The 55,235-nt window shown below is 66.1% G+C and carries 55 protein-coding genes (1 of these 55 running past the window's edge); 39 read left to right on the forward strand and 16 right to left on the reverse strand.

The annotated features are described in order from the left end of the window. Positions 1–462, forward strand: a 462-nt coding sequence (locus ACLV74_RS11675) for a sensor histidine kinase (protein ID WP_411879564.1), incomplete at its 5' end; no start/stop codon positions are given. Between the two features lie 9 nt (positions 463–471). Then, positions 472–1,098, forward strand: a complete 627-nt coding sequence (locus tag ACLV74_RS11680; RefSeq protein ID WP_411879565.1) for a response regulator transcription factor — start codon at positions 472–474, stop codon at positions 1,096–1,098. Positions 1,099–1,101: 3 nt separating this feature from the next. Here ACLV74_RS11680 and ACLV74_RS11685 read toward each other — a convergent pair whose 3' ends face one another. Next, a complete protein-coding gene (locus tag ACLV74_RS11685; RefSeq protein WP_175456146.1) occupies positions 1,102–1,245 on the reverse strand; it encodes a hypothetical protein in 144 nt (47 codons plus the stop codon). Between ACLV74_RS11685 and ACLV74_RS11690 the strand changes: the two genes are divergently transcribed. Together ACLV74_RS11690 and ACLV74_RS11695 are read left to right on the forward strand one after the other, a co-directional pair. Next, positions 1,193–2,431: a murein transglycosylase A gene (locus ACLV74_RS11690; protein WP_411879566.1), complete on the forward strand. Its 1,239-nt coding sequence runs from the start codon at positions 1,193–1,195 to the stop codon at positions 2,429–2,431. The two genes, ACLV74_RS11685 and ACLV74_RS11690, sit on opposite strands and share 53 nt — an antisense overlap. A gap of 29 nt (positions 2,432–2,460) precedes the next feature. Further along, positions 2,461–2,787, forward strand: a complete 327-nt coding sequence (locus ACLV74_RS11695) for a hypothetical protein (protein WP_411879567.1) — start codon at positions 2,461–2,463, stop codon at positions 2,785–2,787. 19 nt (positions 2,788–2,806) lie between these two features. Here the strand turns inward: ACLV74_RS11695 and ACLV74_RS11700 are convergent, their stop codons facing one another. Then, positions 2,807–3,466, reverse strand: a complete 660-nt coding sequence (locus tag ACLV74_RS11700; RefSeq protein WP_411879568.1) for a hypothetical protein — start codon at positions 3,464–3,466, stop codon at positions 2,807–2,809. Positions 3,467–3,574: 108 nt separating this feature from the next. On the opposite strand from ACLV74_RS11700, the gene ACLV74_RS11705 reads away from it, so the two are divergent. Beyond that, positions 3,575–3,970 carry a hypothetical protein gene (locus ACLV74_RS11705; protein ID WP_411879569.1) on the forward strand — a complete coding sequence of 132 codons (396 nt, stop codon included), beginning with the start codon at positions 3,575–3,577 and terminating at the stop codon, positions 3,968–3,970. Positions 3,971–4,012: 42 nt separating this feature from the next. Here the strand turns inward: ACLV74_RS11705 and ACLV74_RS11710 are convergent, their stop codons facing one another. Continuing rightward, a complete protein-coding gene (locus tag ACLV74_RS11710; RefSeq protein WP_411879570.1) occupies positions 4,013–4,486 on the reverse strand; it encodes an Lrp/AsnC family transcriptional regulator in 474 nt (157 codons plus the stop codon). Positions 4,487–4,679: 193 nt separating this feature from the next. Between ACLV74_RS11710 and ACLV74_RS11715 the strand changes: the two genes are divergently transcribed. The 6 genes from ACLV74_RS11715 (at position 4,680) to ACLV74_RS11740 (ending at position 14,542) form a co-directional block, all read left to right on the forward strand. Further along, positions 4,680–4,841 (forward strand): hypothetical protein, encoded by a 162-nt coding sequence (locus ACLV74_RS11715; RefSeq protein ID WP_411879571.1) that lies wholly within the window; start codon positions 4,680–4,682, stop codon positions 4,839–4,841. Continuing rightward, positions 4,838–8,404: an indolepyruvate ferredoxin oxidoreductase family protein gene (locus ACLV74_RS11720; protein ID WP_411879572.1), complete on the forward strand. Its 3,567-nt coding sequence runs from the start codon at positions 4,838–4,840 to the stop codon at positions 8,402–8,404. Before ACLV74_RS11715 ends, ACLV74_RS11720 begins: the two co-directional genes overlap by 4 nt. Before the next feature lie 231 nt (positions 8,405–8,635). Next, positions 8,636–8,977, forward strand: coding sequence for a preprotein translocase subunit YajC (gene yajC / locus ACLV74_RS11725; protein WP_411879573.1), 342 nt, complete (start codon positions 8,636–8,638; stop codon positions 8,975–8,977). A 115-nt stretch (positions 8,978–9,092) separates the two neighbouring features. After that, a complete protein-coding gene (secD, locus tag ACLV74_RS11730; RefSeq protein WP_411879574.1) occupies positions 9,093–10,970 on the forward strand; it encodes a protein translocase subunit SecD in 1,878 nt (625 codons plus the stop codon). Between the two features lie 38 nt (positions 10,971–11,008). Then, positions 11,009–11,962 carry a protein translocase subunit SecF gene (gene secF / locus ACLV74_RS11735; protein WP_411879575.1) on the forward strand — a complete coding sequence of 318 codons (954 nt, stop codon included), beginning with the start codon at positions 11,009–11,011 and terminating at the stop codon, positions 11,960–11,962. A gap of 27 nt (positions 11,963–11,989) precedes the next feature. Continuing rightward, positions 11,990–14,542 (forward strand): DUF1631 family protein, encoded by a 2,553-nt coding sequence (locus ACLV74_RS11740; RefSeq protein ID WP_411879576.1) that lies wholly within the window; start codon positions 11,990–11,992, stop codon positions 14,540–14,542. A 63-nt stretch (positions 14,543–14,605) separates the two neighbouring features. On the opposite strand, the gene ACLV74_RS11745 is transcribed toward ACLV74_RS11740, so the two are convergent. The 3 genes from ACLV74_RS11745 to ACLV74_RS11755 form a co-directional block, all read right to left on the reverse strand. Then, on the reverse strand, positions 14,606–15,121 hold the full coding sequence (locus ACLV74_RS11745; protein WP_411879577.1) for a DUF494 domain-containing protein: 516 nt from the start codon (positions 15,119–15,121) through the stop codon (positions 14,606–14,608). Between the two features lie 90 nt (positions 15,122–15,211). Beyond that, a complete protein-coding gene (gene dprA / locus ACLV74_RS11750) occupies positions 15,212–16,333 on the reverse strand; it encodes a DNA-processing protein DprA (RefSeq protein WP_411879578.1) in 1,122 nt (373 codons plus the stop codon). Between the two features lie 104 nt (positions 16,334–16,437). Continuing rightward, entirely contained in the window at positions 16,438–17,661 is a 1,224-nt protein-coding gene (locus ACLV74_RS11755) for a LysM peptidoglycan-binding domain-containing protein (protein ID WP_411879579.1), read from the reverse strand. Positions 17,662–17,902: 241 nt separating this feature from the next. Here ACLV74_RS11755 and def point away from each other — a divergent pair, with 241 nt between their 5' ends. From def to ACLV74_RS11790, 7 genes are all read left to right on the forward strand, one after another. Beyond that, positions 17,903–18,424, forward strand: coding sequence for a peptide deformylase (gene def / locus ACLV74_RS11760; RefSeq protein ID WP_411879580.1), 522 nt, complete (start codon positions 17,903–17,905; stop codon positions 18,422–18,424). Between the two features lie 84 nt (positions 18,425–18,508). Further along, positions 18,509–19,495, forward strand: a complete 987-nt coding sequence (fmt, locus tag ACLV74_RS11765; protein WP_411879581.1) for a methionyl-tRNA formyltransferase — start codon at positions 18,509–18,511, stop codon at positions 19,493–19,495. Between the two features lie 7 nt (positions 19,496–19,502). Then, on the forward strand, positions 19,503–20,249 hold the full coding sequence (locus ACLV74_RS11770) for an AzlC family ABC transporter permease (protein ID WP_411879582.1): 747 nt from the start codon (positions 19,503–19,505) through the stop codon (positions 20,247–20,249). After that, positions 20,246–20,581, forward strand: coding sequence for an AzlD domain-containing protein (locus ACLV74_RS11775; RefSeq protein WP_411879583.1), 336 nt, complete (start codon positions 20,246–20,248; stop codon positions 20,579–20,581). Before ACLV74_RS11770 ends, ACLV74_RS11775 begins: the two co-directional genes overlap by 4 nt. A gap of 171 nt (positions 20,582–20,752) precedes the next feature. Then, a complete protein-coding gene (locus ACLV74_RS11780; protein WP_411879584.1) occupies positions 20,753–21,946 on the forward strand; it encodes a phosphoglycerate kinase in 1,194 nt (397 codons plus the stop codon). A gap of 115 nt (positions 21,947–22,061) precedes the next feature. Continuing rightward, a complete protein-coding gene (gene pyk / locus ACLV74_RS11785) occupies positions 22,062–23,495 on the forward strand; it encodes a pyruvate kinase (RefSeq protein ID WP_411879585.1) in 1,434 nt (477 codons plus the stop codon). A 239-nt stretch (positions 23,496–23,734) separates the two neighbouring features. Further along, positions 23,735–24,559 carry an alpha/beta hydrolase gene (locus ACLV74_RS11790; RefSeq protein ID WP_411879586.1) on the forward strand — a complete coding sequence of 275 codons (825 nt, stop codon included), beginning with the start codon at positions 23,735–23,737 and terminating at the stop codon, positions 24,557–24,559. Here the strand turns inward: ACLV74_RS11790 and ACLV74_RS11795 are convergent. Further along, a complete protein-coding gene (locus tag ACLV74_RS11795; protein ID WP_411879587.1) occupies positions 24,486–25,229 on the reverse strand; it encodes a phosphatase PAP2 family protein in 744 nt (247 codons plus the stop codon). The two genes, ACLV74_RS11790 and ACLV74_RS11795, sit on opposite strands and share 74 nt — an antisense overlap. Positions 25,230–25,363: 134 nt before the next feature. Here ACLV74_RS11795 and ACLV74_RS11800 point away from each other — a divergent pair, with 134 nt between their 5' ends. From ACLV74_RS11800 to ACLV74_RS11820, 5 genes are all read left to right on the forward strand, one after another. Beyond that, positions 25,364–26,059 carry a response regulator gene (locus ACLV74_RS11800; RefSeq protein WP_411879588.1) on the forward strand — a complete coding sequence of 232 codons (696 nt, stop codon included), beginning with the start codon at positions 25,364–25,366 and terminating at the stop codon, positions 26,057–26,059. Further along, positions 26,056–27,393 (forward strand): histidine kinase dimerization/phospho-acceptor domain-containing protein, encoded by a 1,338-nt coding sequence (locus tag ACLV74_RS11805; protein WP_411879589.1) that lies wholly within the window; start codon positions 26,056–26,058, stop codon positions 27,391–27,393. Before ACLV74_RS11800 ends, ACLV74_RS11805 begins: the two co-directional genes overlap by 4 nt. A 145-nt stretch (positions 27,394–27,538) precedes the next feature. Next, entirely contained in the window at positions 27,539–28,603 is a 1,065-nt protein-coding gene (gene fba, locus ACLV74_RS11810; RefSeq protein WP_411879590.1) for a class II fructose-bisphosphate aldolase, read from the forward strand. Between the two features lie 102 nt (positions 28,604–28,705). Further along, the gene (locus ACLV74_RS11815) at positions 28,706–29,614 is read left to right on the forward strand and encodes a phosphoribosylaminoimidazolesuccinocarboxamide synthase (RefSeq protein WP_411879591.1); all 909 of its coding nucleotides are present in this window, start codon (positions 28,706–28,708) and stop codon (positions 29,612–29,614) included. Between the two features lie 25 nt (positions 29,615–29,639). Beyond that, positions 29,640–30,029 carry a hypothetical protein gene (locus ACLV74_RS11820; RefSeq protein WP_411879592.1) on the forward strand — a complete coding sequence of 130 codons (390 nt, stop codon included), beginning with the start codon at positions 29,640–29,642 and terminating at the stop codon, positions 30,027–30,029. Positions 30,030–30,036: 7 nt separating this feature from the next. On the opposite strand, the gene trxA is transcribed toward ACLV74_RS11820, so the two are convergent. Further along, on the reverse strand, positions 30,037–30,930 hold the full coding sequence (trxA, locus tag ACLV74_RS11825) for a thioredoxin (protein WP_411879593.1): 894 nt from the start codon (positions 30,928–30,930) through the stop codon (positions 30,037–30,039). 194 nt (positions 30,931–31,124) lie between these two features. Here trxA and purE point away from each other — a divergent pair, with 194 nt between their 5' ends. From purE to ACLV74_RS11845, 4 genes are read left to right on the forward strand one after another with little or no spacing between them, the layout of a single operon-like run. Then, the gene (purE, locus tag ACLV74_RS11830; RefSeq protein WP_411879594.1) at positions 31,125–31,634 is read left to right on the forward strand and encodes a 5-(carboxyamino)imidazole ribonucleotide mutase; all 510 of its coding nucleotides are present in this window, start codon (positions 31,125–31,127) and stop codon (positions 31,632–31,634) included. Then, positions 31,631–32,872, forward strand: coding sequence for a 5-(carboxyamino)imidazole ribonucleotide synthase (locus ACLV74_RS11835; protein ID WP_411879595.1), 1,242 nt, complete (start codon positions 31,631–31,633; stop codon positions 32,870–32,872). Before purE ends, ACLV74_RS11835 begins: the two co-directional genes overlap by 4 nt. Beyond that, positions 32,872–33,861 carry an L-threonylcarbamoyladenylate synthase gene (locus ACLV74_RS11840; protein ID WP_411879596.1) on the forward strand — a complete coding sequence of 330 codons (990 nt, stop codon included), beginning with the start codon at positions 32,872–32,874 and terminating at the stop codon, positions 33,859–33,861. Before ACLV74_RS11835 ends, ACLV74_RS11840 begins: the two co-directional genes overlap by 1 nt. Positions 33,862–33,921: 60 nt before the next feature. Then, positions 33,922–34,545: a LysE family translocator gene (locus ACLV74_RS11845; RefSeq protein ID WP_411879597.1), complete on the forward strand. Its 624-nt coding sequence runs from the start codon at positions 33,922–33,924 to the stop codon at positions 34,543–34,545. 9 nt (positions 34,546–34,554) lie between these two features. On the opposite strand, the gene cutA is transcribed toward ACLV74_RS11845, so the two are convergent. Together cutA and dacB are read right to left on the reverse strand one after the other, a co-directional pair. Then, a complete protein-coding gene (gene cutA / locus ACLV74_RS11850) occupies positions 34,555–34,929 on the reverse strand; it encodes a divalent-cation tolerance protein CutA (protein ID WP_411879598.1) in 375 nt (124 codons plus the stop codon). A gap of 191 nt (positions 34,930–35,120) precedes the next feature. Beyond that, the gene (gene dacB, locus ACLV74_RS11855; RefSeq protein ID WP_411879599.1) at positions 35,121–36,626 is read right to left on the reverse strand and encodes a D-alanyl-D-alanine carboxypeptidase/D-alanyl-D-alanine-endopeptidase; all 1,506 of its coding nucleotides are present in this window, start codon (positions 36,624–36,626) and stop codon (positions 35,121–35,123) included. A 110-nt stretch (positions 36,627–36,736) separates the two neighbouring features. Here dacB and tsaB point away from each other — a divergent pair, with 110 nt between their 5' ends. From tsaB to ACLV74_RS11870, 3 genes are read left to right on the forward strand one after another with little or no spacing between them, the layout of a single operon-like run. Next, positions 36,737–37,498 (forward strand): tRNA (adenosine(37)-N6)-threonylcarbamoyltransferase complex dimerization subunit type 1 TsaB, encoded by a 762-nt coding sequence (gene tsaB, locus ACLV74_RS11860; protein WP_411879600.1) that lies wholly within the window; start codon positions 36,737–36,739, stop codon positions 37,496–37,498. Further along, positions 37,495–37,974 carry a ribosomal protein S18-alanine N-acetyltransferase gene (gene rimI, locus ACLV74_RS11865; protein WP_411879601.1) on the forward strand — a complete coding sequence of 160 codons (480 nt, stop codon included), beginning with the start codon at positions 37,495–37,497 and terminating at the stop codon, positions 37,972–37,974. Before tsaB ends, rimI begins: the two co-directional genes overlap by 4 nt. Next, a complete protein-coding gene (locus tag ACLV74_RS11870; protein WP_411879602.1) occupies positions 37,971–38,738 on the forward strand; it encodes a uracil-DNA glycosylase family protein in 768 nt (255 codons plus the stop codon). The genes rimI and ACLV74_RS11870 overlap by 4 nt, the downstream gene beginning before the upstream one ends. Positions 38,739–38,748: 10 nt before the next feature. On the opposite strand, the gene ACLV74_RS11875 is transcribed toward ACLV74_RS11870, so the two are convergent. Beyond that, positions 38,749–39,636, reverse strand: a complete 888-nt coding sequence (locus ACLV74_RS11875) for a DMT family transporter (protein WP_411879603.1) — start codon at positions 39,634–39,636, stop codon at positions 38,749–38,751. Positions 39,637–39,829: 193 nt separating this feature from the next. Between ACLV74_RS11875 and pyrF the strand changes: the two genes are divergently transcribed. After that, entirely contained in the window at positions 39,830–40,666 is an 837-nt protein-coding gene (pyrF, locus tag ACLV74_RS11880) for an orotidine-5'-phosphate decarboxylase (protein ID WP_411879604.1), read from the forward strand. Positions 40,667–40,772: 106 nt separating this feature from the next. Here pyrF and ACLV74_RS11885 read toward each other — a convergent pair whose 3' ends face one another. The 5 genes from ACLV74_RS11885 to ACLV74_RS11905 all read right to left on the reverse strand — a co-directional run bounded on the left by ACLV74_RS11885 (position 40,773) and on the right by ACLV74_RS11905 (position 46,847). After that, entirely contained in the window at positions 40,773–41,591 is an 819-nt protein-coding gene (locus ACLV74_RS11885; RefSeq protein WP_411879605.1) for an amidohydrolase family protein, read from the reverse strand. Between the two features lie 41 nt (positions 41,592–41,632). Then, positions 41,633–42,640, reverse strand: coding sequence for an NAD(P)-dependent oxidoreductase (locus ACLV74_RS11890; protein WP_411879606.1), 1,008 nt, complete (start codon positions 42,638–42,640; stop codon positions 41,633–41,635). Positions 42,641–42,674: 34 nt separating this feature from the next. Continuing rightward, positions 42,675–43,724 (reverse strand): LacI family DNA-binding transcriptional regulator, encoded by a 1,050-nt coding sequence (locus ACLV74_RS11895; RefSeq protein WP_411879607.1) that lies wholly within the window; start codon positions 43,722–43,724, stop codon positions 42,675–42,677. 166 nt (positions 43,725–43,890) lie between these two features. Continuing rightward, complete coding sequence (locus tag ACLV74_RS11900; RefSeq protein ID WP_411879608.1) at positions 43,891–45,804, reverse strand: TRAP transporter large permease subunit; 1,914 nt, start codon at positions 45,802–45,804, stop codon at positions 43,891–43,893. Positions 45,805–45,818: 14 nt separating this feature from the next. Continuing rightward, on the reverse strand, positions 45,819–46,847 hold the full coding sequence (locus tag ACLV74_RS11905) for a TRAP transporter substrate-binding protein (RefSeq protein WP_411879609.1): 1,029 nt from the start codon (positions 46,845–46,847) through the stop codon (positions 45,819–45,821). Positions 46,848–47,515: 668 nt separating this feature from the next. On the opposite strand from ACLV74_RS11905, the gene ACLV74_RS11910 reads away from it, so the two are divergent. The 8 genes from ACLV74_RS11910 to ACLV74_RS11945 all read left to right on the forward strand — a co-directional run. Continuing rightward, complete coding sequence (locus ACLV74_RS11910; RefSeq protein WP_411879663.1) at positions 47,516–49,120, forward strand: ABC transporter substrate-binding protein; 1,605 nt, start codon at positions 47,516–47,518, stop codon at positions 49,118–49,120. Between the two features lie 31 nt (positions 49,121–49,151). After that, positions 49,152–50,216, forward strand: a complete 1,065-nt coding sequence (locus tag ACLV74_RS11915; RefSeq protein WP_411879664.1) for an ABC transporter permease — start codon at positions 49,152–49,154, stop codon at positions 50,214–50,216. After that, a complete protein-coding gene (locus ACLV74_RS11920) occupies positions 50,213–51,127 on the forward strand; it encodes an ABC transporter permease (protein WP_411879610.1) in 915 nt (304 codons plus the stop codon). The genes ACLV74_RS11915 and ACLV74_RS11920 overlap by 4 nt, the downstream gene beginning before the upstream one ends. After that, positions 51,124–51,972: an ABC transporter ATP-binding protein gene (locus ACLV74_RS11925; RefSeq protein ID WP_411879611.1), complete on the forward strand. Its 849-nt coding sequence runs from the start codon at positions 51,124–51,126 to the stop codon at positions 51,970–51,972. Before ACLV74_RS11920 ends, ACLV74_RS11925 begins: the two co-directional genes overlap by 4 nt. A gap of 23 nt (positions 51,973–51,995) precedes the next feature. Continuing rightward, positions 51,996–52,760 (forward strand): ABC transporter ATP-binding protein, encoded by a 765-nt coding sequence (locus ACLV74_RS11930; protein WP_411879665.1) that lies wholly within the window; start codon positions 51,996–51,998, stop codon positions 52,758–52,760. A gap of 73 nt (positions 52,761–52,833) precedes the next feature. Beyond that, the gene (locus ACLV74_RS11935) at positions 52,834–53,805 is read left to right on the forward strand and encodes a dipeptidase (RefSeq protein ID WP_411879612.1); all 972 of its coding nucleotides are present in this window, start codon (positions 52,834–52,836) and stop codon (positions 53,803–53,805) included. Between the two features lie 27 nt (positions 53,806–53,832). Next, complete coding sequence (locus ACLV74_RS11940) at positions 53,833–54,279, forward strand: acyl-CoA thioesterase (RefSeq protein ID WP_411879613.1); 447 nt, start codon at positions 53,833–53,835, stop codon at positions 54,277–54,279. A gap of 298 nt (positions 54,280–54,577) precedes the next feature. Further along, a protein-coding gene (locus ACLV74_RS11945; protein ID WP_411879614.1) for an EamA family transporter crosses the window boundary here: on the forward strand, positions 54,578–55,235 show its 5' portion. 323 nt of this gene lie beyond the right edge of the window; the window shows 658 of its 981 coding nt (coding positions 1–658); its start codon is at positions 54,578–54,580; its stop codon lies beyond the right edge, outside the window.

The raw sequence follows: 55,235 nt of genomic DNA on the forward strand, positions 1-55,235 counted from the left end.
AAGCTCGGCGTGCGCGTCGTGATCGAGGTCGATGAAGCCTGCGAGCGCGTGTTGTGCGACCGCACCATGGTCGAGCAGGTGCTGCTCAACCTCTCGCGCAATGGCATGCAGGCCATGCAGGGGCAACTGGAAGGGGCGCAGCTTTCCCGCGGCGCCGCCCTGCCCGAAAAAGTGCTGACCCTGCGCATACGGCCCGCCGCGTCCAACGCGCACAGCCGCTGGGTCGAGTTCGCGGTGATAGACCGCGGCGAGGGCATCGCCGGCGACGTCGCCGAGCGGCTGTTCACGCCTTTTTTTACCACCAAGGAAGAAGGCATGGGCCTGGGCCTGAGCCTGTGCCGTACCGTGATAGAACAGCACGGCGGCTTCCTCGGGTTTGAGCCGGCCGAGCCGCAGGGCACGATTTTCAGTTTCACCCTGCCCGCGGCGCCAGCCGGGGGCGCCGGGCCAGCGCGAGCTTGAAGGACATCCATGGAACCCATCCACAATGCCACGGTCTACATCGTCGACGACGACGCCAGCGTGCGCGACGCGCTGGCCTGGCTGCTGCGCTCGCGCCGGCTGCTGAGCGAGACTTTCGACAGCGCCGAAGCGTTTGACGCGCGGGTGTCCAGGCAGTTCGAGGTGCGCTCGCCGTCCTGCGTGCTGCTGGACGTGCGCATGGCCGGCCTGAGCGGATTGGCCATGTTCGAGAAGCTGATCGGCTACGGCCTGCTGCCGACCTTGCCGGTGATTTTCCTGACCGGCCACGCCGACGTTCCCACCGCCGTCGATGCCGTCAAGCGCGGCGCCTTTGATTTTTGCGAGAAACCTTTTTCGGACAACGCCCTGGTGGACCGCATCGAGCAGGCGCTCAACCATTCCGCTGCGGCGCTGGCGCAGCGCAGCGAGTCCACCGGCCTGCAGGCCCGCATCGACGGCCTGACCGAGCGCGAGCGCGACGTGATGCGGCTGGTGGTGGGCGGCCTGCCCAACAAGCTGGTGGCCGACCAGCTGGACATCAGCGTGCGCACGGTGGAAGTTCACCGCGCGCGCGTGTTTGACAAAATGGGCGTCAAATCGGCGGTGGAGCTCGCCAACCTGTTGCGCAACCTGTAGCCTTTACTTTTTGTCGGACTCCGCGTCGGGCGCGGGCTGTTCCGGGTCCTTCAGTTCACCGTTTTTCCGGCCTGAGAACATCGTCCACCACACAATGAACACCAGCAGCAGCAACGCCCCCAGGGCTTCCAGCAAAAGTAAGGCCATGATATTTCCTTGGATTCCGTCAGTACGCGCCGCGCAATCCATGCGTCTGGCGCAGCTTGCGCCGATTATCGCCACCGCGGTGCTGCTGGCCTCCTGCGCCAGCCCGCCTCTGCCGCCTTCATCGGCGCCGGCCGGGGCGCCCGCGGCCGCCGGCAGCCGCCCCGGCGATTCGGGACCCCTGCCCGCGCCCATGGTGCAAGGCAAAAGCCGCTGGGTGGCGGTCCGCTGGGCCGAACTGCCGGGCTTTGAGGACGACCAGCTGTTCGAGGCCTGGAACGCCTGGCTCAAGAGCTGCGAACGGCCCGGCCCGGTGTTTGCGCCGCTGTGCGGGGAAGTCCGCCGCCTGAGCATCGCCTCGGCCGAAGAGCAGCGCAATTGGATGGTGGGCCGGCTGCAGCCTTACCGCGTCGAGACCCTGCAGGGCGCGCCCGACGGGCTGCTGACCAGTTATTACGAACCCGTGCTCAAGGCCAGCCGCCAGCCCGGCGCGGGCTACGAGGTGCCGCTGTACCGCCCGCCGGCCTCGCTGGGCAGCCGCAAGCCGTGGTATTCGCGGCAGGAAATAGACACCCTGCCCGAAGCAAAGTCCGCCTTGAGGGGACGCGAGATCGCCTGGCTGGCCGACCCGGTTGAGGCCATGTCGCTGCACATCCAGGGCTCGGGCCGCCTGAATTTGACCGAAGCCGACGGCTCGCAGCGCACCGTGCGGGTGGCCTATGCCGGCTCCAACGAGCAGCCGTTTCGCAGCGTCACCCAATGGCTGCTGGACCAAGGCGAAGGCCGCATGACAACGCCCTGGGTTGAATCGACCAAGGCCTGGGCCGCGCGAAACCCGCAGCGCGCGCAGCAGATGCTCTGGAGCAACCCGCGCTACACCTTCTTCCAGGAGCAGCCCCTGAGCGAGTTCGACGCGGCCTTCGGCCCCAAGGGAGCGCAGGGCGTGGCGCTCACCCCGGGCCGCTCCATCGCCGTGGATCCGGGCAGCATTCCCTACGGAACGCCGGTGTGGCTGGCCTCGCGCGGCGGGGCCGGCAGCCTGCAAAAGCTGGTGCTGGCGCAGGACACCGGCAGCGCCATCGTGGGCGCGGTGCGCGCCGACTATTTCGCCGGCACCGGGCCCGAGGCCGGCCAGCTGGCCGCGCGCATGAACCAGCCGCTGCGGCTGTGGGTGCTCTGGCCCCGCTGACCCTTCATCAAGTCTTTCAAGGAGCGATCATGAACAGGCCATGGAATATGAGCGCGATGCTGCTGGCGGCAGCGACCGTGGGCGGCTGCGCGGGCGGCAACTGGCAAGGGGCCGGCTCGCTGTACCGCTGCGAGCACGGCATCGAGTTCCGGGTGAAGTTCATCGACGACACCGCGGTGCTGGACGGCTCCGGCGGCAACGACGTGCTCCAGCGCGACGCCGGCGGCCAGGGGCCGCAGCAGACGGTCTACAGCAACCCGCGCATGCGGGCTGAATTCGGCTTGGGCACCGGCGGCCGTGAGGCGGTGCTGCGCTATCCCTTGCTGCCGCTGGTGGCGCGCTGCGTGCGCGACTGATTCGGGCGGCTTCGCCTTCCTAGCGTACCGAGAGGCGAACTTCCACCCGCATTCCATCCCGGCGGGTGGACTGCCGGCTGTCGGCGATGCCGTTGCTGCTGCCGGCGCCGGCATCGTCCGATTCGGCCACGGTGACCCATTCCCCCAAGCGCACGGACAGCGAGGTGCTGACGGACGATGAGGACAGGGGCGCCATCGGCGACGCGCCCGAGCGGCCGGCCTGCCCGGCGGCCAACTCCAGTTCCACGCTGTCGCCGCCGTACCAGAGGGGCCGGGCCGAAAAGCCGCTGTTGGCCTCGATGAACACCGTGCCGGCCTGGCGTGCCTGCACCAGCCGCAGGGGCTGGCTGTTGCCCAGGTTGATGTTGGCGCTGCGGCCGTTGAGCACGAGCACGCGCTGCACCAGGTCGCGCGCATCGCTGCGCTGGCTGTCCTGGGCCGTGATGACGGCGTTGGCGCCCGAGCGGCCAGCTTGCAGGACGACGCCGCCCTGCGCGCCCAGGGCGCTTTGGGACTGCAGGCTGTTTCCCGCCTGGCGCACCTCGATCTGCAGGTTGCGCAGGGGCAACACTTCGGAGCCGGGGCCCGGATTGGCCGTTGCCTGCGCCATCAGGCAGGCCGGCGCGAGCATGAACGGCGCCAGGCATAAGGCAGAAAGGACGTTTCGGAATTTCGTCATGGCAAGCTCCAGGGTGGCAAGGCAGGCTAACATCGTACTGAAGTCAGTTGCCCGCCCGCCGTTTCGCGCCATCAAGGCCGTGAGCGCTGCGCCCAACCCGTGATCCCCATGAGCCCGAAACTAAAAGTCGTCACCTGGATTGTTGGCATTGTTGCCGCGTACGCCGTCAGCGTCGGCCTTGGTGCGTATCGCATCACGTCGGCGGGCATGTTTCCGCTCGCCGAGAAAGGCCTGGCGGCCTACCTGGTTGCCGGGAACTCAAGTGAAGCCAACAAGCCGATTTACTTTAAATGGTGGTCTTCCTGGTATTTCAAAAACCATCCTTCGGACGGATGGGCGGAGTTTTTGCTTTGCACCTCTTCGGCTGATTGCCATAAGATCATCGCCTACACGGACTTCGGCCGGTGGCAAATCAATGTTGACAGCAAGCTGGTCAACACGGAGCAGTGGATCGTCATGCCCGACGGCAAGCTGGTGAATGCCGAAAAGCCGCCCCGCAAATAGAAGGCTTAAGCGAAAAGGCCTAAGCGCTTGCCGGCGGCGGTACTAGCTTAAGTGCCCCAGCGGCAACGCACTGCTGGCCTTGACCTCACCCAGTGAAAAACTGGTGTGCAGGTCTTTCACGTTCGGCAGGTTGATCAGGTTCTGCAGCGCGAACTTGCTGAAGGCCTCCAGGTCCTGCGCCACCACCTGCAACTCGAAAGTGCCGGTGCCGCTGATGTAGTGGCAGGACACGATTTCCGGCAGTTTCTTGATGGCTTCTTCCAGCTGGCGTGTGGCGTCGCCGCTGTTGCGATCGGCGTCCAGCCGCACAAAGGCCAGCACGCCCAGCCCGATCTTGTGGCGGTTGATCTCGGCCCGGTAACCGGTGATGAAGCCCGACTCTTCCAGCGCCCGCACGCGCCGCCAGCAAGGCGCGGCCGACAAACCCACGCGCGAGGCCAGTTCGGTGTTCGTCAGGCGCGCATCCAGCTGCAACTCCTTCAGGATTGCGATGTCAAACTTATCTAATGTTTCCATATTGGCTATTTTGCAGCAAGATCCTTTCTAAAACCATGCTAAATGGGGCAAACAAAGCAAAGACATATCAAGACTTGCGGCATACACTTTGCATGCATATAAAGATATAGAGGGCCGGCCCTAACCGGGCCTGAAGCCTCTCAGACAACTGCCCACAAGGCGGTATTAAAAACAGTCCCTGGAGACCCACGACATGAACGCGCCCCTACCTGAACATATTCGCAAGGCCCTGGAAACCGTCACCCTTGACGAAAACCCGCAAAGCGGGTTTCGCCGAAGGCACAAATATTCAGGCGGCGAAGCCGGCTGTGCTGTATTTGTCGTCGAGCTTGTTCGCATGGGAGTTGCCGTATGAACGCTCCACTTCCTGAGCACATCCGCAGGGCGCTAGAGACCGTCACGCTTGACGACAAATACAGCCTTGAACACGGCCGCGCCTTCATGAGCGGCGTCCAGGCGCTGGTCCGCCTGCCCATGCTGCAACGCACGCGCGACGCCATCGAAGGCCTGAACACGGCGGGTTTCATCAGCGGCTACCGCGGCTCGCCGCTGGGTGGTTACGACCAGGCACTGTGGGCCGCCAAAAAGCACCTGGCCGCGCAGAACATCGTGTTCCAGCCGGGCGTCAATGAAGAACTGGGCGCCACGGCCGTCTGGGGCACCCAGCAGCTGGACCTGTACCCGCAAAGCAAAAAATTCGACGGCGTGTTCGGCATCTGGTACGGCAAGGGCCCCGGTGTGGACCGCTGCTCGGACGTCTTCAAGCACGCCAACATGGCGGGCACCGCAAAACACGGCGGCGTGATCGCCATTGCCGGTGACGACCATGTGTCCAAGAGCTCCACCGCCGCCCACCAGAGCGACCACATCTTCAAGGCCTGCGGGCTGCCGGTGTTCTTTCCGTCCAACGTGCAGGACATCCTGGACATGGGGCTGCACGCTTTCGCCATGAGCCGTTTTTCGGGCGTCTGGTCGGGCATGAAGACCATTCAGGAAGTCGTCGAGTCGTCAAGCTCCGTGCTGGTCGACCCGGACCGCGTGAAGATCATCCTCCCCGAGGATTTCGCCATGCCGCCCGGCGGCCTGCACATCCGCTGGCCGGACGCGCCGCTGGAGCAGGAAGCGCGGCTGATGGATTACAAGTGGTATGCCGCGCTGGCCTATATCCGCGCCAACAAGCTCAACTACAACGTCATCGCCGGCCCCAAGGACCGCTTCGGCCTGATCGCCAGCGGCAAGGCCTTCAACGACACGCGCCAGGCGCTGGCCGACCTGGGGCTGGACGAAGACACCTGCCACCAGCTGGGCATACGCCTGCACAAGGTCAACGTGGTCTGGCCGCTGGAGGCCACCATCACGCGCGACTTCGCCCAAGGCCTGCAGGAAATCCTGGTGGTGGAGGAAAAACGCCAGGTTATCGAATACCAGATCAAGGAAGAGCTCTACAACTGGCGCGCCGACGTGCGGCCCAATGTGCTGGGCAAGTTCGACGAGCCCGAGGGCGATGCCTCGGGCGGCGAATGGGGCCGCTCCAACCCGAGCGACAACTGGCTGCTGCGCGCCAAGGCGGACCTGACGCCGGCCATCATCGCCAAGGCGATCGCCAAGCGCCTGAAAAAGCTGGGCGTGCCGGCCGACGTGATCGCACGCATGGACGAGCGCCTGGCCGTGATCGAGGGACGCGAGCGCGCGCTCGCCGAAGGCAAGTCCGACACCGGCGAGCGCGCCCCGTGGTTCTGCAGCGGCTGCCCGCACAACACCAGCACGCGCGTGCCCGAGGGCTCGCGCGCCGTGGCCGGTATCGGCTGCCACTACATGGCGACCTGGATGGACCGCTCCACCTCCACCTTCACCCAGATGGGCGGAGAAGGCGTGACCTGGGTGGGCCAGGCGGCGTTCACCACCGACGAACATATTTTTGCCAACCTCGGCGACGGCACCTACTTCCACAGCGGGCTGCTGGCGATACGCCAGGCCATCGCCTCGGGCGTGAACATCACCTACAAAATCCTCTACAACGACGCGGTGGCCATGACGGGCGGGCAGCAGGTCGGCGAGCGGCCCGAAGGCCACTCGGTGCTGCAGATCATGCAAAGCCTGCGCGCCGAAGGCGTGGCCAAGCTGGTGATCGTGACCGACGAGCCGCAGAAATACGACGGCGCGCCGCTGCTGGACGGCGTGACGGTGCACCACCGCGACGAGCTGGACCGGATCCAGCGCGAATTCCGCGAACTCAAGGGCACGACCGCCATCATTTACGACCAGACCTGCGCGACGGAAAAACGCCGCCGCCGCAAGCGCGGCACGCTGGTGGACCCGGAAAAGCGCGTGGTGATCAACGAGCTGGTCTGCGAAGGCTGCGGCGACTGCTCGGTGCAGTCCAACTGCCTGTCGGTGGAGCCGCTGGAAACCGAATTCGGGCGCAAACGCCGCATCAACCAGAACACCTGCAACAAGGATTACTCCTGCGTGAAGGGCTTTTGCCCCAGCTTCATCACCGTCGAGGGCGGGCAGCTGAAAAAGCCGAAGAAGGAAAAGAAGGGCGCGCCCAGCAGCCTGTTCGCGATTCCTGAACCCGTGCTGCCCGTGGCCGAACACGCCTGGGGCATCGTGGTGGGCGGCGTGGGCGGCACCGGTGTCATCACCATAGGCCAGCTGCTCGGCATGGCGGCGCATATTGAAGGCAAAGGCGTGGTCACCCAGGACGCGGGCGGCCTGGCGCAAAAAGGCGGCGCGACCTGGAGCCACATCCAGATCGCCAACCGGCCCGAAGCGATTTACACCACCAAGGTCGACACCGCCAAGGCCGACCTGGTCATCGGTTGCGACCCCATTGTCGCCGCCAGCAAATACACGCTCACCGTCATGCAGCCGGGCCGCACCTATGTGGCCATGAATTCGCACGGCACGCCGACGGCGGCGTTTGTGACGAATCCGGGCTGGCAGTTCCCCGGCGGCAACTGCGAAAGCGCCGTGACCGCCGCTGTGGGCGCAGACTTGCTGGGCAGCTTCGATGCCGAGCAGGTGGCGGTGCAGCTGGTGGGCGACTCGATTTACACCAACCCGCTGATGCTGGGTTTTGCCTGGCAAAAGGGGCGGGTGCCGCTGTCGCATGCCGCGCTGATGCGTGCCATCGAACTCAACGGCGTGCAGGTCGACAACAACAAGGCGGCTTTTGAGTGGGGCCGTCGCTGCGCGCATGACCTGGCCTCGGTGCAGGCGCTGTTCAAGGCGGCGCAGGTCATCGAATTCGTGAAGAAACCCGCCCTGGCCGAAATGCTGGCCAAGCGGGTCGACTTCCTCACGGCTTACCAGAACGCCGCCTACGCCCAGTCCTACCAGTCCTTTGTCGAGCAGGTGCGGGGCGCCGAGGCGGTGCTGGGCAAAACGACGCTGACCGAGGCCGTTGCGCGTTACCTCTTCAAACTGATGGCCTACAAGGATGAGTACGAAGTGGCGCGCCTGCACACCGACACGGCTTTCCTGGGCAAGGTCAACGCCATGTTCGAAGGCGACTTCAAGCTCCACTACCACCTGGCGCCGCCGCTCATCGCGTCGAAAAACGACAAGGGCGAGCTGCAGAAGAAGCAGTTCGGCCCCTGGATGCTGGGCGCGTTCAAGGTGCTGGCCCGCCTGAAGGGCCTGCGCGGCACGCCGCTGGATGTGTTCGGCCGCACGGAAGAGCGGCGCACGGAACGCGCCTTGATCGGGGAATACAAGGCCAGCCTGCAGGAAGTGCTGGCGGGCCTGACGGCCGAAAACCACGCGACGGCCGTCGAAATCGCCCGGATTCCCGAAATGATCAAGGGTTACGGCCACGTGAAGGCGCGCCATCTGGCCGCCGCGCGTCCGCAGTGGGCCGCGCTGATGCAATCCTTTCGTACGCCTGGAGCGACCGTCCAGCGGAAAGCGGCCTGAGTCCAGGCCCTTGCCGGGCGCCCGCCCGGCAACGCTTTCCCGGGCGCGCCGGCCCCGCCGCGGGGTCGGCAACGGCGCCCCCCCGCGCAAACCCGGCTTGAAAAGCCCCTGGAGCGCGCCAGTTACCCCCTTCCACGAGGGTCTCGCCGCATACAATCGTGGACTTCTGTGCGCTGTCCATGCTGGACGGCGCGCGCGCCAGTGTGTCTTTAATATGTTGTGGAGTCAGCCGTGTTCATTTCTTCCGCCTTTGCCCAAACCGCTCCTGCCGCCGCCGCCGATGGCGGCATGATGTCCTCGCTGACGGGCATGCTGCCCCTGGTGCTGATGTTTGTCGTGCTGTATTTCGTCATGATCCGCCCGCAGATGAAAAAGCAGAAAGAGCATCGCACCATGATCGAGGCTCTCGCCAAGGGCGACGAAGTCGCCACCGCCGGCGGCCTGCTCGGCAAGGTCACCAAGCTGGGCGACGTTTACCTGACCCTGGAACTGGCCCCCGGCGTGGAAGTGCAGCTGCAGCGCAGCGCCATCATCCAGGTGCTGCCCAAGGGCGCCATCAATCCGGCCAAATAAGGCCACCGGGCCCCTATGAAAACTCATACGGGTCCACGGTATATCGGGGCCGCTGCCGTTACCGCATGAGGCGGCCGCCCCTTTTGTTCATTTGTCCACCAGGAACAGCCCTCCCATGAATCGTTATCCGGCCTGGAAGTACGCCATCATCGTGGTCGCGCTGCTGATCGCGGCTTTGTACACGTTGCCCAATTTCTTCGGCGAAGCGCCCGCCGTTCAGGTGTCCAGCGTCAAGTCCACCACCAAGGTCGACACCACGACCATGGCCAAGGTCGAGCAGGCCCTGAAAGACGCCGGCATCGCGGCCGAGGCCATCACGCTCGAAGGCACGTCGATCAAGGCGCGTTTCGGCGACACCGACACCCAGCTCAAGGCCAAGGATGCCGTCCAGAAGGCCCTGTCGCCCGACGCGAACGACCCGGCCTACGTAGTCGCTCTCAATTTGCTGTCGCGCTCGCCCGCGTGGCTGACCTCGCTGCATGCCTTCCCGATGTACCTCGGCCTGGACTTGCGCGGCGGCGTTCATTTCATGCTGCAGGTGGACATGCAGGCCGCGCTCACCAAGCGGGCCGAGTCCCTGGCCGGCGACATTCGCCTCTCCATGCGGGAAAAGAACATCCGGCACAGCGGCATCAGCCGCAACGCGCAGACCATTGAAATCAAGCTACGCGATTCCGAGACCCTGGCCTCGGCCAAGGCGCTGGTCCAGGACCAGTTCGCCGACCTGCAGACGACCGACGCGCCGGACGGCACCGAATACAAGCTGACGGCCACCATCAAGCCCGAAGCCGCGCGCCGCATCCAGGACCAGGCGCTCAAGCAGAACATGGTGACCCTGCACAACCGGATCAACGAACTGGGCGTGGCCGAGCCGGTGATCCAGCAGCAGGGCATAGACCGCATCGTCGTGCAGCTGCCCGGCGTACAGGACACGGCCAAGGCCAAGGACATCCTGGGCCGCACCGCCACGCTGGAAATGCGCCTGGTGGACGACAGCGCCGAAGCCCGCGCAGCCGCAGGCAACGCAGGCGCCGTTCCTTTCGGCGATGAGCGCTTTTTCGAACGCAACGGCCAGGCCGTGATCGTCAAGAAGCAGGTGATCCTGACCGGTGAAAACCTCACGGACGCGCAACCCGGCTTTGATTCCCAGAACCAGCAGCCCAAGGTGGATCTCACCGTCGACGCCAAGGGCGGGCGCATCATGCGCGACACCAGCCGCGAAAATCTCAAGAAGCGCATGGCCATCCTGCTGTTTGAAAAGGGCAAGGGCGAAGTCCTGACGGCGCCCGTCATCCAGGGCGAGCTCGGCAACCGTTTCCAGATTTCCGGTTCCATGAGCGTCGTCGAAGCCAACGACCTGGCGCTGCTGCTGCGCGCCGGCTCGCTGGCCGCGCCCATGGAAATCATCGAAGAGCGCACCATAGGCCCTACGCTGGGCGCCGACAACATCTCCAAGGGCTTTCACAGCGTGTCCTGGGGCTTTGTCGTGATCGTGGCCTTCATGGCCTGCTACTACATGCTGTTCGGCCTGTTCTCGGGCCTGGCCCTGGCCGTCAACCTGTTGCTGCTGGTGGCGGTGCTGTCCATGCTGCAGGCGACCCTGACCTTGCCCGGCATGGCGGCCATGGCGCTGGCGCTGGGCATGGCCATCGACTCCAACGTGCTGATCAACGAGCGCGTGCGCGAGGAGCTGCGCAGCGGGGCATCCCCGCAGGCGGCCATTCATGCGGGCTACGAGCGTGCCTGGGCCACCATCCTGGACTCGAACATCTCCACGCTGATCGCCGGCCTGGCCTTGCTGGCCTTCGGTTCCGGCCCGGTCCGGGGCTTTGCCGTGGTGCATTGCATCGGCATTCTGACGAGCATGTTCTCGGCGGTGTTTTTCTCTCGCGGCCTGGTCAACCTCTGGTACGGCCGCCAGAAAAAACTCAAATCGGTTTCCATCGGCACCGTGTGGCGGCCCGCCGCGTCCGGCGCCGTGGCAACCAAGTGACCACGGCCTCTTTTTCCTGAGTTTCCCAAGGACCCCAGATGGAATTCTTCAAAATCCGGCGCGACATTCCGTTCATGCGGCACGCCTTGATCTTCAATGCCATCAGCTTTGCGACCTTCGCGCTGGCCGTGTTCTTCCTGCTGACCCGAGGCCTGCACCTGTCGGTGGAGTTCACCGGCGGCACGCTGATGGAAGTGAACTACACCCAGGCGGCCGACGTCGGCAAAATCCGCGATACCGTCGCCGGCCTCGGGCTGAACGACGTGCAGGTGCAGAATTTCGGGAATTCGCGCGACGTGATGATCCGCCTGCCGGCCCAGAAGGGCGTCAGCACGGCGCAGCAAAGCGACAAGGTGCTCGCGGCCCTGAAAGCCGCCAGCCCCGACGTGACGCTGCGCCGCACGGAATTCGTCGGCCCGCAGGTCGGTGAAGAGCTGGCCCACGACGGGCTGAAGGCGCTGGCCATGGTGGTGTTCGGCATCATGGTTTACCTGGCGTTCCGTTTTGAGTGGAAGTACGCGGTGGCCGCCATCATCGCCAACCTGCACGACGTCGTCATCATCCTGGGCTTCTTCGCGTTCTTCCAGTGGGAGTTCTCGCTGGCCGTGCTGGCCGCGGTGCTGGCGGTGCTCGGTTACTCCGTCAACGAATCGGTGGTGATTTTCGACCGGATCCGCGAGAACTTCCGCCGCTACCGCAAGATGAACACGACCGAGATCATCGACAACGCGATCACGTCGACCATCAGCCGCACCATCATCACCCACGGTTCCACACAGATCATGGTTCTGTCCATGCTGCTGTTCGGCGGCCCCACCCTGTTCTATTTCGCGCTGGCCCTGACCATCGGCATCCTGTTCGGCATTTATTCGTCGGTTTTTGTGGCCGCCGCGATCGCCATGTGGCTGGGCATCAAGCGGGAAGACCTCGTCAAGGCGCCGGCCAAAAAAGGCGAGGATCCGAATGACCCCAACGCAGGGGCCACGGTGTAAGCTATAGCCTAATCATGCAGGGCGGTCGTGGCTCCAAGTAACAAAAAGAACGGTTTTCTGGTCCAGCAGGCTCGCGCGCTGTTCACGGAGCGTGCCGCACGGATATTGCCGGCACTCGCCAAGACCGTTCAAGACCGGCTGTCCGCGCTGGTCGACCAGCCGGGCAGCGCCCGCGACATGCAGGATCGGCGCGACGGCTGGATGGCTTTCCAGAAAAGCGGCAGCGCTTGGGTTCGCGGCACCACCACCGCATGGGCCAATGCGCAGACCCTGCCGGCCGCCAGTTCGGGCTCCAGGTTCGCGGACAGCGGCAAATTCGAATTGATGGGCAATGACGTGATGGAGGACAAGATCCTGGCCTCACGCCTGGCCCTGCGCCTGCTGGATTTTGCGAGTTGGGAACTCAACGATCTGCGGCTGCGTATCCAGAGCCTGGAAGGCATCCCGGAATTGCACAAGCAGGACATCCTGCGCCCTGAAATGCTCGCGCAGCACCTGGTCGAGCAATGGAGTCTTGCTGGCCTGCCGCGGGAGACCTGGGTCGCAGTCCAGGCGGATATCCAGAAGGAGATGGGCGAGCACCTTCTCGAAACCTATCACGCGACCAACGAATTCCTGGTGCAGCAAGGCGTGATGGCCGAAATTGATCTCAGGCCGCTGGTCAAGCGCACGCCTTCGGCTGTTGTCGGCGCGGGCGCTGCAGGAAAAACGTCCGCTGAGTCCCCTCGCGGCAAAGCCTCGCATGGCGGCAATGGAAGCGGTTTTGATGATTCCGCGAGCGGTATGGGCGGCCCCACGGGTTCGTCGGGCGTTCGCGGCTCCGGCTCCGCCCATGGGGGCGGCCGCGGCGCTGCGCCGGGAGGGTCCAGGTTCGGCGCCGAATCCGGCGGCAGTGGCGGACGGAGCGGCGGTGGCGCACCGAATTCAGGCGCCGGCCGCGCTGCGCGCGGCGGCGCGGGGCCGCAGGGTGGCAACGCCGGCGAAAACCCCGGCAAGGCGAATGTGGCCAGGAGTCACGAGGCGACAGGCCCGGGCAACCAGGTCTATGACGAAACCCGCATGCAGACCGCCACCACGCCGCTGGCGCGGGCGCGCATGCGGGCGCAAGGCGTGATGGGGCAGCTCAAGCGCCTGCTGACAAACCAGGTGGCGGGCTTTGACGACACGCGGCCGAACCAGGCCTCGCCGCAGCTGGTGCAGGCCATGGCCAGCGCGGAGCGCGCGGAAGAAAAGGGCGCCGACCGCACCTTGCTCGCCGATGCGCAGGGCCAGATCTACGGCCAGGCGCATGTGGACCAGGCCGTGGGCGCTTTGCGGGAGCGCGCCGGCAAACTCAAGGAAGCCGCGTCCACGTCGTCCGAAAAAGCCACGATTGAAATCGTCGCCCTGATGTTCCAGAGCATCCTGGCCGAAGACCGCATCCCCGCGGTGGTTCGTGTCTGGTTCGCACGGCTTCAAATGCCTGTGTTGCGCGTGGCGATTTCCGAACCCGAATTCTTCGAATCGCTCCAGCATCCCGCTCGCCGCCTGATAGACCGCATGGGTTCCTGCGTGCTCGGCTTCGACGTCACAGTGGCCGGCGGCGTCCTCGAGTCCGAAATCAAGCGTGTGGTGCAGGTGATCGAGCAGTACCCCGAAACCGGGCGCCGCGTGTTCCAGCTTGTCTATGACGAGTTCGACAAATTCCTGTCCAGGTTTCTGTCGGAGCACGGTAGCGTCGCCCGCGTGGTGAGCATCGCCCAGCAGGTCGAGCAAAAAGAGACCATGACCATCCAGTACACCATTGAGATGCGCAACATGCTCAATGACATGCCGGTCCGCGACGAGATCCGGGAGTTCCTGTTCAAGGTGTGGGCCGAGGTGCTGTCGATAGCCGCCATGAAGAACGGCGCGCAGCATGAGGAAACCCTCACGCTCAAGCGCGCAGCCGCCGACCTCGTGTGGGCCGCCAGCGCCAAGCCGAACCGCAACGATCGCGCCCGCGTCATCGCCGACCTGCCCAAGCTGCTGCAGCTCTTGCGCCTGGGCATGTCCATGCTGGGCCTGGGCATCGCCGACCAGGACGCACACCTGAAAATCATCAGCGACACGCTGGCCGATGCCTTCATGTCCAAGACCGACGCAATCCCCGTGGAGCGGGTGGAGGAAATGGCCAAGCGGCTGACCAACCTCGAGGACTACCTGTCCGACGAGGATGTGGGAGACCTGCCGCTGGATACCGAGAGCCTGGTCACCATGATTGGCATAGATTCCGCCGACATCGAGGTGATTGCCGACGGCGGCAGCCATCCCACCGAGGCGATGCGCTCATGGGCCAAAGAACTCCAGCTGGGCTCGTGGTTCAGCCTGGACCACAACGGCAAGGTCAGCCATGTGCAGTTTGCCTGGTGCAGCGACCGCAAGCAGTTGCACCTGTTCGCCTCCACCGACGGCCGCAACTTCCTGATCCAGGCACGCCGGCTGGCCGCCTACCTGCAGGCCGGCCTGCTGGTGCCGACGGAAGAAGAAGCGTTGACGGTGCGTGCCACGCGCGACGCGCTGGCCAAGCTTGACGCCAACCCGGAGCGCCTGCTGGGCTAGTTCTGCCTCAGGCGTGGGTGCCTTCGTGGCGTGCGGTTGACGGTTGGAGCCGGGGCCCGGTGCTCAATGGGCGACGCGAAACTCCGTGTCATCGCACAGCTCGTCAAGCACCAGCGCATCGGGCTCTTCGCCGAAACTCCAGTACACCATGAGGACGATGATTTTCAGGTCGTCCAGCGTCACCGGGTCGCCGGGCGCCGCCATGGCACGGTCGATGACGATCTCGCGCATGTGTGGCGGCAGCACGCCGGAGGATTCAAGGAAGCTCACAAAGCCCAGGCTTTGCGCGCCCAGGTGGACCTGCTCGGCGACGGAATAAACACGCAGGCTGCCGGCGGATTGCGGCTGGATGGCGTGGGCCGCGACGGGAGCTTCACCGGTGTCCTGGAGGGATTTGGCCGGCAGGCTGATTTGCGTGCCTTGCGCCGCGACGTTCAGGCCGTCAAGCCAGACCAGGGCCGCCTGGATCTCTTCGGCGTCGAAGCCCGCCGCAGTGAGTTTGCGGCCCAGTCGGTGGAGTTCGGGGCAAGCGTCACCTTGCCAGTAATTCTCGTAGACGTACACCAGTACTTCAAACATGCACCCAATATAACGCAGATAAAGCCGGCCGTGTCAAAGCTCTGGCAAAGGTCTGACAAGGGTTTGAGTCGATGTGGAAATACGCCCGCGTCAGCCGGCCGCCAGGCGCTGAAAGAGGCCGCCCGGCAAGCGCACCACCTGACCGCACAGTTCGAGTTCAAGAAGCCGCCCCTGCAGACGCGCGGTGTCAAGCCCGGTGCGCGCCTGCAAGGCATCCAGGCTCACAGCGTCAAAGCCCAGGGCGGCGATGAGCGGATCGTCCGCGTCCGGCCCTGCTGCCGGCTCATCGTTGCCTGCCGCTTGCGGGCCCGCGGGAAAGTTCAGTTCTTCCAGCACGTCCTGCGCCACCTCAACCAGCTTGGCCCCCTGCTTGATCAGCGCGTGGCAGCCGCGGGACTGCGGTGAATGGATGGAGCCTGGGATGGCGAACACCTCCTTGCCCTGTTCCGCCGCGAGCCGAGCGGTGATCAGCGAGCCGGACTGAAGCGCCGCCTCCACCACCAGGGTGCCGCGGGACAGGCCCGAGATGATGCGGTTGCGCCGCGGAAAGTTGGCCGCCAGCGGTGGTGTGCCGATGGGGAATTCGCTGACGATCATGCCTTGCTGCGCGATCCGGTGCGCCAGCGCGAGGTGCTTTTTCGGGTAGACCCTGTCCAGTCCCGTGCCCACCACCGCAATCGTGTCGCCGCCGCCCAGCAGGGCGCCGTCGTGCGCCGCGCCGTCAATGCCCAGGGCCAGCCCCGACACCACGCAAAGCCCGGCGCTGCTGAATGCCTTGGCGAATTGCCGGGCATTGGCCTCGCCCTGCGGCGTCGGGTTGCGGCTGCCGACGATGGCGATGTTGCGCGCCGCCTCGCCGGCCGCGGCTTGCGACGGCTTGGCGCGAACGCCCAGCATGTAGAGCATCAAGGGCGGGTCTTCAATGTCGAGCAGGGCCGCCGGGTAGGCCGTGTCCCCCAGCGTGGCGACCTGCCGGTCGTCGCCGGCCTCCAGCCATTCCCGTGTGGCTTGCAGCAGGGCCGGCAGGCCCGGGGGCTCCGTCAGGATGGCTTTGGCAAGCTTGCTGGAGCCGAGTTGCGTGAGGGCCGCGGCGCTTTGGTCGAAGACCGCCTGGGCCGACCCAAAAGCAGCCAGCAGCTTGCGTGCGCCGTCGTTTCCCACGCCGGGCGAAAGGGTCAGGCGCAGCCAAGCCTGGAGCTCTTGCGTGTCCACGTCAGTCAGGGGGTCGAAGTTGGCCGGCTACCGGCAGGCGTGCTGTGCGGCGTGAGCGGCTGACGACGCCATGCGTCTTCAGGCCGCACCGCCAGGTCAGCGTCTTAGTTCGGGTTGGTGAAGCGGTCGCCGACTTTCACGCCGTCGGTGATCTGCAGCAGCAGCGCGTAGGAAAGGCTGTCGAAGGTGCGGAACACCATCAGCAAGCCGTTGCGTTCATTGGGCAGCTTGATCTGGGGCCGCGCGCTGTCGGTCTTGTCGGCGAGTTGCTCGCCGTCCTTGATGACGGCCATGACGTGGCCGCGTTCCACCCCGTCCCTGGCGCCGCGGTTGATCACCACGACCTGGTTTTCCGCCGCGTTTCCCACGGCGCTGCCGTAAATGGAGACGATTTGGCCGGTAATCGGCGAGGAGGGCGCGTGCGGCGCGTAGTTGCGCAGTTCCCGCGGGGGCTCGGGGAGCAGGCGGTCGCCCACCCGCATTTCCTCCTTGGTCGCCACGATGTCGATGGTGGCGGGAACGATTTCCGGTTTGGATTTTCCGTCCTTGCCTTCCACCTGCATGACGGATTCGCCGCGCATCAGTTCGGCCTTGCCGATGTACTGCGCTTCATAGCCCAGGATTTGCTGGGTGATCGGGTCTTTCAGGGGCGTGGCATTGCGGTAGACGCGGTAGTCCAGCGGCTGGCCTTTGGCGTCGCTCAGGGGCGTGCCGGTGGGCGTGCCGCCCACGTATTCGCCGCGCGCATAGGCGCGGTCGCCGCGGCTGAGCAGCACGCGCCCTTCCTGGGCTGCGACGATGCGGGGGGCTCTGGAGAAGGTGGCGTCGTCCACGAGGATGGCTTCCGCGAGGAACGGCTCGATGGCATTGGGCGACAAGGTGGGAATCGAGGCGTCGGCCAGGCTTTCATAACGGGTGCGGGGCGACACGCGCACCGTATCGGTCGGCGGGCCGTCGGTGGAGGCCTGGCGCGTGCGCAAGGTGGCACGGCCGCCGGTTTTGTCCAGGTAAAGGTGCTGCCCGGGATAGATAAGATGGGGGTTGCGGATGTCCTGCAGGTTCATTCCCCACAGTTCCGGCCAGCGCCAGGGGCTGCGGAGGAACATGCCGGAGATGGCCCATAGCGTGTCGCCGCGCTTGACGGTGTATTCGTCCGGGGCGTTAGGCGCGAGTTCGCTGAGCGGGACGCCCATCTGCGCCACTTGGGTCGCTGTTGCTTTTTGGCCCGGTGTGATGGGGAAATTCTGGGCATGCAGGCCGCCGGCGATGCCCAAAAGGGCAGTTGCGGCTATTGAAATTTGACTGAAACGACCAAAAATTGTTTGCATCTTTGTAGGCCTTCGGCGCTTTTAGGGAACTGGCACGGCGCGATCCGGAGCGGAACCGGGCAGAAAAGGCCGTGTCATATCTTGATAAATTACTAACGATTTTGTACCTAAGCCCTTGATTAAGCAACGAATCCGCGATTCTGGGAATATCAGGATGCTGAAAAACCAGGAAAAGTGGCGAAAATAGCGACACCGCCCCCTTTGCCCTTCTTTTCTCCTTGCCTTCCCCTTACCTTTGCCCATGAGCCAGCTGACCATTCTTCGTTATCCCGATCCCCGCCTGCACACGGTGGCAAAACCCGTGGCGGCTGTTGACGCGCGCGTGCGCAAGCTGGCCGACGACATGTTTGAAGCCATGTATGAAGCTGCGGGAATAGGCTTGGCCGCCACCCAGGTCGACGTGCACGAGCGGCTGATCACCATCGACGTCAGCGAAGAGCGCGACCAGCCCATGGTGCTGATCAACCCGGAAATCGTCTGGGCCAGCGAGGAGACGCGCGTCGGCGACGAAGGCTGCCTGTCGGTGCCCGGCATCTATGACGGCGTGGAGCGTTCCATCGCCATCAAGGTTCAGGCCCTGGACCTGGACGGCAAACTCCAGGTGTATGAGGCCGAAGGCATGCTGGCGGTCTGCATTCAGCATGAAATGGACCACCTGCTGGGCAAGGTGTTCGTGGAATACCTGTCTCCCTTGAAGCGCAACCGCATCAAGACCAAGATGATCAAGCAGAAAAAGGACGAGGAGCGCGAAGCCACGCGCTGAGCGCCTCCGGCCGGCTTGCCGGTTACGCGGGGCTTTGCCGCCGCAGATCCGGGATTTCCCTGAGACTCTTTAGAATCGGGCGCCATGCGCCTCATTTTTGCCGGTACCCCTGAGTTCGCCCGCGTGGCCCTCGAGCGATTGCACGCAGCCGGTTTTGAAATTCCCCTGGTCCTGACCCAGCCCGACCGCCCCGCCGGCCGCGGCATGAAGCTACAGGCCTCCCCCGTCAAGCAATGGGCCGAAAGCGCCCGCATCACAGTCGCCCAGCCGCGCAGCCTGCGGCTGGACGGCAAATTCCCCGATGACGCCGCTGCAGCCAGCGAGGCCATCATCGCCGCGCGCGCCGACGCCATGGTCGTTGCCGCCTACGGCCTGATCCTTCCCCAATGGGTGCTGGACACCCCCAGGCTGGGTTGCCTCAATATCCACGCCTCCCTGCTGCCGCGCTGGCGCGGCGCCGCGCCCATCCACCGCGCCATCGAGGCCGGCGACGCGGAGACCGGCATCACCATCATGCAAATGGACGCCGGGCTGGACACGGGCGACATGCTGCTGGTGGACAGGTTGCCCATCGCGGCGGGTGACACCACCGCTTCCCTGCACGACAGGCTGGCGGACCTCGGCGGCCGGCTCATCGTCGAAGCGCTGGAACTCGCGGCCTGCGGCGGGCTGAAAGCCACGCCCCAGCCCGTGGAAGGCGTGACCTACGCCCACAAGATTGAAAAACACGAGGCCATGGCGGACTGGACACAAGGCGCCGCCGTGCTGGAGCGCCGCATACGCGCCTTCAACCCTTTCCCCGGCGCGGCCGGCGTGCTGGCGGGGCAAACCCTCAAGTTCTGGCGCGCTGAAATCCTGGCCGGCGCGGCCCGGCCTGCCGATGCCGAGGCCGGCCAGGTGCTGGCCGCCGGCGCTGAAGGCATAGACATCGCCGCCGTGGACGGCGTGCTGCGCGTGAGCCGGCTGCAGAAAGCCGGCGGCAAGGCGCTGGATGCGGCCGATTTTCTGCGCGGCTTCGACATCCGGCCCGGCATGGTGTTCAGCCGGGCGCCAACAGATCAACAGGAATGAGGGTTTTGTGAAGACATTGTTCAAGCATCCGGAGTTCCGCGTGGGGGCCGGCGAACTCGCGGCGGTGGCGCCCGGCATTGCCGCTTGGGGCCTGATGACCGGCGTGGCCATCGCCAAATCGGGCATGAGCCTGATCGAGGTGCTGCTCATGTCCATCCTGGTGTTTGCCGGCAGCTCGCAACTGGCGGCCTTGCCCCTGATCATCGCCGGCGCCCCGATGTGGGTGATCCTGGCGACTTCGTTTTGCGTCAACCTGCGCTTCATGGTTTTCAGCGCCCACCTGCGGCCTTATGTGATGCACCAGAGCCTGTGGCGGCGCCTGCTCAACGGCTACGGCATGGCCGACCTCAATTACGTGCTGTTCACCAAGCGCTTTCCGCACCCGTCCACCGACCCGCTGGTCATTGCCGGACAAGAGGCCTATTGGGCCGGCAGCTGCGGCGTGAGCTGGGTCAGCTGGGTGGGCTCCACCCTGGTGGGCGTCGCGCTGGCCAATTCGATCCCGATCTCCTGGGGCCTGGGTTTCGCCGGCATCCTGGCGCTGCTGGGCATCATGTGCTCGCTGGCCACCACCCGGCTGCGCGTGGTGTCGGCCGGCATCGCCGGCGCGGCCGCCGTCGCCACCTTCGCCCTGCCGCTCAAGCTCAATATCCTGGTGGCCATCGCCGCCGCCGTGGCCGTCTGCCTCATGCTGGAAAAGCCGGCGCCTGCCAAACCCGCCGCGCCCGCGCCCGGCGCCGGAGACGCCGCATGAACGAAACCGACCTCTGGACCGTCGCCACCATCCTCGGCATGACGGCCATCACCGTCATCACGCGCAGCTTCTTTTTCCTGTCGGACAAGCCCTGGACCTTGCCGGCCTGGGCGCAGCGCGGCCTGCACTACGCGCCTATCGCCGCGCTGGCGGCGGTCATCGTGCCGGAAATGGTCATGAGCCAAGGCCACCTGATCGCCACCTGGAAGGACGCTCGCCTGTTCGCCGTTGTCGCGGGCACGGCATGGTTTTACTGGCGCCACGGCGTGCTGGGCACCATCCTGGCCGGCATGGCCGTGTATCTGCCGCTGCATATCCTTTTAGGCTGGTGAAATAGAGCCCCCACGCTTTTCACTTCGTGTAATACGCTGCCCCCCGAGGGGGCCGCTGCGCCTGAGGCCCGGCAAAGCCGGTTCCTCGGCCCTGGCTTGCTCTGAAAACCTCGCCCCTACAATTTAGGGCTTTGGCCCGTTGGCCAGCCGTTCTTAATTTGTGAGCCCTCCATGAACTTCATCCGTTTCTCCGACCTGTGCGCCAGCGGCAAAGTTGCCGGCAAGCGCGTGTTCATCCGTGCCGACCTCAACGTGCCGCAGGACGACGCCGGCAACATCACCGAAGACACGCGCGTGCGCGCCTCCATTCCCTGCATCCAGATGGCGCTGGACGCCGGCGCGGCGGTGATGGTGACCTCCCACCTCGGGCGGCCGGTGGAAGGTGAATTCAAGCCGGCCGATTCGCTGGCGCCCGTGGCCAAACGCCTGGGCGAGCTCATGAAGCGTGAAGTGCCGCTGGCCTCCAACTGGGTGGATGGCGTGGACGTCAAGCCCGGCCAGCTGGTGCTGCTGGAGAACTGCCGCCTCAACAAGGGCGAGAAGAAAAACAGCGAAGAGCTGGCGCGCAAGATGGCCGCGCTCTGCGATATTTTTGTGCACGACGCTTTCGGCACCGCGCACCGCGCCGAAGCTTCCACCTACGGCATCGCGCAGTACGCGCCCGTGGCCAGCGCCGGCCCGCTGCTGGCCGCCGAGATGGACGCCATCTCCAAGGCGCTGACGGCACCGCGCCGGCCGCTGGTCGCCATCGTGGCCGGCAGCAAGGTCTCCACCAAGCTCACCATCCTCAAGTCGCTGGCCGCCAACGTCGACCAGCTCATCGTGGGCGGCGGCATCGCCAACACTTTCATGCTGGCCGCCGGCCTGAACATCGGCAAAAGCCTGGCCGAAGCCGACCTGCTGCCCGAAGCCAGGGCCGTGATCGAGGCCATGAAGGCGCGCGGCGCTGAAGTGCCCATCCCGACCGACGTGGTCACCGCCAAGACCTTTGCCGCCGATGCGCCGGCCACCGTCAAGGCCGCCACCGACGTGGAAGACGACGACCTGATCCTGGACATCGGCCCGCAAACCACCGCGCGCCTCGCGGCGCAATTGATGGCCGCCGGCACCATCGTCTGGAACGGCCCGGTCGGCGTGTTCGAGTTCGACGCGTTTGCCAAGGGTACCGAGGGCATCGCGCGCGCCATCGCCGAAAGCAGCGCGTTTTCAATCGCCGGTGGCGGCGACACGCTGGCCGCCATCGCCAAGTACGGCATTGAAAAGCAGGTGGGTTACATCTCGACCGGCGGCGGCGCCTTCCTCGAAGTGCTGGAAGGCAAGACGCTGCCGGCCTTTGAGATTTTGCAAAAGCGCGCCGCGGGCTGAGCGCCTTCGTGCCCGCCACAAAGGGCCGTGCGATGGCCCATGCGCCCAGTTGGTAACGCCTTTGTAACCGTTTCCGTGTGAAAATCGGAAACTAAATTACATGGAGACATTCACTATGCCGCGTCGCGCCACCAAGATCGTTGCCACCCTCGGGCCCGCCTCCAGTGACCCCGCACTGCTGGAAAAAATGATCCGCGCCGGCGTCAACGTGGTGCGCCTCAATTTCAGCCACGGCACGGCCCAGGACCATGTGGACCGGGCCAAGCTGGTGCGCGAAGCCGCCCAGCGCGCTGGCCGTGAAGTCGCCATCATGGCCGACCTGCAGGGCCCCAAGATCCGCGTCGGCAAGTTCGCCGAAGGCAAGGTCCAACTCGAGCCCGGCGGCAAGTTCGTGCTCGACGCCTCCCGCACCGAGCCCGGTGACCTCAAGGGGGTGGGCCTGGACTACAAGGAACTGCCGCGCGACGTGAAAGCCGGCGACGTGCTGCTGCTCAACGACGGCCTGATCGTGCTCACGGTGGACGTGGTGCGCGGCGAGGAAGTGCACACCACCGTCAAGCTGGGCGGCGAGCTGTCCAACAACAAGGGCATCAACAAGCAGGGCGGCGGCCTCACCGCCCCGGCGCTGACCGCCAAGGACATGGAAGACATCAAGACGGCCATGAGTTTCCAGGCCGACTACGTCGCCGTGAGTTTCCCCAAAAACGCCACCGACATGGAAATGGCGCGCCAGCTTTGCAACGTGGCCGCCGCGCCCTACAAACACAAGCCCGGCCTGATCGCCAAGATTGAACGCGCCGAAGCCATTCCCAAACTGGAAGAAATCCTGCGCGTCAGCGACGGCATCATGGTCGCCCGCGGCGACCTGGCCGTCGAAGTCGGCAACGCCGCCGTGCCGGCGCTGCAAAAACGCATGATCAAGATGGCCCGCGCCGGCGACAAGGTCGTCATCACCGCCACGCAGATGATGGAATCCATGATCGTCAACCCGGTGCCCACGCGCGCCGAGGTCAGCGACGTCGCCAACGCGGTGCTGGACGGCACCGACGCGGTGATGCTCAGCGCCGAAACCGCCGCCGGCAAGTACCCGCTGGAGACCGTCGAGGAAATGGCCAAGATCTGCGAGGAAGCCGAGAAGGCCGAATACAAGGAACTGGAAGGCGACTTCTCCGGCAAGACCTTCAGCCGCATCGACCAGTCCATCGCCATGGGCGCGCTGTTCACCGCGCACCACCTGGGCGCCAAGGCCATCGTCGCGCTGACCGACAGCGGCTCCACCCCTTTGTGGATGAGCCGCCACGACATCCGCGTGCCGATTTACGCGCTCACGCCGCGCCTGGCCACCCAGCGCAAGATGGCGATCTACCGCAACGTGCGCCCCCTGCTGATGGATACCAGTGCCGACCGCGACACCGCGCTCGAGCAGGCCGAAGGTCACCTGCTGCGCCGCAACATCGTGCAAAGCGGCGACGTGTACGCCATCACCTGCGGCGAGCCCATGGGCGCGCCTGGCGGCACCAACATGCTGAAGATATGCAGAGTGGCATAGATATGGCCCCCACGGTCGCTCACTTCGTGTAGCTCCCTGCCCCCCGAGGGGGCCGCTGCGCCTGCGGCCGGGCAAAGCCCGTTCCGCGGCCCCTGCTGGAACAAAGAGTCCCGTGCTCTTAAAGGCCTTGTCCTATGCAGCCTGGGAAGATCGGCTGAATCCAGCGGGGCCCTTGCCTGCGTATTCTGAAGTCCATGCCCAACATAGATTCCAGATTGCCCAGACGCTCACTTTTTGCCATGCTGCCCGCGCTGCTCACCGCATGCTCGGCTGTCGACCTCCTCAATGCCACGGTGCCCGACGACACTTACCGCCGCAGCGAAGGGCTGGCCTACGGGCCTGAACTGCGCCAGCGGCTCGATGTCTACCAGCCCGCCGGCGAAAGGCGCAACGCGCCGCTGGTGGTGTTTTTTTACGGCGGCAACTGGTCCTCCGGCGAGCGCGCCGATTACCGCTTTGTCGGCGAAGCCCTGGCCTCGCGGGGCATCGTCGCCCTCATTGCCGACTACCGGCTGAGCCCGGCGGTCCGCTACCCGGTTTTTGTGCAGGACAGCGCGCGCGCCGTGCGCTGGGTCAGGGACCGTGCCGCGGAATTCGGTGCAGACCCGGCCCCGCTGTTCGTGATGGGCCACAGTGCCGGCGCCTACAACGCCGCCATGCTCGCGCTCGACCCGCGCTGGCTGCGGGCCGAGGGCATGGCGCCCTCGCAGCTGGCCGGCTGGATAGGCCTGGCCGGCCCTTACGACTTCCTGCCCATCGTCGATCCCCAGTCCCGGGTGGCGTTCGAGTGGCCGGCCACGCCGGCCGACAGCCAGCCGCTGGCGCATGCCTCGCGGGCTTCACCTGCCGCGCTGCTGCTCGCGGCCGCCGAGGATCGCACCGTCAACCCGCAGCGCAATACCGTGGCACTGGCCCGCCGGCTTCGGGACAGCGGCGTGCGCGTGCAGTCGGAGTTGTTTGACGGCGTCGGCCACGCGACCCTGCTGGGGTCTATGGCTTCGGTATTGCGAGGGCGGGCGCCTGTGCTTGAGCGGGTCGCGGCCTTTGTGAAATCATCTGGCTGACGATGTTGTCGGCCAGCGCTGCCGAGGCCCAGCACAACCAGGCCGTCCAGAGCGTGTGGCTCATGTAGTGGGCGCCTCGCACCTGCTGCGCCACGCCCAGCACCAGACCCGCCAGCAGCGCGCCGGCCAGCCAGCGTTGCGCCGTCCGGGGCAGTGTGTGGCGAAACGCAAAAAAACCGCCCAGAAACGCAAAACCCGCGGAGGCGTGGCCGCCCGGAAAGCAGCCGCCGCTGCCGCCGTCATGCACCCCCCAGGCCCAGTGCGACACATAGGCCACCGTGCCGCCGAACTCATGCAGTTCCCAGGGGCAACTGGTAAGGCTGTGCAGCTTGAGGGTGGACACCACCAGCAAAGAGGCCAAGGTGGTCAGCCCCAGTTGCGCGCGGCGTTCCACGGCCAGCCGCCGCAGGGCGCCGAAAGGCCGGGCCACGGCCGCCAGCAGCGCCAGCTCGACCGCCCAGGGCAACCAGCGGATGTCGTCGTGCAGCGTGCCGCGCCAGAACCAGTGGTCCTCCAGCGGAAATCCCGCTGCAGAACCGAACCAGTGCGCCATCCACAGATCCAGGCTCGAAAGGTCCCAGGCGATGAGCAGTGCGAGGCTGAGCAGTGTTCCCAGGAAAACACGTGACACAAGGGGAGTGCCGTCGCCGGTGGAGGGGGATGCGGTCATGGGATTTCGCGGGGGTGGGGGTGATCCGGGAAGGGGAAGCCGCAAGATAGAGGGGGCGTCTTAACGCATCCTTAAGGCCTTGCGGGCGCCCTGCGATACACCCTGCCGCCGCCCGAAGCGCCGACAATGGCGCGATGCGAATCCTGGTGGTCGAAGACGATGCCGGCATCGCCCTGGGCCTGCGGACCAACCTGCAGCAGCGGGGCTATGCGGTGGATAGCTGCGCCAGCCTGGGCTCCGCGTGGTCGGCCCTGTCCAGTGAGCCCTTTGACCTGGTGCTGCTGGACCTGGGGCTGGCGGATGGCGACGGCGGCGACCTGCTGCTGCGGCTGCGGCACGGCCGCGCAGGCGCGCCAGCGGCGCTGCCCGACCCGCTGACGCCGGTGCTCATCATGACCGCGCGCGACCAGGTCGCCGACCGCATTTCAGGCCTCAACCTGGGCGCCGACGACTACCTGGTCAAACCCTTCGACCTGGACGAGCTCGAGGCGCGCATGCGCGCGCTGCTGCGGCGCGCGGCGGGCCGCGCTCACCCGCTGCTGGTGCATGGCGAGCTGGTGATAGACCCGGCGGCCCGCACGGTGCTGCGCGCGGGGCAGGTTGTTGAACTGGCGCCGCGCGAATTCGGCCTGCTGCTCCTGCTGCTCGAATCGCGCGGCCGGGTGCTGTCGCGCCAGCAGCTCGAAGCGCGCCTTTACAACTGGCAGGATGCCGTCGGCAGCAACGCGGTCGAGGTGCATGTGCACCACCTGCGGCGCAAGCTGGGCGAGGGCCTGATCCAGACCATGCGCGGCGTCGGCTATTTCATCCCGCGCGAGGACGGCGCATGAAGTCCGCAGTGCACCGGCAGGCTTCGCTCACGCGCCGGCTTTTGCTGTGGGTGATGGCGGCGCTGCTGCTGGTGTGGGCCGGCTTCGTGGCGGTGGGCTACCGCACCGGCGTCCACGAGGCGGGCGAGCTGACCGACGGGCACCTGGCCGGCACGGCCGCCCTCATGCTCAACCTGGACCTGCCGCCCTTTGTGGATGCCGCCCGGGAAACCGCCCGCCCCATCATTCCCACGCTCAAAAGCCACGACTACCAGCCCTCCCTCAGCGTGCTGGTGCGTGACGCCGGCGGCCGGGTGCTGGCCCGTTCAGGCGATGCGCCCCTGCCGCCGTTCAGCGAACAGTCCGGTTTCGCCGACCTGGAACTGGGCACCCCGCCGGCCACCTGGCGCAGCTTTTCGCAGTGGGACGCCTCGCATACGCGCCAGGTCATGGTGCTGGTGCGCGCCGACGAGCGCGACGACATGGCCGCCGACGTCGCCGGCCAGCTGGCCGAGCCTGGCCTGTGGCTGCTGCCCGTGGTGGCGCTTGCGCTGGGCGCGGCCATCTGGCGCGGCTTGCGGCCCCTGCAGTCGCTGTCGCGCGACGTGGCCGAGCTTGAGGTGGACAAGGCAGAGCGCCTGGAAGCCAGGCATCCTTACCGCGAATTCAACTCGGTCGTGCGCTCCATCAACACGCTGGTGGCCCAGCAGCAGGCCTCGCTGGAGCGCGAACGCCAGCTCGCCAGCGAAGTGGCGCATGAGCTGCGCACTCCGCTGTCGTCCATTGCCCTGCAGGCGGCCTCGCTGCGCGGAGAGCTTTCGCCCGCCGAGCGCGAGCAGGCGCTGGCGCAGATAGGCGCCGACGCGATGCGCGCCGGGCACGTCATTACCCAGCTGCTGGCGCTGGCGCGGGCCAGCCGCGCCGACCTGCAGCAGCAGATGCGGCGCCTGGACCTCGGCGCCCTGGCCGGGCAGGTGGTGGCCGGCTACGCGCAGGCTTCCTGGGAAAGCGGGCACACGCTCAGCGTGCAGGGCGAGGAAGGGATCGAGGTGCTGGCCCATCCGCTGCTGCTCGAACTGGCCCTGCGCAACCTCATCGACAACGCGCTGCAGCACACATCCCGGGGCACTTTTGTTTGCGTCCAGTGGGGTCGTGATGGCGGCACGGCGTGGCTGCAGGTCTGCGATGACGGCCAGGCCCGCCAGGGCGCAGCCGCGCCTTCCGGCGAAAGGCTGGGCCTGGGCCACAAAATCGTGGGCCGCGTGATGGACGTGCACGGCGGCCGCTTTGGGCAGACTTCCGCGCCCGTGCCTTTTACACGGTGTTACCGCATGGTTCTGCCGCTAACTTCTTAAATAAATGGTCTTTACGCAGCCGGTAGAATGAGGCCTTCGGTTACTTCGCGGTTACGGCCCACCAGGCAGCCCTCGTGTTGCACGGCCTTCCGCCGGGAACCCGCCTTTTTCTGGCAGCGTTTTTAACTTTCTGGGGATTCTGATCATGGCACTCGTTTCGATGCGCGAGCTGCTGGACCATGCGGCAGTCAACGGCTACGGCATTCCGGCTTTTAACGTCAACAACCTTGAGCAGGTGCAAGCCGTGATGGAAGCGGCCAAGGAAACCGGCGCGCCCGTCATCCTGCAGGCCAGCGCCGGCGCCCGCAAATACGCCGGTGAACCCTTCATCAAGCACCTGATCGAAGCGGCCATCGAGATGTATCCCAACATCCCCCTGGTCATGCACCAGGACCACGGCCAGAACCCCGACGTCTGCCAGGGCGCCATCAACCTCGGCTTTTCGTCGGTGATGATGGACGGTTCGCTCGAAGCCGACGGCAAGACCATCGCCAGCTATGAATACAACGTCGACGTGACCAAAAAGGTCTCGCAGCTGGCCCACAAGTACGGCGTCACCGTCGAAGGTGAGCTCGGCTGCCTGGGTTCGCTGGAAACCATGAAGGGCGACAAGGAAGACGGCCACGGCACCGACGCGACCATGACGCGTGAGCAGCTGCTGACCGACCCAGAGCAGGCCGCCGATTTCGTCAAGCGCACGCAGATCGACGCGCTGGCCATCGCCATCGGCACCAGCCACGGCGCCTACAAATTCACCCGCAAGCCCACCGGTGACATCCTGGCCATCGACCGCATCAAGGAAATCCACAAGCGCATCCCCAGCACCCACCTGGTGATGCACGGCTCGTCCTCCGTGCCGCAGGAAATGCTGGCCATCATCCGCCAGTACGGCGGCAACATGAAGGAAACCTACGGCGTGCCGGTCGAGGAAATCCAGGAAGCCATCAAGCACGGCGTGCGCAAGATCAACATCGACACCGACATCCGCCTGGCCATGACCGGCGCGGTGCGCAAGTTCCTGGCTGAAAACCCCGAAAAATTCGACGCCCGCGAGTGGCTCAAGCCCGCCCGCGAAGCCGCCAAGGCCCTGTGCAAGCAGCGCTACATCGAGTTCGGCTGCGAAGGCCAGGGCGCCAGGATCAAGGGCGACACCCTGCAGGTCGTGGCCGCCAAATACGCCAAGGGCGAGCTGGCCCAGGTCGTTCACTGAAAATTCCCGCCAGCCGCAGCTGCGGATTGGCGATAATTCAAAGCCCGCGGCTCTTGCGAGTCGTGGGCTTTTTACTTTGACTTTCTCCCCCACGTCCGCACCATGACCCAAGCTCTCCACACCTCCGCCCTGACTTCCCTGCCCCTGCTCGCGCGCGGCAAGGTGCGCGACAACTACGCCGTGGGCAAGGACAGGCTGCTGATGGTGGCCAGCGACCGGCTCAGCGCCTTCGACGTCATCCTGGGCGAGCCGATTCCCGGCAAGGGCGCGTTGCTCACGCAGATGGCGCTGTTCTGGTTTGCCAGGCTGGGCCACATCTGCCCCAACCACCTGACCGGTGAAACACCCGAAAGCGTGGTCACGCCGGCCGAAGTGCCGCAGGTGGTGAACCGCTCCATGCTGGTCAAGCGCCTGAAGCCCATCCCCGTCGAGGCCGTGGTGCGCGGCTACCTGGCCGGCAGCGGCTGGAAGGAATACCAGGAAAGCCAGGCCGTCTGCGGCGTGCCGCTGCCCGCGGGCCTGAAGAACGCCGGCAAGCTGCCCGAGCCCATCTTCACGCCGGCGGCCAAGGCCGAAGCCGGCGAGCACGACGAGAACATCAGCTACGAGCAGGTCGTGAAAGTCGTCGGCCCCGAGCTCGCCGCGCAGATCAAAAAAATCAGCATCGAGATTTACAGCACCGCCGCCGCCTTCGCGCTGACCAAGGGCATCATCATTGCCGACACCAAGTTCGAATTCGGCCTCGATGAAAACGGCACGCTCACGCTGATGGACGAGGTGCTGACGCCCGACTCCTCGCGCTACTGGCCCATCGAGGGTTATGAGGCCGCCTACGCGCTGGGCGCGAACCCGCCCAGCTACGACAAGCAGTTCGTGCGCGACTGGCTCGAAGCCGTGCGCATCAACGGAAAGCCCTGGGACAAGACGCCTCCGGCGCCTCCGTTGCCACCCGACGTGATTGCCAAAACGGCCGCCAAGTACCAGGAAGCATTGACGCGTTTGACGGCCTGAGGCCCAAGGCCAGCCCGGCGCCGCGATGGAATTCCTGCTGGAACTGCTGTTCGAGTTTTTCGGCGAGCTGTTTCTGCAGCTTTTCGGCGAGATGTTCGGCGGCGTGTTCAAGGCCGCCTGGTACAAGCTGCGCGGCCGCGACCATGAACTGACGGCGGCGCAAGAGGCCGCATGGTCCGTCATGACCGGCATTGCCGCCGGGCTGCTGACCGTGCTGGTCGTGCCCCACCTGGCGATACGCCTGCATTGGCTGCAAATCCTCAACCTGCTGCTGGCACCCGTGGTGGCGGGCCTGCTGGTCGAGCGGCTGCGCGCCTGGCGCGAATCGCGCCGCGAATTCAGCGTGGAAGTTGCCGGTTACGCGGCGCTCTTTGGTTTTGCGTTCGCCCTGACCCGATGGTTCTTCGGCTCTTGAGCAGGGTTTAGCTGAGGATCACGCTGCTCAGGCGGCGGCGGTAGGTGGCTACCGTAGCGTCTTCGGGCGGAATCTGCCCGTCGGCCACCTTGGGTTTGGGCGCTTCCATGACGTCCAGGATGGCGATGTAAGTCTTGCGCGCCAGTTCCTCGTTCCAGGCCTTGTCGCGCATCAGGATTTCGAGTAATTCATCCAGCGCTTCGGTCCAGCGCTGCTGCACCATCAAGCCGCGCGCCTTGTCAAAACGGGCTTCGAAGTCCCGCTTGTTGGCGGCGATCCTGGCGTCCAGGCCCTCTACGGCGCCGGCATCCTGCCTGGCCACAAAATCCATCGCGTCCATCCAGCGCTTGAGCGAATCAAAACGCCGCACCACCGTGGTCTGCGCGATCACCGGTGCGAACGCCACCTTGGCGTCGTCCTCGCGGCCCAGCTGCAGCAGCAGCTTCACGTAGTCGAAGCGCGCGTTGTCGTCGGCCGGGTTGGCGGCGACCGCGTGCTGGAGTTTTTCGAGCACGGCGGCCGGGTCGGTGCTTTCTTCCTCGAGCGCCAGTTCCTGTTCTTCGGGCAGTTCATCGGCGGGCTGCAGGTGTTTGTCGAGGAATTCCTTGACCTTGCCTTCGGGCAGGGCGCCGGTAAAACCGTCCACCGGCTGGCCGTTCATCATCAGGATGCAGGTCGGGATGCTGCGGATGCCGAAAGCCGCGCCCAGTTGCTGCTCCTGGTCGGAGTCGATCTTCACGAGCTTGAAGCGCCCGGCGTATTCCGCTTCCACTTTTTCCAGAATCGGGCCCAGCGACTTGCAGGGGCCGCACCACGGCGCCCAGAAGTCGATCAGCACGGGGGTGGTCATGGAAGCGGCAACAACTTCCGCTTCGAAATTGGCAATGGTGACGTCGATCATGATTCAGTGAAAAGTGGGGCTGGAAAGAAAGGTTTCAACCGCTGCGGCGCGGGGCGGCTACAGCCCGGCGAGGCCTGGGCGCTGGCCCAAACGATAGCATGCAGGCCCGGTTTGCCGCCGCCCGCGCGCCTAACCCTTAAAATCAGGGGTTACGGGCTCACGGCCCCGCAAACCCCAAGACCCAGAAGGTCCCAATGACGACGACAAACAAGACGGCGGCCCCCCTGGTGGGCGTGGTGATGGGCTCCAGCAGCGACTGGGAGACCATGCAGCACGCGGTGCAGATCCTCACGCAGTTCGGCGTGGCGCATGAAGCCCGCGTGGTGTCGGCCCACCGCATGCCCGACGAGATGTTCGCCTATGCCGAAGCCGCCCACGGCCGGGGCCTGCAGGCCATCATCGCCGGCGCCGGCGGCGCCGCCCACCTGCCCGGCATGCTGGCCGCCAAGACCGCCGTACCGGTGCTGGGCGTGCCGGTGGCCAGCAAACACCTGCAAGGCGTCGATTCGCTGCACAGCATCGTCCAGATGCCCAAGGGCATTCCCGTCGCCACCTTCGCCATCGGCAACGCCGGCGCGGCCAATGCGGCCCTGTTCGCCGTCGCCATGCTGGCCCTGCACGACAAGGCGCTGGCCGCCCAGCTGCAGGCTTTCCGCGCCGGGCAGACCGCCGCCGCGCACGCCATGACCCTGCCGCCCGCATGAGCCTTCCTTCCGGACTCCCCGTTTTCCCCGGCACCGTTTCCGCCTCCGGCCAGCCCGCCACGCTGGGCGTGATGGGCGGCGGCCAGCTGGGCCGCATGTTTGTGCACGCCGCGCAGCGCCTGGGCTACTTCACCGCCGTGCTGGACCCCGACGCGCAAAGCCCGGCCGGCCTGGTCAGCCACCACCACATCCAGACTGGCTACAGCGACGAACAGGGGCTCAAGCAGCTGGCCGCGCTGTGCGCCGCCGTCACCACCGAATTTGAAAACGTGCCCGCCGCCGCGCTGCAGGCGCTGGCCGCCGGCCGCCCCGTCGCGCCGGGGGCCGCCGCCGTCGCCATCGCGCAAAATCGCATCGAGGAAAAATCCCATTTCACCGCCAGCGCCGCCGAATCGGGCGCGCTGGCCGGCGTCAGCTGCGCGCCCTATGCGGTCATAGAAACCGAAGCACAGCTGCGCGCCGTGCCGGCCGATCTGCTGCCCGGCATCCTGAAAACCGCGCGCATGGGCTACGACGGCAAGGGCCAGGTCCGCGTCAAGAATGCCGCCGAACTCTCCGCCGCCTGGGCCGGCCTCAAGCAGGCACCCTGCGTCCTTGAAAAAATGCTGCCGCTCAAGGCCGAGTGCTCGGTCATCGTGGCGCGCGGCTGGGACGGCCGCATCGTGAGCTTCGCGCCCCAGCGCAATGTGCACGTCGACGGCATCCTGGCCATCACCCAGGCCTATGAAGGCAATATGCCGGCCGCCCTGGCGCAGCGGGCGCTGGCGGCCACCCACACCATCGCCCACCACGTCGGCTACGTCGGCGTGCTCTGCGTCGAGTTTTTCCTGGTCGACGACGGCAGCGCCGATGGCGCGCTGGTCGTCAATGAAATGGCGCCGCGCCCCCACAACAGCGGCCACTACACCATGGACGCCTGCGACGTCTCGCAGTTCGACCTGCAGGTGCACGCCATGGCCGGCCTGCCGCTGCCCGAGCCGCGCCAGCATTCGCCGGCCGTCATGCTCAACCTGCTGGGCGACGTCTGGCTCGATGCGCAAGGCAATGCCCGCACGCCCGACTGGCAGGCCGTGCTGGCCCTGCCCGGCACGCACCTGCACCTTTACGGCAAGACCGAAGCGCGCGCTGGCCGCAAGATGGGCCACCTCAACATCACCGGCGCCGACGTCGCCGGCGTCAAGGCCACGGCGCGCCGGGCGGCGGCCATCCTGGGGCTGCCCGGCCTCGAAGACATCTGATGATCCTGTCCGGCACCGACCCGCAGGCCATTGCTGAGGCCGCCCGCCGTATCCAGGCCGGCGAGCTCGTCGGCTTCCCGACCGAAACGGTGTACGGCCTGGGCGCCGACGCGTCCAGCGACAAAGCCGTGGCCGGCATCTTCGCGGCCAAGGGCAGGCCGTCCGACCACCCGCTCATCGTGCACGTGGCCGAAGCCGCGCAAGTCAACGACTACGCCGCCGGCGTGCCGCCTTTTGCCGCCCGCCTGATCAAGGCCTTCTGGCCCGGGCCGCTCACCGTCATCCTGCCGCGCAAGCCGGGCGTGGCCGCCGCCGCGGCCGGCGGCCAGGATTCGATAGGCCTGCGCTGCCCCTCGCATCCCGTCGCGCTGGCTTTCCTCAAGGCCTGCAACACCGGCGTGGCCGGCCCCAGCGCCAACCGCTTCGGCCGCGTCAGCCCCACCACCGCGCAGCATGTGCAGCAGGAGTTCGGCGACAGCCTGCTGGTGCTGGACGGCGGGCCCTGCGAGGTCGGCATCGAGTCCAGCATCGTCGACTGCACGCGCGGCCGGCCCGTGCTGCTGCGCCCCGGCGTCCTCACGCCCGCGCAGCTGGAGGCCGCTTGCGGTGAAGCCGTCCTCAGCAAGGACGAATTTGAACAAGAAGCTTTGGGGGCCGCGCCGCGCGCCTCCGGCACGCTGGAGTCGCACTACGCGCCCAACGCCAAGCTGCGCCTGATGGACGCCGGAGCGATACAAACCGCACTGGATCTGCTGGGCGCCGACGCGGCCCACATCGCGGTCTATGCGCGCAGCATTGTGCGCATCAAGTCCGACAAGGTGCTGTACCGACGCATGCCCGACGACGCGCTGGCCACCGCCCAGCAGCTGTTCGCCGTGCTGCGCGACTTCGACGCCAAGGGCGTCAAGCTGATCTGGGTGGAAAACCCGCCGCCGCATGCCGAATGGGACGGCGTGCGCGACCGGCTGGGGCGCGCCGCCGCGAGCTGAAGCGCGTTTCTTTCCGCGCCGCTATCATGGCCGGCACCCGTCATCACAAGGCGTTCCCCCATGTTCTCCATCCTCTTCACTATCTGGTTTCTTCACGTCGCGGCCATGATGAGCCCCGGCGCCAACGTGCTGCTGGTCTCGCAACTGGCCGCCAGCGACCGCGCGCGCAGCGCGGTGTTCGCGGCGCTCGGCGTGACGGCGGGCGCCGCCATCTGGTCGTTGTGTGCGGTGCTGGGCGTCAATGCGATCTTCCAGGTCTTTCCGGGGCTGCGCCTGGCGTTGCAGGTGGCCGGCGGCCTGTACCTGCTCTACGTTGCCAGCCGCCTCTGGCGCTCCGGTAGCGCGGCACTGGACGGTCGTGGCCCGGCGGTGTCTTCGGCCGCGGCCTTCCGCCTGGGTTTTCTGACCAATATCACCAACCCCAAGTCGGCACTGTTTTTCGGCAGCGTGTTCGCGGCGTCTTTCCCGGCGGCGCCCAGCGCGGGTCTTCAAGCGGCGGCTGTGGCGATGATCATCACCAACGCGCTGTGCTGGCACCTGCTGCTGGCTTATTTGTTTTCGCGTGAGCGCGTGCGACTCGCGTATTCCGGCGCGCGTGGAACTTTCAACCGCATCGCCTCGGTCGCCGTGGGCGCGTTGGGCCTGGGCCTGCTGGCGGCCTCCTTGCGCGAAGCGCGTTCCTAGACGCTGTTCTCAGGGCAGCGCGAATTGCCCTTCGGGCTCCGGTTCGTCCGGCCCGCCCTGGCTTCCTTCATCGATCCATTGCAAGTACGCCGCCGACCCGGCTGTGATGGGCACCTGCACGATTTCGGGCGTCTCGTAGCTGTGATGCGCGCGGATAAAGCGCTCCAGCGCCTCGAAGCGATCAGCCCGCGTCTTGATGGACAGGCGCTGCTCGGGCTCGTCGCACAGCGCGCCCTGCCAGCGGTAGATGCTGCGGACGGCCTCTATCTGCACGCAGGCGCCCAAGCCGGCTTCTACGATCTGGCGGGCCAGTGTTTCGGCCTGCTGCGCCGTGGAAACCGTGGTAAGGACCAGGCAATAGCCGGGTGTAGGTGGCCTTGACATGGTGCGAGCTCCGGTGGATCTGTCGGCATGGACAGACAGAAATGGCGGGAAGCGCAAAAAGTGCCCAAATTTCAGGCATTGTGACGCAGGCCGCGCCAGATGGCGCTCTCGTCTTCCAGCCCCGGCATCATCAACAGACTTGTCCACAGGCGGCAGGGATAACTCGGGTCTCCGGGGCCATTGACAAAACCCTAGCGAGCGACCTCTTTCACGGTCCATTCCAGCAGCGCATCCAGCGCCGGCCGCGCGGCGGAGGCGTTCGGGTGGTTGACCAGGCCCACGATGATGTAACGCGTGCCGCTGCTGCCGTTGGCATAACCGGCAATGGCGGTCACGTCGCGCAGCGATCCGGTCTTCAAAAAAGCCTGGCCCGCGACACTTTTACCGCGCTCGCGCAGCGTGCCATCCACACCGGCCACCGGCAGCGAATCGGCCAGGTCGGCGGCCAGCGGGCTTTTGGCGGCGTGCTGCAGCAGGGCCGTGAGGCCGGCGGCGCTGATGCGTTCGCTGCGGCTCAGGCCCGAGCCGTTGTCCATCACTGGCGGCGTGGTGCCCGGCAGGGTTTTGCGCCACCAGGCGGCCAGCGCGGCATGCGCCGATTCCAGCGTGCCGCTTTTGGGCTGGCCCAGGTTGGCATGCAGGCCCAGCGTCAGGAACAGGTGCTGCGCCATGATGTTGTTCGAATACTTGTTGACGTCGCGCACCATCTCCACCAGCGGCGCCGAGGCATAGTCAAAGCGCACGGGCGCCTTCTGGCCCGACAGCGTCCCGCTGCTGCGCAGCATCGCCAGTTCGGGGGGCGTGGCGTCGCGCACCGTGCCGGTCAGCAGCCCGCCCAGCTGCCGCCACGAGCCTTCGATGGCGCGCGCCGCGAAGCTGTTGGGATCGGCATAGGCGCTGGGCCAGATTTTCTCGCCGCAGGCCGAGGGGTAGGTGCCCAGGAATTCAATCGTGGTGGGGTTCTCGACGCTGGCGCGCAGCTCGCTGCGCCAGTCGCCGCAGCGGCCCACGCGCACCATGGGCACGCTGCCCGCCACTTCCACGCCGGCCAGCGGCGGCTCATAGCGCACCAGCGCGCGCTTGTTCGGAATGTCCGGCGTGAAGGTCATCACGAAGGTCTTGAAGTTGATCAACAGTGCATCGGGCCGCGCGTTATAGGGCCGCAGCGGCTCGCCGTCGAACTCGCCCGGGTCGGTGGCGGGCACGCTGAAGGCGCTGCGGTCCAGCACGATGTCGCCGCGTATCGCGCGTGCGCCGCCGGCCTGCACTTCGGCCAGCAAGGCCTGCAGGCGCTCGACGACCAGCTTCGGGTCGCCGCCGCCGCGCACCACCATATTGCCGTTGAGCAGGCCGTTCGAGAGGCTGCCGTCCAGCAGCACCGTGGTTTTCCAGGTGAAGTCGCGGCCCAGCGCGTCCAGCGTTGAATACGTCGTCACCAGCTTCATGACCGAAGCCGGATTCATGGGCGCATCGCTGCGCCAGACCAGGCGCGGCGTCTTGCCGCTGCCGGCCTCCACCACCATCATGGACACGGCGGATGGTGGCACTTTGGCGCGCACCAGGGCTTTTTCGATCACGGCGGGCAGGCGGGGCGCAGTTTGCGCGAGGCCGGCGGGGCCGGCACAGGCCAGCACGGCGGCCAGCACGGTGAGCGCAACAGTGCGCGGCGCGCGCGGACGCGGCAAGTCATGGGTCATGCGGGGATTATCGCGGCAGGGCGCCGGCCATTGGCGCGGATAATCGGGTACATATGCCCGGTAGTCCTTGATTCAAGCGCTGCCGGCCCCTGCCAGACCTGCCAGCCCGAATGCCGCAATTTCTCAAATTCCTCGCCTTTGACACCAGCACGGACCGCATGTCGGTCGCCGTGACCGACGGCGCGCGTACCTGGCAGCACAGCGGCCCGGGCGGCGCGCAGGCCTCGGCCACACTGATCCCGGCCATCCTCGCGCTGCTGGCCGAGGCCGGCCTGGCGCTGGGTGAGCTGGATGCCATCGTCTTCGGGCGCGGCCCGGGCTCGTTCACCGGCCTGCGCACTGCCTGCGCCGTGGCCCAGGGTCTGGCGCTGGGCGCCAATGAGGGCGCGGGCCTGCCCGTGCTGCCCATAGACACACTGATGGCCGTGGCCGAGGAAGCGCGCTTCCGGAAATTCGGCGCGGTGGAGTCTCCAGAGCCCTTCACGGTCACGGCGCTGCTCGATGCGCGCATGGACGAGATGTATGTGCAGAGCTTTGAATTCAGCGGCGGCTTGTGCCGCTCGCTCGGCGACGGCGAGCGGGTGCGGCCCGAGGCCTTTGTGCCCGACGCGGCGGCCCACCTGCTCGCGGGCAATGTGTTTGCCGTGTATGCCGGACGCCTTCCGGTGAATCTGCCGGCGCAGGCCGAGGCCTTGCCCACGGCCGCCGCCCTGCTGCGCCTGGCGCCCGTGCTGGCCGCCGCCGGGCAGTGCGTGGACGCGGCGCTGGCCCTTCCGCTCTACGTTCGCGATAAAGTAGCGCTCACCACCGAAGAGCGCGACCAGGTCAAGGCCGCCAAGCTCCTCGCCGAGGCCTCCTCTCTTCCAAAATGAACGCCATCCTCAAGCCCCTTGAAGCCCAGTTCGAAGCCATGACCCCCGCATGGCTGGATGCGGTGCTGCGTGTGGAGCAAAGTGCCTACGACCACCCCTGGACGCAAGGCAACTTCCTCGATTCGCTCAACGCCGGCTACCAGGCGCAGGTGCTGACGGGCGGCAATGCGCCCGGCGCCGAACTGCTGGGCTACTTCGTTGCCATGAAGGGCGTGGACGAGGTGCATCTGCTCAACATCACCGTGGCGCCCGAACATCAGCGCCAGGGCTGGGCGCGCATCATGCTCGACGCGCTGGCCATCTGGTCGCGCGGGCAGGGCGCGCAATGGCTTTGGCTGGAAGTGCGCGTGAGCAACACGCGCGCCAAGGCCATTTACGAGCGCTATGGCTTTCGCCACGTCGGCACGCGCCGCAACTATTACCCGGCTAATGCCTCGGTGCGCGAAGACGCCGTGGTCATGAGCTACGCCCTATGAGCCTGGACCTCGACAAACGCCACCGCGCCATGCTGCGCGAAATGGGCGTGCGCGTTTGGCTTCCGATGTCGGCGCCCCCCGCGGCTGAAGCCGTGGTGGAGGCGGCTGTTGCTGTCGCCCCGCAGGAGGCGATGCCCGCCGCGGCCCCCGCCGTGCGCGAAGCGCCGCCGCCTGTTCGGACCGCGCCCGCGCCAGCGCGCCCCCCAGTGGCCGCGCCGCAAGCCGTGGCGCGCGAAGCCGCCGCACCTGCCAGCACTTCCGGCGCCTGGAGCATGGGCGCCGCGCAGGCGCTGTATGCCGAAGCCGCCCATGCTGAGGGCGCGCGCTGGCTGGTGCTGGCCGAAACGCCAGCGGCCGCGCTGCAACGCGAACCCTTCAACCCTTTCGAGGGCGAAGCCGGCAAGCTGCTCGACAACATGCTGCGCGCCGCGCGTTTGAACAAGGCCGGTGTGGTGCTGCTCGCGCCGCTGGTGCGCGGCGCCGCGGCCGGCGGGGGCGCCGCCCTGCCCGAGGCGTTGCCGGCCCTGCTGGCCAGCGCGCAGCCCGACGTGGTGCTGGTCATGGGCCGCCTGGCGGCCCAGGCCTTGCTGCAGTCCAGCGAACCCTTTGGCAAGCTGCGCGGCCAGGTGCACGCGTTGCACGGCGCGCAGACGGTGGTGACTTATGACGCCACCTATTTGCTGCGCAATTCGTCCGACAAGGCCAAGGCCTGGGACGATTTGTGCCTGGCCATGAGCCGGGTGGCTACGCCCGCCGCAAGCTGAGGCTGCTTCATCAAGCCTTGGCGGCGTCCCGGCTGGGCGCCAGCACCGAGGCGATCGCCACCACCATCAAGACCACCGCGGCCCAGTCCTGCCAGTGCAGCACTTCGCCCAGGCCCAGCGCGCCCGAGAACACGCCCAGGATGGGAATCATCATCACGCTCAGCGTCGAGGCCACGGGCGGCAACGCGCGGGCCAGCGTGAACCAGGCGGCGTGCGCAAAGCCGAAGATCAGCACCGCGTTGTAAAGAATCGCGGCCCAGGTCGTGGGCGAGGGCGCTTTCCACTGCGGCATTTCAAACACGATGCCGAGCGCGGTCAGCATCACGGCCGTCATCACCGTCATCCAGAACGAAATCGTCAGCGTCGCGGCCGCGATGGTGGTCTTGCGCAGTTGCTGCGTGCCCAGCGCCCACACGGCCGCCGCCACCAGCGCGCACACCACGCCCAGCGGCCGGCCCGAGAGGTTTGTCAGCTCATACCAGAGCAGCAGCGCCACACCCAGCGCTGCGGCAGCCACCCCCAGCCAGTTGCGCGGCTTGAGCTTGGCGCCAAAAAACCAGGCGCCCAGCAGCGCCGAAAAAATCGGCATGGTGTAGCCCAGGATGGCGGCGCGCCCGCTGCTGAGATTTTTCACCGCCAGGATGATGAGCGCATGCCAGACAAACATGTTCGCCGCCGCCAGCCAGAACAGTTCGCGCCACTTGTCGCGCGGCACGAAGAACGGCACCTTGAGCAGCACCATCGCCAGGCCCAGCACCGGAATGCCCAGCCAGATCGAGATCGCGCGGAACGTCAGCGCCGGAAAATCCGAGATCCCCAGTTTCATCACCGGCCAGTTCAGGCCCCAGACAAGCGTGAGCAGGACGAGGAGTATGAGCTGGCGGCGGGAGAGTTGCATGGACAGGTGGGTCGCGTTGGTTTGCGCGATTGTCCCGGTTTGGGGCAAAACCTGCTCGGGGAAGCAAGAGCCCCCACGGTCGCCCACTGCGTGTGGCTCCCTGCCCCCCGAGGGGGCCGCCCGCCTGCGGCCCGGCAAAGCCGGTTCCGCGGCTCATGCTAAGTTAAGAATTGGGCTCTATTTACAATGGGGGATGACTTTTCTTGACATGCTGGGCGCCGCAGAACGCCAGAACCACTCCATGCTCTGCGTCGGCCTGGACCCGGAGCCCACCAAATTCCCCGGCAAGCTCAAGGGCGACGCCAACAAGATCTACGATTTCTGTGCCGCGATTGTCGACGCCACCGCCGACCTGGTGATCTCTTTCAAGCCGCAGATCGCCTACTTCGCCGCCCACCGCGCTGAAGGCCAGCTCGAACGCCTGATGGAACACATGCGCCGCGTCGCACCGCAAGTGCCCATCATCCTGGACGCCAAGCGCGGCGACATCGGCTCCACCGCCGAGCAATACGCCAAGGAAGCGTTCGAGCGCTACGGCGCCGACGCGGTGACGCTCTCGCCCTTCATGGGTTTTGACTCCGTCGCGCCGTATTTGAAGTACGAAGGCAAGGGCGCGTTTTTGCTGTGCCGCACCTCCAACCCCGGAGGCGACGATTTGCAGAACCAGCGCTTTGCGTCCATCGAAGGCCAGCCGCTGCTGTATGAACATGTTGCGCGTCTGGCGCAAGGGCCGTGGAACCTCAATGGCCAGCTTGGGTTGGTGGTGGGCGCTACATACCCGGCGGAAATTGAACGCGTGCGGGCCGTTGCGCCTGTCCTGCCTTTGCTGATTCCTGGCGTTGGCGCGCAGGGTGGTGATGCGGTGGCTACCGTCAAGGCTGGTTGGCGTGATGGGGCGCCCATCATCGTGAATTCTTCTCGCGCGATTTTGTACGCGTCGGGGGGGGGGGATTTTGCTGACGCTGCTCGGCGGGAAGCTGTGAGGACTCGCGATGTCCTCGAGGCGGCTAGAAGTGAGGCTTTGAAGTAGGCCGGTCTTGCTCCGGCCTTTGCGCTCCCTTACTTGGTTCTGCTGGCCGGGCGACCCCGGCCGGCAAGCCTACGCAGAGGGCGCGCCGCCGGCGCAAGACCCGGCATCAAAAGCCATACAACCCCGCCGGGTTGTCCACCAGAATCTTCCGCCGCACAGCATCACTCGAAACCCACGAAAACAACAAATCGTAAAGCTCGACTTCGGAAGGCGCCGGATTCCGCCCCGGATGCGGCCAGTTACTCGCCCACAGACAGCGTTCCGGAAACTTCTCGGCCAGCGTGCGCGCGATCAGGCTCACGTCGTCGTAGCCGGGTGTGCCGACTTTCGAGGTCTCATACGGCGCCGACAGCTTGATCCACACATTGCCGGTGTCCAGGACACGCAGCAGCGACTGGAACGCCGGGTGGTCGGGTTTGACGGGTTCTAAAAACTTGCCGTTGTGGTCTATCACCAGCTTGCAGGGCAGGCGCTTGAGCATCTCTTCATGCACCGGGAAATCGCGGCCGTCGAGCTGCAGGTTGACCATCCAGTCCATGGCTGCCAGGCGCGCGGCCATGGGCTCCAGGGAATCCCAGCTGAGCACCGGGTTGATCATCATGTAGCGCACGCCGCAGATGCCGCCGTCATGCAGGCGCTGCAGTTCGGCGTCCGTTACCTCGGGCGCGACCAGCGCAATGCCGCGGCCCTGTTCGCCGAGTTGCGCGACGGCGTCCAGCGTGCAGCTGTTGTCAAAGCCGTAGGCCGAGGGCTGGACGATGACGGCGCGGCTCAGGCCCAGCGCTTTTTGCACTTCGCGGTAAGTCGACACCGGCAGGTGCGGCGGCACCCAGGCCACGTTCGGGACCATGGGGTATTCGTCTTCGTAGATGTGCACGTGGCAGTCACAGGCGCCGTCGTAGGTGGTGTTCTGGGTGGCTTGCATACGAACTTTCGGGGAAAAGAGATTGGTTGAAAACGGATTTCTCAGGCAGCCTGCGGGGCACGCGTGGCCTGCCGCCAGCGTGTGGCCTGCTGCGCATTCACCGCGCCCTTGGGCGCGCGCCCCTGCAGCAGCTCGGCCACCTGGGCCACGGTTTCCAGGGCCTGGTGTTCCACGGCCGGCGGCGTGAGGCCGCCTATGTGCGGCGAGGCGATGACGCGCGGGTGCGCGGCCACGCGGGGCGAGGGCATCTGGTCGGGCGCGCGGCCCACGTCGACCGCGCAGCCGGCGATGGTGCCGGCGTCCAGCGCGGCGATCAGCGCCTCGTCATCGACCAGATTGCCGCGCGAGGCGTTGATGAAGTACGCATCAGGCTTCATGGCCGCGAAGGCAGCCGCGTTCATCATGTTCTCGGTGGCTTCGGTCGCGGCGGCCAGGCAGACCACGTAGTCGGAGCGCTGCAGCAGGGGAAGCAGTTCGACCTGCTCAAGTTCCTTGCGGCCTGTGGGCGTGTAGGGGTCGTGCACGACGATGCGCATGCCCAATGCGAGCGCCACGTCGCACAGGTAGCGGCTGATCTGCCCGAAGCCGATCACACCCAATGTGGCACCACGCAGCTCGCGGCCCATGGTGGGCGTCACGGGCCGGCCCGCATGGTAATCGGCCGTGGTCGCGCTGATGTGCCGGCTCAAATCAATCATCACGCCGATGATCCATTCGCTGACCGAGGGGATGAAGCCCGCGCTGGCCTGCGTGACCAGCACGCCGTTGCGGCTGGCGGCCGGCACGTCGATGTTGCGGATGTCGATGGCGCAGCGCACAAAGGCCAGCAGGCGCGGCAGCGCCGCGAACAACGCCTCGTCGCCCACCGTCTGGCGATAGGAAATGATGACCTCGCAGTCGCCGGCCAGCGCGGCCAGTTCACTGGAGGAGAGGTCGGTGTCGCCCGGATTGAAGCGCACGTCGGCGACGGCCTGCAGCGCGGCGATCGCGCGGTCGCCGAAGTAGTGCGCGAGTTTGCTCTGGGGATGGCTGACGAAAACCGTTGTCATTCAAAAAGCCTTGTGTTGTATCTGCATCAAAAAATCAGCGTTTGCCCGCGTGGTATTCGGCGACGGAATCGCGCGCCACCAGCGTCGGCTGGAAGATGAATTCTTCTGTGGCGATGGACGGGTCGGCCAGCCGGCTCATCACACGCTCCACCATGACCTGCGCCATCTCGGGCACCGGCAGGCGCACGCTGGTCATGGCCGGGTGCATCAGGGTGGAGAGGAACACGTTGTCGATGCCGATCACCGACACATCTTCGGGAACGGCCAGGCCCGCGTCGCGAAAACCCGCCATCAGGCCGAAAGCCATCAGGTCGTTGACGCCTATCACGCCGGTGGGGCGCTCGGGCAGCCCGGCCAGCAGGCCGGCCTGGGCGCGGCCCACTTCGCTCATCATCGAGTCGCCGTATTCGTCGACCGGCGTGCCTTCGACCACGCTGGCGCTGCCTTGCAGCCCCGCGCTTTTCGCGGCCGCGAGGAAGCCGGCGATTTTCTCGTTCCGGCTCATGGTGCGGCCGGCCGGTGTGACGAAGGCCAGGCGCCGGTGGCCCATGTCGATGAGGTGCTGCGTGGCGATGCGCGCCGACTCGAAGCTGTCCACCGTGACGTGGTCGATGATGGAACGCATGTTGGGCGTGGCGCGCCTGTCGTAGCTCACCATCACGAGGCCGCGTTCGGCCGCGGCCTCGACGTGCTGCTCGTCGATCAGTGAGGAGATGATGATCACGCCGCGCACGCCGTGCGCCAGCAGGTCGTCGAAGAAGCGCGTCTCCTTGTCCTTGTCGCGGTAGGTGTTGCCAATCATGATGCGAAAGCCGTAGCGCTCCTGCGCCAGGGTTTCGATTTCGCGCGCGATGAAGCCGTACATCGGGTTGGCCATGGACGGCACCAGCAGGCCTATCAGCGGCGTGTGGCCGGTCTTCAGGTGCCGCGCCGTGGTGTTGGGCCGGTATTTCAGCTGCGCGATTGCCGCCTCCACGCGCGCCAGCGTCTCGGCGGCCATGCGGTTGGCGCGGCCGTTGAGCACGTTGGACACGGTGCTGGTGGACACCCCCGCCAGGCTGGCGACATCCCGGATCTTGCTCACGTCTTTTGTCCTGTCTTTCTGTATGCGTCTGCCGGCTGCGGAGCGCGAAAATGTGAAGAAATCGCAGCGGGCAAGCCCGAGGCCGGCAGGCGGAACGGAGCCGTACAAGCGTACGGTGAGGACCGCAGTGCCTGGATCGGGGTGCGCAGCAGATTTATTCGCATTTTCACAGGCCCATGCGGGTCGGCAGCCAGAGCGAGAACTGCGGCACCAGCACCAGCAGGATCAGCGTGACGAACAGCACCGCCAGGTATTTCATCATGGGCCGCCAGACGTCCTTGAGCTCGGTGCCCGTGATGGCGCAGGTGGCGAACAGCCCCAATCCTATCGGCGGCGCGAAGAGGCCCAGGCCCATCGCAATCACCATGACCGTCCCGAAATGCAAGGGATTGACGCCCAGCTGCGAGGCAATCGGGGTCAACAGCGGGCCGAAGATGATCAGCGCGGGCGCCCCTTCCAGCACCGCGCCGAAGACGATCATGATCAGCACCGACAGCAGCACGAACATGGTGCTTCCGTAGGAATGCGCAAAGCCGATCATGAAGGTCGACAGGTATTGCGGGATCTGCTGGATGGTCAGCGCGAAGGACAGGCTGGACGCCGCCGCCACGATGAACAGGATGCCGCCGGCCATGGAGGCCGAACGCACGAAGAGCTGCGCCACCGACCTGACGGTGAGTTCGCGAAACGCCATCCAGCCCACCACCAGCGCGTAGACCACGGCGAAGGCCGAGACCTCGGTGGAGGTCGCGACGCCCGAGGTCACGCCCTTGCCTATCATGGCCACCATCACCAGCGCCACCGTTGCGCCGCCCAGCAGGCGGAACATCGGCGTGCGCACGTCGAAGGCTTCGTCGGGGTTGATGCGCGTGCCCACGTAAACCGTCACGGCCGCCAGCGACAGCGCCAGCACCGCGGCCGGCACCAGCCCGGCCATGAAGAGGCCGGCGATCGAGATGTTGGCGACAAAACCCATGATGATCATGTTGATGCAGGGCGGAATCGTCTCGGCCATCACGGCCGTGCAGGCCAGCAGGCCGGCGGTTTCATTCGGGTCCTGTTTGGTCTTGCGCACGGCCGGCATGATGATGCCGCCCACCGCCGCGATATCGGCCAGCTTGGAGCCCGACACGCCCGAGAAGAAGGCGGTTGCCGTGATGGTGATCAGCCCCAGCCCGCCGCGCACCCGGCCGAACATGCGCAGCAGCAGCTCAATGAGGCGCGACGACATGCCGTTGGCCTCCATCAGCAGGCCGGCCAGCACGAAGAAAGGGATCGCCAGCAGCACGTAGTGGTCGGTGCCGGCCATCACCTGCTGCGAATACACCAGCATGGGCAGGGAAGGGTCGGCCATGAAGAACACCAGCGAGGACAGGCCCAGCACAAACGCAATCGGCACGCCCAGCACCAGCCCGCCGATAAAGCCGGCGGTCAGCAGCATCCAGGGCTGGATGGCATGGCCCGGCACCAGCATGTTCCAGCCGACCACCGCCGCCACGATGGCGATGCCGACGCCCAGCGTGGACCAGACCACGCGCGAAGGGCCGTTGACCGCGTTGGCCAGGCCGAACAGGGTCATGAACAGGCTGCCGATGACCACCGGGAAGGTGTAGATCCACTGCGGCAGGCCGATAGGCGTGGTGCTGGACCAGGAATCCACCAGCAGGCCCACGGACGAAACAAAAAGGCTGGCCGACACGGCCACGATGATCCAGCTGGCGAACTGGATCAGCGCCGGTTGCCAGCGCGCCGGCAGCAGGCCGCGGAAGATGTCCACGCCCACGTGCTGGCTGCGCGCCAGCACCGTGGCCGCGCCGAAGAACACCAGCACGATCATCAGCGCGCGGGCCACTTCCTCGGCCCAGTCGAAGGGTTCATGCAGGAAGTAGCGGAATATCACCGAAACAAACACCACCAGCACGTCGACGGCCAGCACCACGCCCGCCACGTATTCGGTCACGCGCATCAGCCAGGCCAGCCAGCGGCCCGGCGAATGGCCGACGCTGAAGCCGGGGGCGGACGCGCGCGCCGGGTTGTGCGAAACGGCCTCGGGGGCCGCCGCGGGCAAGGCTGCCGACATGCTGGCTTCCATGTTCAGCCTCGCGCCGCGTTGATCGCCGTGAACAGCGGCGCGGTTTCAGGGTATTGCTTGGCGAAGCCGGCCCAGAGCTTGGTTTCCATTTCCTTGCGGACCTGGTCGCGCTCGTTCTTGGCCATGGGGCTGAAGGTGATGCCGAGTTTCTTCAGGTCCTCGATGCCCTGCAGGCCTTTTTCCGTGCCGGTCTTGCGCAGCTGGATGGTTGAATCGGCGGCGGCCTTCATGAAGGCGGGGCGCAGCTCGGCCGGGATCCTCTCGACGCCGCGCTTGCCCATGATGCAGACCATGGGGCTGAACAAATGCTCGGTCATCCAGCAGTATTTGACGACCTCGTTGAGCTTGCTGGCCAGCACCGTGCCCGAATCGTGTTCAAAGCCGTCGACCACGCCGGTCTGTGCGGCCATGTAGAGCTCGCCAAAGGAAATCGGCGTGGGGATGGCGCCCATGATCTTGAAGGTCTCGATAAAGGCCGGCGTGGGCAGCACGCGCAGCTTGACGTTCTTGATGTCGGCCAGCGACTTGACCGGCTGCTTGGTGTAGACGTTGCGGGCGCCGTAGTGAGCGCTCCAGGTGATGACCTGGCAGCCCGTGCCTTTTTGCAGCATCTCGTTGAGCCTGGCGCCCACGCCGCTGTCCAGCGCCTTGGCCACGTGCTCGTAGCTGTCGAAGAGGTAGCCCAGGTCCAGCATGCCGAGCTGCGGCGTCACCGTGGCCCAGATGGACGAGCCGGTCAGCATCATGTCGATGGAGCCGACCTTGACCTGCTGCACCACGTCGCTTTCCTTGCCGAGCTGGTTGTTGGGGAAGTAGTCGATGCGGATCTTGTCGCCCACGGCCTTTTTGAGGTTGGCCTCCATGAGCTGCTGCCAGGCGAAGTGCGAGGAGTTGAGGTCGGGCAAATGCGCGGACGACAGGCGCAGCGCGACGGTGGACTGGGCCTTGGCCAGGCCGGAAAAACCCGTCGCCATGGCGACGGAAGCGGCGGACGTGGACTGGACGAAGCGGCGGCGTGAAAGGGAAGTCATTTTTTGTCTCCTGAGGTGTTTTGCGGTGCGCTGGGGAATCTCGGCGTTCTTTGTAGAACGATTTACTGTATCGTTACACCAAATTCCACGTCAAGCCGGGTGAGGGCGGTTTTTGATAGGTGTTTTCCTCCGTAAACGCATGTTTTGAAGCGGTTTCGACGCAAGCGAGGCACCACAAAGCGGCTGGAAACCGGAAGGCTGCTTCAGGGAGTCGGCAATCGCGGAAAACCCGGGTCTTGACGCGGTGGGAGGGCGGCGCAGAATGCACCAAGCTAGAACCTGTTCACGGTCTAAACGGAGCCGGGTTGGGGTGCAATCGGGATGAGTGGGCCGACCAGGAACGCCGCATGGGCTAATGCCCATGCAAGGGCCTGGGTGGCTCAATCGCCCGATTTCACCCCAACCCGGAGGGCAAGCGCCTTCTCGGGCGGTCTGCGGCGTTGCGGCGCTAGCCCATAGCTGCACTATGGGCGTCGCACCGCGCCTTGCATCCCATCCCGAGAAGGGGCTTGCGCGGCCCCGTTTAGGCCGTGAACAGGTTCTCAACTTGTATGTACAAGTTGGGCACGATTCGTGCTGGCCTTTGATGACCCGGGTGCAATCGCCACAAGCGGTTCAATGCACTGTTTTGAAAAACCGTCCAACCGAAGGAAATCATCTTGAACCACATGCTTCCCCTCCTGAGCCGCCGTGTCCTTTGCGCCACCGCTGCGGCCGCCATGCTGGCCTGCAGCGCCGGCGCCGTGCTGGCCGCCACGCCCAAAGACACGCTGGTGCTGGCCTTCGGCTTTGACGACATCATCACCATGGACCCGGCCGAGGCCTTCGAGTTGTCGGCCGGCGAAATCATGGGCAACACCTACGACCGCCTGCTGCGCCTGGACGTGAACGACCCGTCCAAGCTGGTGGGCGACGTGGCTAAATCCTGGAACGTCTCGGCCGACGGCAAGACCTACACCTTCGAACTCAAGCCCGGCGTCAAGTTCGCCTCGGGCAACCCGCTGACGGCCGAGGAGGTGGCGTATTCGCTGCAGCGCGCCGTGATGCTGGACAAATCCCCGGCCTTCATCCTCACGCAGTTCGGCTTTTCCAAGGACAACGTCAAGGACAAGATCAAGGCCACCAGCCCGACCACGCTGACCCTGGAAACCGACAAGGCCTACGCGCCGACCTTCGTCTTCAACTGCCTGACGGCCAACGTGGCCGCCATCGTCGACATGAAGCTGGTGCAGTCCAAGGAAGTCAACGGCGACTGGGGCTACGCCTGGCTCAAGACCAATTACGCCGGCTCCGGCCCGCTCAAGCTGCGCGAGTGGCGCGCCAATGAGATCGTGGCACTGGAGCGCAACGACAACTACTACGGCACAAAATCCAGACTGGCGCGCGTGATCTACCGCCACGTGAAGGAATCAGCCACGCAGCGCCTGCTGCTGGAAAAAGGCGACATCGACATCGCCCGCAACCTGAGCCCGCAGGACATCGCGGCGTTGTCCACCAACAAGGACGTGAAGCTCACCTCCACGCCCAAGGGCACGGTCTACTACATCAGCCTGAACCAGAAGAACCCCAACCTGGCCAAGCCCGAAGTGCGCGAGGCCATGAAATACCTGGTCGACTACGGCGCCATCGGCGATACGCTGATCAAGAACATCGGCGTGATCAACCAGAACTTCCTGCCGCAAGGCCTGCTGGGCGCCAGCACCGTCAAGCCCTACAAGCTCGACGTCGCCAAGGCCAAGCAGTTGCTGGCCAAGGCCGGCTTGCCCAACGGTTTCAAGGTGACCATAGACATGCGCACCATCCAGCCGGTGCAGGGCATCACCGAGGCTTTCCAGCAGACGGCCAAGCAGGCCGGCATCGACATCGAGATCATTCCCGGCGACGGCAAGCAGACGCTGACCAAGTACCGCGCCCGCACCCACGACATGTACATCGGCCAGTGGGGCGCCGACTACTGGGACCCGCATTCGAACGCAGACACCTTCACGCGCAACCCCGACAACGCCGACGACGCCAAGGCCAAGCCGCTGGCCTGGCGCAATGCCTGGGCCATTCCCGAGCTGACCAAGCAGTCGGACGCCGCCGTGCTCGAGCGCGACGCCGGCAAGCGCAAGAAGATGTACGAGGACCTGCAGGCCGAGTTCCGCAAGACCAGCCCCTTCATCATGCTGTACCAGCAGACCGAGGTGGCGGCCTTCCGCAACAACGTCGACGGCCTGAAGCTGGGCCCGACCTTCGACAGCAACTACATGTTCAACGCGTCCAAGCGCTGAGTTGGCAGTCCCCGACCCCACCGCCGCCGGCATGGCGCCGCTCACCGCGGTGAGCGCGCGCACGGCCGGGCAGCGCTTTGCGCCGCACGCCAAAAGCTTTGGCAATTTCCTGGTGGTGATCCTGCTCACCTACCTGGGCCTGCTCGCGGTCACGTTTTTCATAGGCCGGGTGATTCCCATAGACCCTGTGCTGGCCATCGTGGGCGACCGCGCGCCGGCCCATGTGATTGAACGCGCGCGGCAGGAGCTCGGCCTGGACAAGCCGCTGTATGAACAGTTCTACATCTACCTCGGCAAGGTACTCAAGGGCGACTTCGGCACCTCGGTGCTGACCGCCAACCCGGTGATGACCGACATCAAGCGCGCCTTCCCGGCCACGCTGGAGCTCGCCAGCCTGGGCATCCTGATAGGCGCGGGCCTGGGTGTGCCGCTGGGCGTGTGGGCGGCAGTGCGGCGCGGCAAGCTGGTGGACCAGGTGGTGCGCGTGATCGGCCTCGTGGGTTATTCGGTGCCCATCTTCTGGCTGGGGCTGATGGCGCTGGTGGTGTTTTACGCGCGCCTGGGCTGGGTTTCCGGGCCGGGGCGCATGGACGTCACCTATGAGTACACGCTTACGCCGGTGACCGGTTTGCTGCTGCTGGACACCGCCATGGCCGGCGAGTGGGAGGCTTTCCGGAACGTGTTTTCGCACCTGATCCTGCCGGCCTCGCTGCTCGGTTATTTCGCGCTGGCCTATATCAGCCGCATGACGCGCTCCTTCATGCTCAATGAGCTCGCGCAGGAGTACGTGATCGCCGCGCGCGCCAAGGGCTTGTCCGAGTCGCGCATCATCTGGCGCCATGCATTGCGCAATGCCATGGTGCCGCTGGTGACGGTGATCGCGCTGTCGTATGCCGGCCTGCTTGAAGGCTCGGTGCTGACCGAAACCGTGTTCGCCTGGCCGGGCCTGGGCCTGTACATCACCAACTCGCTGCAGAACGCCGACATGAACGCGGTGCTGGGCGGCACCATCATCGTGGGGTCGATTTTTGTGGGCTTGAATTTACTGTCCGACGTTCTCTACAAATTGCTCGACCCCAGGACACGCATCCGATGACTTCCAAAGCCGCTTTTCTTCGCGACTGGCTGGCATCGGACAGGCCGACCTCGCGCCGCCAGGCCTTTATGGGCCGGGTCTACCACGGCTGCCGCGATTTTTCGCGCAACCGGCTGGCCATGCTGGGGCTTTTCATCGTGCTGGGCCTCATCCTCGTGGCCATCTTTGCCGACGTCCTCGCGCCGTACTCCGCTTACACCGGCGACCTGCGCACCACACGCCTGCTGCCGCCCTCATGGCTGCACTGGTTCGGCACCGACGACCAGGGGCGCGACATCCTCTCGCGCATCATCATCGGCTCGCGCATCACGCTGATGGTGGTGATCCTGGTGGCGGTGCTGGCCGCGCCGCTGGGCCTGATCGTCGGCACCGTGGCGGGTTATGCCGGCGGCTGGGTCGATGCGGTGCTGATGCGCATCACCGACATTTTTCTGGCGTTTCCGCGCCTCATCCTGGCGCTGGCTTTTGTCGCGGCGCTGGGCCCCGGCATCCAGAACGCCGTGATCGCGATCGCCATCACCTCCTGGCCGCCGTATGCGCGCATGGCGCGCGCCGAGACGCTGACGATTCGCCAGACCGACTACATCGCCGCCGTGCAATTGCTGGGCGCCTCGCCCTGGCGCATCGTGCTGGGCCACATCATGCCGCTGTGCGTGTCTTCGGTGATCGTGCGCGTGACGCTGGACATGGCCGGCATCATCCTGACGGCCGCCGGCCTGGGCTTCCTCGGCCTGGGCGCGCAGCCGCCCATGCCCGAGTGGGGCGCGATGATCGCCAACGGCCGCCTCTATGTGCTGGACCAGTGGTGGGTGGCCGCCGCGCCGGGCGCCGCGATTTTTGTCGTGAGCCTGGCCTTCAACCTGCTGGGTGACGGCCTGCGCGATGCGCTGGATCCGAAGGCAGCCAAATGACGGACGCCAACATTCCCCTGCTGGTGGTTGACGACCTTCGCGTCAGCTTTCCGCGCCGCGACGGCGGCATGACCGAAGCGGTGCGCGGCGTGTCCTTCACGCTGGGGCGCGAGCGCCTGGGCATCGTCGGCGAGTCGGGATCGGGCAAATCACAAACCGGCCGCGCCATCATGGGGCTGACCGCACCGGAAGGCCGCATCAGCGCCAAACGCCTGGAATTTTCCGGCGTCGACCTGCTCAACTGCCCGCCCGCCAAACGCCGCGCGCTGCGCGGCGGCCGCATCGCCATGGTGCTGCAGGACCCGAAGTTTTCGCTGAACCCGGTCATGACCATAGGCGCGCAGATTGTGGAGACGCTGCAGGCGCACACCCGTGTCTCGTCGGCTGAAGCCAAAAAGCGCGCGCTCGCCGCGCTCGAATCCGTGCGGATCGACGACCCGGCGCGCGTCTACAAACTCTATCCGCATGAAGTCTCGGGCGGCATGGGCCAGCGCGCGATGATCGCGATGATGCTGATCGCCGACCCGGACCTGCTGATCGCCGACGAGCCGACATCTGCGCTGGACGTGACCGTGCAACTGCAGGTGCTGTCCATCCTGGACACCCTGGTGGCCGAGCGCGGCATGGGCCTGATTCTCGTCTCGCACGACCTGCGGCTGGTCTCCACCTTCTGCGACCGCATCCTCGTGATGTACGCGGGCCGCGTGGTGGAAGAGCTTGCCGCCGGCGGCCTCGCGAATGCGCAGCATCCCTACACACGCGGGCTGATGGCCTGCCTGCCGCAACTGGGCGCATCCACCCATCCGCTGGCCACGCTGGACCGGCAACCGGAGTGGGCGCTGTGAACGCGCCGGTTTCTCCCGCATCGCTGGGCCTGGAAGTCAGCGGCCTGCGCGTGGTCTACGACGGTTTTGTCGCGGTCGCCGATACCTCGTTCACCGTGGCCCCCGGCGAAAGCTTCGGCATCGTCGGCGAATCGGGATCCGGCAAGTCCACGGTGCTGCGCGCCATCTGTGGGCTCGCGCCGCGCACGGCCGGCACCGTCAAATTGCTGGGCCAGGACAGCGCGCCCGGCAGCAAGGCCTTCAGGCGCCAGGTGCAGATGGTGTTCCAGGACCCCTATGGCTCGCTGCACCCGCGCCACACGGTGGACCGCATCCTGGCCGAGCCGCTGGCCATTCACGGCATCGCCGACGCGGAAGCGCGCATTGAGCGCGCGCTCGAAGAAGTCGGCCTCGGCACGGGTTTTCGCTTTCGTTATCCGCACCAGCTTTCGGGCGGGCAGCGCCAGCGCATCGCGATTGCGCGGGCCCTGATCCTGGAGCCGCAAATCCTGCTGCTGGACGAACCCACCTCGGCGCTGGACGCCTCGGTGCAGGCCGAAGTGCTCAACCTGCTTGAAGAACTGCGCCGCCGGCGCGGGCTCACGTTTGTGATGGTGAGCCACGACCTGGCCGTCGTCACCCACCTGTGCGAGCGCCTCATGGTGATGCAGCGCGGCCAGACGGTGGAGATGCTGGCCTCGGCCGACCTCGCGGGGCGCAAGGCCAGCAATCCCTATACGCTGAGCCTGATGGAAGCCTCCACAGGCTTCAAGCGCCGTGCCGCAACCGAGGCACCTGCCACCGCGTAAATCGTTACCACGCACGCTGGCGCGCCGACAGTCCGCGTGATTTAATTTCCCTCCAACCTAACGAGCCCTCACCATGATCAATTGGGAAGCCCACGCCTGCCTGCCGCTTCACCCGGCAGCCGATTTTTCACCCATGGACGCGTTGCGCGCCGCGGGCGTCAACTATGTCTCCATCAACGTCGGCATGGACATGAACCCGGTGGCGCAAATCATGGCGGTGATCGCCGCCTTCCGCGCGAAGATCGCGGCCAGCCCCGAGCGCTACAGGCTGGTGTCCAGCGTGGAAGAAATCCGTGAAGCCGCGGCCGCGGGCCAACTCGCCATCGGCTTTGACCTCGAAGGTGCGATACCGCTGCAGGAGCAGACCGAGATGGTGGCGTTGTACCGCGAGCTCGGCGTGCGGCAGATCCACTTCGCCTACAACCGCAACAACAGCGTGGCCGACGGCTGCCACGACGAGGCGCGCGGCCTCACGCCGCTGGGCGTGCGCATGGTGCAGGCCGTCAACAAGGCCGGCCTGCTGATGGACTGCTCGCACACCGGGCGGCGCTGCAGCCTGGACATCATGGCCGCCTCATCGAAGCCGGTGATCTTCAGCCACGCCAACCCGCTGGCGCTGGTCGAGCATGGCCGCAACATCACTGACGAGCAGATACGCGCCTGCGCCGCGACCGGCGGCGTGGTCTGCGTCTCGGGCGTCTCGGCTTTCCTGGGCACGCGCACGCCCACAGCCGACGACATGGCGCGGCACGTGGCTTACGTCGCCGGCCTGGTCGGCGCGCAGCATGCGGGCATAGGCCTGGACATCAGCTTTCGCCAGGACGAACTCAACGACAACCCGCCCGGCGACTACGACCCCACTTACTGGTGGCCGAAGTCGGCCGGCTACAACCGCGCGGTGCAGCGCATGACCTACACACCGGTCGAAACCTGGCAGCTGCTGCTCGGCGCGCTGCGCGAGGTGGGCCTGAGCGCCAGCGAGATCGAAGGCGTGATGGGTGACAATATGATGCGTGTCGCCGCCATCGCCTGGCAGCACGCCTGAAACCTCACAACATCACCGGCTGCACCCATGTCATCCATCACCCTGCGATTCCTGGCCGAACCCAGCACCGTCAACTTCGGCGGCAAAGTGCACGGCGGCACCGTCATGAAATGGATTGACGAAGCCGGTTATGCCTGCGCGACCAGCTGGGCCAAACGCTATTGCGTCACCGTCTCGGTGGGCAGCATCCGCTTCCAGCGCCCCATCATGATCGGCGACCTCGTCGAAGTCGAGGCGCGCCTGGCCTACACCGGCACGACCAGCATGAACATCGCGGTGGAAGTGCGCGCCGGCGACATGAAAATGGGCGAGATGCAGGTCATCACCGAATGCCTGGTGGTCTTTGTCGCTGTGGACCTGGACGGCAAGGCGCTGCCCGCCCAGGAATGGCGGCCGGAGACCCCCGGCGACTTCGCGCTGGCCCAGCGCGTCAAGGCGCATCTGGACGCCGCGCGCAACATGCAGCTGGGTTGAACCGCAGCGCTTTCGGCACTTCCATGCAAAGCAATACCATAGAACCTGTTCACGGTCTAAACGGGGCCGCGTTGGGATGCAATCGGGATGAGTGGGCCGACCGGGCACGCCGCATGGGCTCATGCCCATGCAAGGGCCTGGGTGGCTCAATCGCCCGACCGCCCAGCCGGTCGGCTGGGCGTCGTGCAGCTGCCCCAACGGGGATGCAAACGCGACCGCGTTTGCGTCACCCCAACCCGGAGGGCAAGCGCCTTCTCGGGCGGTCTGCGGCGTTGCGGCGCTAGCCCATAGCTGTACTATGGGCAGCGCACCGCGCCTAGCATCCCATCCCGAGAAGGGGCTTGCGCGGCCCCGTTTAGGCCGTGAACAGGTTCTTACAGGCCGCGACCTGGCGGCCGCCCTCACGGTGGTCGTGCTGTGGGGCGTGAATTTTGTGGTGATGAAATTCGCGCTGCGCGACTTCACGCCATTCCAGTTGGGAACCGCCCGCTATGTGTTCGCCGTGCTGCCGCTGGTGCTGCTGGTGCGCCCGCCCAAGGTGGCCTGGAAATGGATAGCCGCCTACGGCCTGCTGCAGGGCGTGGGCCAGTTCGGCATTTTGTTCCTCGCGCTCAAGGTCGGCATGACGGCGGCGCTGGCTTCGGTGCTGCAGCAGACCCAGGTGTTCTGGACGGCGCTGTTTGGTTTTGTGCTGTTGCACGAACGCGCCAGCCGCCCGCTGCAGGCCGGGCTGGTCCTCGCGGCGCTGGGCCTGGCCTGCTTCGCGCTCAACTATGTGGGCGCGGACGGCGGCGGCGCCACCACGCCGCTGGGCTTTGTGCTGACGCTGTGCGCGGCGTCCATGTGGGCCATGTCCAACATCGTGGCGCGGCGTGTGCAGCAAACGTACAAGGACTATTCGCCGCTGGCTTTTGTGGTGTGGAGCAGCCTGGTCGCGGTGCTGCCTTTCGCCGCGC

The organism is Polaromonas sp. YR568, from assembly GCF_943369415.1.
GTDB lineage: Bacteria > Pseudomonadota > Gammaproteobacteria > Burkholderiales > Burkholderiaceae_C > Polaromonas.

Coding starts and splice junctions, on each gene's coding strand:
- ACLV74_RS11715 (WP_411879571.1), top strand. CDS start 4,680: ATGAACGCGCCCCTACCTGAACATATTCGCAAGGCCCTGGAAACCGTC.
- ACLV74_RS11925 (WP_411879611.1), top strand. CDS start 51,124: ATGACGGACGCCAACATTCCCCTGCTGGTGGTTGACGACCTTCGCGTC.
- tsaB (WP_411879600.1), top strand. CDS start 36,737: ATGCCGCAATTTCTCAAATTCCTCGCCTTTGACACCAGCACGGACCGC.
- ACLV74_RS11905 (WP_411879609.1), bottom strand. CDS start 46,847: ATGACTTCCCTTTCACGCCGCCGCTTCGTCCAGTCCACGTCCGCCGCT.
- ACLV74_RS11900 (WP_411879608.1), bottom strand. CDS start 45,804: ATGTCGGCAGCCTTGCCCGCGGCGGCCCCCGAGGCCGTTTCGCACAAC.
- ACLV74_RS11795 (WP_411879587.1), bottom strand. CDS start 25,229: ATGACCGCATCCCCCTCCACCGGCGACGGCACTCCCCTTGTGTCACGT.
- secD (WP_411879574.1), top strand. CDS start 9,093: ATGAATCGTTATCCGGCCTGGAAGTACGCCATCATCGTGGTCGCGCTG.
- ACLV74_RS11680 (WP_411879565.1), top strand. CDS start 472: ATGGAACCCATCCACAATGCCACGGTCTACATCGTCGACGACGACGCC.
- purE (WP_411879594.1), top strand. CDS start 31,125: ATGACGACGACAAACAAGACGGCGGCCCCCCTGGTGGGCGTGGTGATG.
- ACLV74_RS11890 (WP_411879606.1), bottom strand. CDS start 42,640: ATGACAACGGTTTTCGTCAGCCATCCCCAGAGCAAACTCGCGCACTAC.
- rimI (WP_411879601.1), top strand. CDS start 37,495: ATGAACGCCATCCTCAAGCCCCTTGAAGCCCAGTTCGAAGCCATGACC.
- ACLV74_RS11820 (WP_411879592.1), top strand. CDS start 29,640: ATGGAATTCCTGCTGGAACTGCTGTTCGAGTTTTTCGGCGAGCTGTTT.
- secF (WP_411879575.1), top strand. CDS start 11,009: ATGGAATTCTTCAAAATCCGGCGCGACATTCCGTTCATGCGGCACGCC.
- ACLV74_RS11745 (WP_411879577.1), bottom strand. CDS start 15,121: ATGTTTGAAGTACTGGTGTACGTCTACGAGAATTACTGGCAAGGTGAC.
- ACLV74_RS11690 (WP_411879566.1), top strand. CDS start 1,193: ATGAACACCAGCAGCAGCAACGCCCCCAGGGCTTCCAGCAAAAGTAAG.
- trxA (WP_411879593.1), bottom strand. CDS start 30,930: ATGATCGACGTCACCATTGCCAATTTCGAAGCGGAAGTTGTTGCCGCT.
- ACLV74_RS11915 (WP_411879664.1), top strand. CDS start 49,152: ATGGCGCCGCTCACCGCGGTGAGCGCGCGCACGGCCGGGCAGCGCTTT.
- ACLV74_RS11840 (WP_411879596.1), top strand. CDS start 32,872: ATGATCCTGTCCGGCACCGACCCGCAGGCCATTGCTGAGGCCGCCCGC.
- ACLV74_RS11920 (WP_411879610.1), top strand. CDS start 50,213: ATGACTTCCAAAGCCGCTTTTCTTCGCGACTGGCTGGCATCGGACAGG.
- ACLV74_RS11780 (WP_411879584.1), top strand. CDS start 20,753: ATGAACTTCATCCGTTTCTCCGACCTGTGCGCCAGCGGCAAAGTTGCC.
- ACLV74_RS11935 (WP_411879612.1), top strand. CDS start 52,834: ATGATCAATTGGGAAGCCCACGCCTGCCTGCCGCTTCACCCGGCAGCC.
- ACLV74_RS11940 (WP_411879613.1), top strand. CDS start 53,833: ATGTCATCCATCACCCTGCGATTCCTGGCCGAACCCAGCACCGTCAAC.
- ACLV74_RS11700 (WP_411879568.1), bottom strand. CDS start 3,466: ATGACGAAATTCCGAAACGTCCTTTCTGCCTTATGCCTGGCGCCGTTC.
- fmt (WP_411879581.1), top strand. CDS start 18,509: ATGCGCCTCATTTTTGCCGGTACCCCTGAGTTCGCCCGCGTGGCCCTC.
- ACLV74_RS11790 (WP_411879586.1), top strand. CDS start 23,735: ATGCTGCCCGCGCTGCTCACCGCATGCTCGGCTGTCGACCTCCTCAAT.
- ACLV74_RS11885 (WP_411879605.1), bottom strand. CDS start 41,591: ATGCAAGCCACCCAGAACACCACCTACGACGGCGCCTGTGACTGCCAC.
- def (WP_411879580.1), top strand. CDS start 17,903: ATGAGCCAGCTGACCATTCTTCGTTATCCCGATCCCCGCCTGCACACG.
- ACLV74_RS11815 (WP_411879591.1), top strand. CDS start 28,706: ATGACCCAAGCTCTCCACACCTCCGCCCTGACTTCCCTGCCCCTGCTC.
- ACLV74_RS11875 (WP_411879603.1), bottom strand. CDS start 39,636: ATGCAACTCTCCCGCCGCCAGCTCATACTCCTCGTCCTGCTCACGCTT.
- dacB (WP_411879599.1), bottom strand. CDS start 36,626: ATGACCCATGACTTGCCGCGTCCGCGCGCGCCGCGCACTGTTGCGCTC.
- ACLV74_RS11910 (WP_411879663.1), top strand. CDS start 47,516: ATGCTTCCCCTCCTGAGCCGCCGTGTCCTTTGCGCCACCGCTGCGGCC.
- ACLV74_RS11685 (WP_175456146.1), bottom strand. CDS start 1,245: ATGGCCTTACTTTTGCTGGAAGCCCTGGGGGCGTTGCTGCTGCTGGTG.
- ACLV74_RS11710 (WP_411879570.1), bottom strand. CDS start 4,486: ATGGAAACATTAGATAAGTTTGACATCGCAATCCTGAAGGAGTTGCAG.
- ACLV74_RS11720 (WP_411879572.1), top strand. CDS start 4,838: ATGAACGCTCCACTTCCTGAGCACATCCGCAGGGCGCTAGAGACCGTC.
- ACLV74_RS11775 (WP_411879583.1), top strand. CDS start 20,246: ATGAACGAAACCGACCTCTGGACCGTCGCCACCATCCTCGGCATGACG.
- pyk (WP_411879585.1), top strand. CDS start 22,062: ATGCCGCGTCGCGCCACCAAGATCGTTGCCACCCTCGGGCCCGCCTCC.
- pyrF (WP_411879604.1), top strand. CDS start 39,830: ATGACTTTTCTTGACATGCTGGGCGCCGCAGAACGCCAGAACCACTCC.
- ACLV74_RS11755 (WP_411879579.1), bottom strand. CDS start 17,661: ATGCAAACAATTTTTGGTCGTTTCAGTCAAATTTCAATAGCCGCAACT.
- cutA (WP_411879598.1), bottom strand. CDS start 34,929: ATGTCAAGGCCACCTACACCCGGCTATTGCCTGGTCCTTACCACGGTT.
- ACLV74_RS11805 (WP_411879589.1), top strand. CDS start 26,056: ATGAAGTCCGCAGTGCACCGGCAGGCTTCGCTCACGCGCCGGCTTTTG.
- ACLV74_RS11695 (WP_411879567.1), top strand. CDS start 2,461: ATGAACAGGCCATGGAATATGAGCGCGATGCTGCTGGCGGCAGCGACC.
- fba (WP_411879590.1), top strand. CDS start 27,539: ATGGCACTCGTTTCGATGCGCGAGCTGCTGGACCATGCGGCAGTCAAC.
- ACLV74_RS11835 (WP_411879595.1), top strand. CDS start 31,631: ATGAGCCTTCCTTCCGGACTCCCCGTTTTCCCCGGCACCGTTTCCGCC.
- ACLV74_RS11705 (WP_411879569.1), top strand. CDS start 3,575: ATGAGCCCGAAACTAAAAGTCGTCACCTGGATTGTTGGCATTGTTGCC.
- ACLV74_RS11870 (WP_411879602.1), top strand. CDS start 37,971: ATGAGCCTGGACCTCGACAAACGCCACCGCGCCATGCTGCGCGAAATG.
- ACLV74_RS11800 (WP_411879588.1), top strand. CDS start 25,364: ATGCGAATCCTGGTGGTCGAAGACGATGCCGGCATCGCCCTGGGCCTG.
- ACLV74_RS11845 (WP_411879597.1), top strand. CDS start 33,922: ATGTTCTCCATCCTCTTCACTATCTGGTTTCTTCACGTCGCGGCCATG.